Source organism: Microbulbifer mixtoriginis (SeqCode) (assembly GCF_052468275.1).
In genome coordinates, this window is record NZ_CP174341.1 from 699,214 (window position 1) to 756,884 (window position 57,671).

At 53.7% G+C, this 57,671-nt stretch carries 50 protein-coding genes (2 of these 50 only partly in view); 29 read left to right on the forward strand and 21 right to left on the reverse strand.

The window, feature by feature from the left end:
* Positions 1-2,580 carry the 5' portion of an amidohydrolase family protein gene (locus ACJJIC_RS03120; RefSeq protein WP_445356440.1) on the reverse strand. The gene continues 759 nt to the left of window position 1, outside the view, so the window shows 2,580 of its 3,339 coding nt (coding positions 1-2,580); its start codon is at positions 2,578-2,580; the stop codon falls past the left edge of the window.
* 214 nt (positions 2,581-2,794) lie between these two features.
* Between ACJJIC_RS03120 and glmU the strand changes: the two genes are divergently transcribed.
* The 9 genes from glmU (at position 2,795) to ACJJIC_RS03165 (ending at position 13,842) form a co-directional block, all read left to right on the forward strand.
* Entirely contained in the window at positions 2,795-4,156 is a 1,362-nt protein-coding gene (gene glmU / locus ACJJIC_RS03125) for a bifunctional UDP-N-acetylglucosamine diphosphorylase/glucosamine-1-phosphate N-acetyltransferase GlmU (RefSeq protein ID WP_445357875.1), read from the forward strand.
* A gap of 126 nt (positions 4,157-4,282) precedes the next feature.
* Positions 4,283-5,374: a pyruvate dehydrogenase (acetyl-transferring) E1 component subunit alpha gene (pdhA, locus tag ACJJIC_RS03130; protein ID WP_445356441.1), complete on the forward strand. Its 1,092-nt coding sequence runs from the start codon at positions 4,283-4,285 to the stop codon at positions 5,372-5,374.
* Entirely contained in the window at positions 5,374-6,369 is a 996-nt protein-coding gene (locus ACJJIC_RS03135) for an alpha-ketoacid dehydrogenase subunit beta (RefSeq protein WP_444923813.1), read from the forward strand. Before pdhA ends, ACJJIC_RS03135 begins: the two co-directional genes overlap by 1 nt.
* On the forward strand, positions 6,366-7,637 hold the full coding sequence (locus ACJJIC_RS03140; RefSeq protein WP_445356442.1) for a dihydrolipoamide acetyltransferase family protein: 1,272 nt from the start codon (positions 6,366-6,368) through the stop codon (positions 7,635-7,637). The genes ACJJIC_RS03135 and ACJJIC_RS03140 overlap by 4 nt, the downstream gene beginning before the upstream one ends.
* 114 nt (positions 7,638-7,751) lie before the next feature.
* Positions 7,752-8,528: a DeoR/GlpR family DNA-binding transcription regulator gene (locus ACJJIC_RS03145; RefSeq protein ID WP_444883238.1), complete on the forward strand. Its 777-nt coding sequence runs from the start codon at positions 7,752-7,754 to the stop codon at positions 8,526-8,528.
* A 43-nt stretch (positions 8,529-8,571) separates the two neighbouring features.
* A complete protein-coding gene (gene glmS / locus ACJJIC_RS03150) occupies positions 8,572-10,401 on the forward strand; it encodes a glutamine--fructose-6-phosphate transaminase (isomerizing) (RefSeq protein ID WP_445356443.1) in 1,830 nt (609 codons plus the stop codon).
* A gap of 23 nt (positions 10,402-10,424) precedes the next feature.
* Positions 10,425-11,273: an alpha/beta fold hydrolase gene (locus tag ACJJIC_RS03155; protein WP_445356444.1), complete on the forward strand. Its 849-nt coding sequence runs from the start codon at positions 10,425-10,427 to the stop codon at positions 11,271-11,273.
* Positions 11,274-11,818: 545 nt separating this feature from the next.
* Positions 11,819-13,438 carry a Na+/H+ antiporter gene (locus ACJJIC_RS03160; RefSeq protein WP_445356445.1) on the forward strand — a complete coding sequence of 540 codons (1,620 nt, stop codon included), beginning with the start codon at positions 11,819-11,821 and terminating at the stop codon, positions 13,436-13,438.
* 41 nt (positions 13,439-13,479) lie between these two features.
* Complete coding sequence (locus ACJJIC_RS03165; protein WP_252083934.1) at positions 13,480-13,842, forward strand: cupin domain-containing protein; 363 nt, start codon at positions 13,480-13,482, stop codon at positions 13,840-13,842.
* Positions 13,843-13,959: 117 nt separating this feature from the next.
* Here the strand turns inward: ACJJIC_RS03165 and ACJJIC_RS03170 are convergent, their stop codons facing one another.
* Positions 13,960-15,816 (reverse strand): monovalent cation:proton antiporter-2 (CPA2) family protein, encoded by a 1,857-nt coding sequence (locus ACJJIC_RS03170; RefSeq protein WP_444923832.1) that lies wholly within the window; start codon positions 15,814-15,816, stop codon positions 13,960-13,962.
* Positions 15,817-15,829: 13 nt separating this feature from the next.
* Positions 15,830-17,137: a cation:proton antiporter gene (locus ACJJIC_RS03175; RefSeq protein WP_445356446.1), complete on the reverse strand. Its 1,308-nt coding sequence runs from the start codon at positions 17,135-17,137 to the stop codon at positions 15,830-15,832.
* Positions 17,138-17,579: 442 nt separating this feature from the next.
* Here ACJJIC_RS03175 and ACJJIC_RS03180 point away from each other — a divergent pair, with 442 nt between their 5' ends.
* Together ACJJIC_RS03180 and gstA are read left to right on the forward strand one after the other, a co-directional pair.
* Positions 17,580-17,978, forward strand: a complete 399-nt coding sequence (locus tag ACJJIC_RS03180; protein WP_445356447.1) for a DoxX family protein — start codon at positions 17,580-17,582, stop codon at positions 17,976-17,978.
* Positions 17,979-18,043: 65 nt separating this feature from the next.
* Positions 18,044-18,643, forward strand: coding sequence for a glutathione transferase GstA (gstA, locus tag ACJJIC_RS03185; protein WP_444889010.1), 600 nt, complete (start codon positions 18,044-18,046; stop codon positions 18,641-18,643).
* A gap of 124 nt (positions 18,644-18,767) precedes the next feature.
* On the opposite strand, the gene ACJJIC_RS03190 is transcribed toward gstA, so the two are convergent.
* Positions 18,768-19,757: a helix-turn-helix domain-containing protein gene (locus ACJJIC_RS03190; protein ID WP_445356448.1), complete on the reverse strand. Its 990-nt coding sequence runs from the start codon at positions 19,755-19,757 to the stop codon at positions 18,768-18,770.
* Between the two features lie 143 nt (positions 19,758-19,900).
* Between ACJJIC_RS03190 and ACJJIC_RS03195 the strand changes: the two genes are divergently transcribed.
* Together ACJJIC_RS03195 and ACJJIC_RS03200 are read left to right on the forward strand one after the other, a co-directional pair.
* Positions 19,901-20,314 (forward strand): rhodanese-like domain-containing protein, encoded by a 414-nt coding sequence (locus tag ACJJIC_RS03195; RefSeq protein WP_444887604.1) that lies wholly within the window; start codon positions 19,901-19,903, stop codon positions 20,312-20,314.
* Positions 20,315-20,404: 90 nt separating this feature from the next.
* Positions 20,405-20,854, forward strand: coding sequence for a GNAT family N-acetyltransferase (locus ACJJIC_RS03200; RefSeq protein WP_444910863.1), 450 nt, complete (start codon positions 20,405-20,407; stop codon positions 20,852-20,854).
* Between the two features lie 57 nt (positions 20,855-20,911).
* Here the strand turns inward: ACJJIC_RS03200 and ACJJIC_RS03205 are convergent, their stop codons facing one another.
* Complete coding sequence (locus tag ACJJIC_RS03205) at positions 20,912-22,171, reverse strand: multidrug effflux MFS transporter (RefSeq protein ID WP_444910862.1); 1,260 nt, start codon at positions 22,169-22,171, stop codon at positions 20,912-20,914.
* Positions 22,172-22,290: 119 nt separating this feature from the next.
* Positions 22,291-23,145, reverse strand: a complete 855-nt coding sequence (gene hexR / locus ACJJIC_RS03210) for a transcriptional regulator HexR (protein WP_108735063.1) — start codon at positions 23,143-23,145, stop codon at positions 22,291-22,293.
* Positions 23,146-23,284: 139 nt separating this feature from the next.
* Between hexR and uvrD the strand changes: the two genes are divergently transcribed.
* Entirely contained in the window at positions 23,285-25,489 is a 2,205-nt protein-coding gene (uvrD, locus tag ACJJIC_RS03215; RefSeq protein ID WP_444910861.1) for a DNA helicase II, read from the forward strand.
* A gap of 139 nt (positions 25,490-25,628) precedes the next feature.
* Positions 25,629-26,777: a TRAP transporter substrate-binding protein gene (locus ACJJIC_RS03220; protein WP_444910860.1), complete on the forward strand. Its 1,149-nt coding sequence runs from the start codon at positions 25,629-25,631 to the stop codon at positions 26,775-26,777.
* Positions 26,778-26,847: 70 nt separating this feature from the next.
* Here the strand turns inward: ACJJIC_RS03220 and ACJJIC_RS03225 are convergent, their stop codons facing one another.
* The 5 genes from ACJJIC_RS03225 to ACJJIC_RS03245 form a co-directional block, all read right to left on the reverse strand.
* On the reverse strand, positions 26,848-27,246 hold the full coding sequence (locus ACJJIC_RS03225) for an acyl-CoA thioesterase (protein ID WP_152455932.1): 399 nt from the start codon (positions 27,244-27,246) through the stop codon (positions 26,848-26,850).
* A 171-nt stretch (positions 27,247-27,417) separates the two neighbouring features.
* Entirely contained in the window at positions 27,418-30,999 is a 3,582-nt protein-coding gene (locus tag ACJJIC_RS03230; RefSeq protein WP_445356449.1) for an ABC transporter permease/M1 family aminopeptidase, read from the reverse strand.
* A gap of 19 nt (positions 31,000-31,018) precedes the next feature.
* Positions 31,019-31,912 (reverse strand): ABC transporter ATP-binding protein, encoded by an 894-nt coding sequence (locus ACJJIC_RS03235; protein WP_445356450.1) that lies wholly within the window; start codon positions 31,910-31,912, stop codon positions 31,019-31,021.
* Between the two features lie 302 nt (positions 31,913-32,214).
* Positions 32,215-33,579, reverse strand: coding sequence for a TRAP transporter large permease (locus tag ACJJIC_RS03240; RefSeq protein WP_444887598.1), 1,365 nt, complete (start codon positions 33,577-33,579; stop codon positions 32,215-32,217).
* Positions 33,576-34,148: a TRAP transporter small permease subunit gene (locus ACJJIC_RS03245; protein ID WP_444910857.1), complete on the reverse strand. Its 573-nt coding sequence runs from the start codon at positions 34,146-34,148 to the stop codon at positions 33,576-33,578. Before ACJJIC_RS03245 ends, ACJJIC_RS03240 begins: the two co-directional genes overlap by 4 nt.
* A gap of 183 nt (positions 34,149-34,331) precedes the next feature.
* On the opposite strand from ACJJIC_RS03245, the gene ACJJIC_RS03250 reads away from it, so the two are divergent.
* The 7 genes from ACJJIC_RS03250 to ACJJIC_RS03280 all read left to right on the forward strand — a co-directional run bounded on the left by ACJJIC_RS03250 (position 34,332) and on the right by ACJJIC_RS03280 (position 41,326).
* Positions 34,332-35,384 carry a PstS family phosphate ABC transporter substrate-binding protein gene (locus tag ACJJIC_RS03250; protein WP_252083916.1) on the forward strand — a complete coding sequence of 351 codons (1,053 nt, stop codon included), beginning with the start codon at positions 34,332-34,334 and terminating at the stop codon, positions 35,382-35,384.
* A gap of 138 nt (positions 35,385-35,522) precedes the next feature.
* Positions 35,523-36,902, forward strand: a complete 1,380-nt coding sequence (gene pstC / locus ACJJIC_RS03255) for a phosphate ABC transporter permease subunit PstC (RefSeq protein WP_444910856.1) — start codon at positions 35,523-35,525, stop codon at positions 36,900-36,902.
* A complete protein-coding gene (pstA, locus tag ACJJIC_RS03260; RefSeq protein ID WP_444910855.1) occupies positions 36,895-38,181 on the forward strand; it encodes a phosphate ABC transporter permease PstA in 1,287 nt (428 codons plus the stop codon). Before pstC ends, pstA begins: the two co-directional genes overlap by 8 nt.
* Positions 38,182-38,281: 100 nt before the next feature.
* Positions 38,282-39,091, forward strand: coding sequence for a phosphate ABC transporter ATP-binding protein PstB (gene pstB / locus ACJJIC_RS03265; RefSeq protein ID WP_444910984.1), 810 nt, complete (start codon positions 38,282-38,284; stop codon positions 39,089-39,091).
* Between the two features lie 25 nt (positions 39,092-39,116).
* Entirely contained in the window at positions 39,117-39,824 is a 708-nt protein-coding gene (gene phoU / locus ACJJIC_RS03270; protein WP_444910854.1) for a phosphate signaling complex protein PhoU, read from the forward strand.
* 87 nt (positions 39,825-39,911) lie between these two features.
* Complete coding sequence (locus ACJJIC_RS03275; protein WP_445356451.1) at positions 39,912-40,238, forward strand: antibiotic biosynthesis monooxygenase family protein; 327 nt, start codon at positions 39,912-39,914, stop codon at positions 40,236-40,238.
* A 281-nt stretch (positions 40,239-40,519) separates the two neighbouring features.
* Entirely contained in the window at positions 40,520-41,326 is an 807-nt protein-coding gene (locus ACJJIC_RS03280; protein WP_445356452.1) for a putative porin, read from the forward strand.
* Between the two features lie 60 nt (positions 41,327-41,386).
* On the opposite strand, the gene ACJJIC_RS03285 is transcribed toward ACJJIC_RS03280, so the two are convergent.
* Entirely contained in the window at positions 41,387-42,673 is a 1,287-nt protein-coding gene (locus tag ACJJIC_RS03285; RefSeq protein ID WP_445356453.1) for a M48 family metalloprotease, read from the reverse strand.
* Positions 42,674-42,742: 69 nt separating this feature from the next.
* Between ACJJIC_RS03285 and ACJJIC_RS03290 the strand changes: the two genes are divergently transcribed.
* The 4 genes from ACJJIC_RS03290 (at position 42,743) to ACJJIC_RS03305 (ending at position 45,034) form a co-directional block, all read left to right on the forward strand.
* Positions 42,743-43,222: a DUF4265 domain-containing protein gene (locus tag ACJJIC_RS03290; protein ID WP_252083907.1), complete on the forward strand. Its 480-nt coding sequence runs from the start codon at positions 42,743-42,745 to the stop codon at positions 43,220-43,222.
* 65 nt (positions 43,223-43,287) lie between these two features.
* Positions 43,288-44,064: a peroxide stress protein YaaA gene (gene yaaA, locus ACJJIC_RS03295; protein WP_445356454.1), complete on the forward strand. Its 777-nt coding sequence runs from the start codon at positions 43,288-43,290 to the stop codon at positions 44,062-44,064.
* On the forward strand, positions 44,061-44,672 hold the full coding sequence (locus ACJJIC_RS03300; RefSeq protein WP_445356455.1) for a DUF938 domain-containing protein: 612 nt from the start codon (positions 44,061-44,063) through the stop codon (positions 44,670-44,672). The genes yaaA and ACJJIC_RS03300 overlap by 4 nt, the downstream gene beginning before the upstream one ends.
* Positions 44,673-44,674: 2 nt before the next feature.
* Positions 44,675-45,034, forward strand: a complete 360-nt coding sequence (locus tag ACJJIC_RS03305; protein WP_252083904.1) for a hypothetical protein — start codon at positions 44,675-44,677, stop codon at positions 45,032-45,034.
* A gap of 21 nt (positions 45,035-45,055) precedes the next feature.
* On the opposite strand, the gene phoR is transcribed toward ACJJIC_RS03305, so the two are convergent.
* The 4 genes from phoR to ACJJIC_RS03325 form a co-directional block, all read right to left on the reverse strand.
* Positions 45,056-46,387 (reverse strand): phosphate regulon sensor histidine kinase PhoR, encoded by a 1,332-nt coding sequence (gene phoR / locus ACJJIC_RS03310; RefSeq protein WP_444910848.1) that lies wholly within the window; start codon positions 46,385-46,387, stop codon positions 45,056-45,058.
* 134 nt (positions 46,388-46,521) lie between these two features.
* Complete coding sequence (gene phoB, locus ACJJIC_RS03315; protein WP_444910847.1) at positions 46,522-47,226, reverse strand: phosphate regulon transcriptional regulator PhoB; 705 nt, start codon at positions 47,224-47,226, stop codon at positions 46,522-46,524.
* A gap of 109 nt (positions 47,227-47,335) precedes the next feature.
* The gene (ubiA, locus tag ACJJIC_RS03320) at positions 47,336-48,178 is read right to left on the reverse strand and encodes a 4-hydroxybenzoate octaprenyltransferase (RefSeq protein ID WP_445357876.1); all 843 of its coding nucleotides are present in this window, start codon (positions 48,176-48,178) and stop codon (positions 47,336-47,338) included.
* A 63-nt stretch (positions 48,179-48,241) separates the two neighbouring features.
* Positions 48,242-48,853: a chorismate--pyruvate lyase family protein gene (locus ACJJIC_RS03325; protein ID WP_444910846.1), complete on the reverse strand. Its 612-nt coding sequence runs from the start codon at positions 48,851-48,853 to the stop codon at positions 48,242-48,244.
* A 115-nt stretch (positions 48,854-48,968) separates the two neighbouring features.
* Between ACJJIC_RS03325 and ACJJIC_RS03330 the strand changes: the two genes are divergently transcribed.
* Positions 48,969-50,285 (forward strand): dicarboxylate/amino acid:cation symporter, encoded by a 1,317-nt coding sequence (locus ACJJIC_RS03330; protein ID WP_444883212.1) that lies wholly within the window; start codon positions 48,969-48,971, stop codon positions 50,283-50,285.
* Between the two features lie 10 nt (positions 50,286-50,295).
* Here the strand turns inward: ACJJIC_RS03330 and recG are convergent, their stop codons facing one another.
* Together recG and ACJJIC_RS03340 are read right to left on the reverse strand one after the other, a co-directional pair.
* Positions 50,296-52,398, reverse strand: coding sequence for an ATP-dependent DNA helicase RecG (gene recG, locus ACJJIC_RS03335; RefSeq protein WP_444910844.1), 2,103 nt, complete (start codon positions 52,396-52,398; stop codon positions 50,296-50,298).
* On the reverse strand, positions 52,377-53,300 hold the full coding sequence (locus ACJJIC_RS03340) for a hydrogen peroxide-inducible genes activator (RefSeq protein WP_252083898.1): 924 nt from the start codon (positions 53,298-53,300) through the stop codon (positions 52,377-52,379). The genes recG and ACJJIC_RS03340 overlap by 22 nt, the downstream gene beginning before the upstream one ends.
* A gap of 189 nt (positions 53,301-53,489) precedes the next feature.
* Between ACJJIC_RS03340 and ACJJIC_RS03345 the strand changes: the two genes are divergently transcribed.
* Both ACJJIC_RS03345 and ACJJIC_RS03350 read left to right on the forward strand, forming a co-directional pair.
* Positions 53,490-53,750, forward strand: coding sequence for a GlsB/YeaQ/YmgE family stress response membrane protein (locus ACJJIC_RS03345; protein ID WP_252083897.1), 261 nt, complete (start codon positions 53,490-53,492; stop codon positions 53,748-53,750).
* 229 nt (positions 53,751-53,979) lie between these two features.
* Positions 53,980-54,864, forward strand: a complete 885-nt coding sequence (locus tag ACJJIC_RS03350; protein ID WP_444887588.1) for an NAD-dependent epimerase/dehydratase family protein — start codon at positions 53,980-53,982, stop codon at positions 54,862-54,864.
* A gap of 81 nt (positions 54,865-54,945) precedes the next feature.
* Here the strand turns inward: ACJJIC_RS03350 and ACJJIC_RS03355 are convergent, their stop codons facing one another.
* The 3 genes from ACJJIC_RS03355 to rpoZ all read right to left on the reverse strand — a co-directional run.
* Positions 54,946-55,329 carry a Rid family detoxifying hydrolase gene (locus tag ACJJIC_RS03355; RefSeq protein WP_444883209.1) on the reverse strand — a complete coding sequence of 128 codons (384 nt, stop codon included), beginning with the start codon at positions 55,327-55,329 and terminating at the stop codon, positions 54,946-54,948.
* 156 nt (positions 55,330-55,485) lie between these two features.
* On the reverse strand, positions 55,486-57,603 hold the full coding sequence (gene spoT / locus ACJJIC_RS03360; protein WP_445356456.1) for a bifunctional GTP diphosphokinase/guanosine-3',5'-bis pyrophosphate 3'-pyrophosphohydrolase: 2,118 nt from the start codon (positions 57,601-57,603) through the stop codon (positions 55,486-55,488).
* Between the two features lie 54 nt (positions 57,604-57,657).
* A protein-coding gene (gene rpoZ / locus ACJJIC_RS03365; RefSeq protein WP_252086044.1) for a DNA-directed RNA polymerase subunit omega crosses the window boundary here: on the reverse strand, positions 57,658-57,671 show its 3' end. 250 nt of this gene lie beyond the right edge of the window; the window shows 14 of its 264 coding nt (coding positions 251-264); the start codon falls outside the window, past its right edge; it ends in the stop codon at positions 57,658-57,660.

The following is a 57,671-nucleotide window of genomic DNA, read 5'->3' on the forward strand; positions in this document are numbered from 1 at the left end:
GCCGGCTTCGCGGGCTGCCTGCAGCACTTTCTGGCGCTGGTCGCGGCGGGGCTGGTTGTAGCTCTTCACCGAGATGGCGCCCATTTCCTTGAGACGGTTGACGTGGAACTGAGCGTCCTCCAGGGAATTGATCTTGGCTTTGTAGCCTGGACCTTTGGCGCCATAGAGGATGGTGCCAGTAGAGAAAATACGCGGTCCGGTAATCAGACCGGCCTTTTGCATTTCTGCGGCGGAGAATATCTCGCTGCTGTCATTGGAGGGGTCGTGAATCGTGGTCACGCCAAATGCCAGACTGGAGAACAGGTTCCAGTTTTGCTGCGGGATAATTTCTTCGCGACCCTGAGCGCCGTGGGCATGAGCGTCAATCAGCCCTGGCAATACAGTTTTGCCGGTGATATCGATACGCTTCGCCTCGGCGGGAATTTCAACTTCTGCAGCTGGGCCCACCGCGACAATGCGGTTGCCTCGGAATAGAACCACGCCATCCTCGATAATTTCGCGGGTGTTCTCCGCATCGCGCATAGTGACGACTTTGCCACCGGTGAGGGCAACGAGGCCAGCGCGATTGTCGAAGGACTGCTCAAAGCTCAGGTCGATGCCTTCAGAAACAGGCTCTGGTAGTTCCTCCGGGGCACCGGCGACAAATTCGAAGGCGTCTTTCAGTTCCCGCTCGAACAGCTTGGGCCCGTGTGCCCAGCCCAAAGTGTCACTATCGGCGGACCAGTGCAGGTTTTCACCGGCGCGCTTGGATACCTGGGTGACTTTGACCGCTTTGCTATCAGGGCCGATCACCTCGGACTTGCCGGTGTGCATAAACGGTGCGACAAAAGCTTTGAAGTCCTGGGTAAAGGCGACCCACTTGCCGTCCGGGGACAGGCGGAAGGAGGTAATCTCAGCGCCGTGCAGGTGCTCACGCTCATCTTTGCCTTCCAGGTTGGTGCTCTTCAATACGCGCTTGCCGCCGCCGGCGTGTTGGTACTCGGAGAAATAGATACGGTCCTCGCTGACGCCAAAGTGCGGCTCATAGCCGGACTTCACAACCCGGCGTTGCCAGTTGCCGTCGACGTCTGCCAGGTAGATACCCGGTTCCAATGAGTACTCGGGGCTGAGCAGGTAACCGCCGGTAAAGCGGCGGTAGGCCACGGTGTCACCACTGGGGGAGAAGCTCGGCTCTACGTAGAGGCCGGGCTGTTTGGTGATGTTCTTGCCGCGACCGCTGCGGGCGGATACTACACGCACATGACCGAGTTTTTGGTCGTCCCAGGTGACATAGGTGATCTCGCGACCATCGCGGGACCAGCTGGGATAGAATTCAAAGTGGTCTTCCTGGCGGGTCAGCCGGCGGCGCTCACCACTGGCGATATCCTGAATATAAATCTTGCCCAATGCCTGGAAAGCGACCTGCTTGCCGTTGGGGGATTTTTGCGCCCAGCGAATCATTTTCACATCGAAGGTGTCCGGGGCTACTTCCACAGGGAAGCGCACCGCATCCGCGACCTGTTTCTCGACCTTCAAATGAGCCGCAATCGGCGCAACGCTGTCGCCGTTGATGGAGATACGTAGGAATTTACCGCCAGTCCAAACGACCAATGACTCACCATCGGGCATCCAGTCGTATTGAACGTAGTTACCATGAGGGCCGAAAATTTCCTGTAGGTCTCGCTCAAGGCCGGCATAAACAGGGGTTTCCAGCCCAGTATCCAAATCTTTCAGGAACAGGGAGGTCTGGTTGTCCTGGCGGCGAATAAAGGCCAGTTTGCTGCCATCCGGAGAGGGCACTGGCGCCACCGCGCCACCGGGACCAGAGATAAAGGTTTCCTCTTCACCGTCCTGTAGGTCGTAGCGCTTGATGGCAAATATTTCTTTGGTCGAGTTCTTGTTGTACTCCCATACGGTACCGGGTGTGGTATCGATGGAGTAATAGACGTAGCGTCCATCTGGAGAGAAGGCCGGATCGGCAATATTCTTCTGGGCGATATCGCCACCGATACGCTCTTTCAATTGGCGACCTTCACCCCCACCGTAGTGGTACATCCAGATTTCACCGGCGGGAATACTGCGGCCGGACATAAAACCTTTACGTGCTACCAGGTACTGGCCATCGGGGCTCCAGTTGGGCGAGTGCAGCAGGTTTTCCTTCTCTGTCGTGAGCTGGCGAAGGTTGTCGCCATTGCGATCCATCAACCAAATGTTGTCGGCGCCATCGCGGTCGCTGATAAATACAATGGTTTTGCCATCCGGGCTGAAGCGCGGCTGCATATTCCAGGCGATTTCATTGGTCAGGGCTACTGCCTCGCCGCCTGCTACCGGCACTGTGTAGATATCGCCGAGCATATCGAACAGGATGGTTTTGCCATCTGGGCTGATATCCAGGTTGCTCCAGGTGGTCTCGCGGGTGTCCAACTGGATCGGTTTAAATTCGTAGGGCGGCTTGTTGATATCCCAGGATTGGGCTTCCGCCTTATCTCCTTCTTGTTCTTCAGCGCCTTCAGCTTCTGCGGCTCCCAGAGGCAGGGACAGCATAAGCGCTGCCAGAGCCAACAAATGGCGCCGTGGTTTTTTTTGCTCGATTGTATTCATGGACAATTTTCCTCCACCGCATTGTCTGCGTTGGCTCTGACTGTACTGTTGTAATGGGCAACGTATTGATCTTCAGGAGGCTAAATTACCGGGATCGCCGTCCGGCGGCAATCGCAATGCGCTAAGCGCCAAGCTGCCGGGTTGGGTTGAGTTAGTGAGGGCTAGTGGCCACAATGTTGCCAAATTTAAGGAATTAGTGAGATTTCAAACCATTATGACTATCGACGTAGTGATTTTGGCTGCGGGCAAAGGTTCCCGTATGCGATCGGACCTGCCCAAAGTGCTGCACCCGATTGGCGGAATTCCCATGTTGGGACATGTCATTGAGACGGCGCGACAGTTGCAGGGGGTTGAAATTACCGTGGTTGTCGGACACGGCGCAGACCAGGTACGTCAGCGCTTTGCCGATAGTGGTGTGAAGTTTGTTGAGCAGACGGAACAGCTGGGCACCGGCCACGCTGTGGCGCAGGCTATCCCTCAGTTCCGCGAGGGTGCCACCGTGTTGGTACTTTATGGTGATGTGCCATTGGTCAGGGCGGGTACTCTACAGTCCCTGCTGTCGGCTGCGGATCATGGCCCAGCCCTGCTTTCGGTAGAAATGGCCAATCCGGCCGGTTATGGGCGCATAGTGCGCGATACGTCGGGTCGGGTGCGGGCGATTGTAGAAGAGAAAGATGCGGATGCCGATACACTGGCTATCAGTGAGGTGAACACAGGTATCCTGGCGGCGCCGGCAGATCTGCTGGCTCGTTGGTTACCTGAGTTGTCTTGTGAGAATGCCCAGGGCGAGTATTACCTGACCGATGTCATCGCACGTTCTGTGAGTGAGGAGATCGCGGTGACGGGCGAGCGTGCCAGTGACACGCTGGAAGTCGCCGGTGTCAACAGCCGTGCTCAGCAGGCTCAGATGGAGCGGGCCTTACAGCATACCCGCGCAGTGGCACTGATGAATGCCGGTGTCACTTTGCTCGATCCAGCCCGGATCGACATCCGTGGCAGCCTCGAATGCGATACCGATGTATCCATTGATATCAACTGTATCTTCGAAGGTGATGTCACACTGGGCAAGGGAGTACAGATTGGCCCCAATTGCCTGCTAAAAGATTGCCGTCTGGCGGATGGTACCTGTGTAGAGGCCAATTCTGTCATTGAAGGTGCCCATGTGGGTGAAGCTTGTACCATCGGTCCTTTTGCTCGCCTGCGCCCTGGCACCGAGCTGGCTGACGGAGCCAAGGTGGGTAACTTTGTAGAGACTAAAAAGGCCAAGGTGGGAGTCGGTAGCAAGATTAATCACCTCTCCTATGTGGGGGATTCAGTTGTGGGTGAGTCTGTGAATATCGGTGCCGGCACCATCACCTGTAATTACGATGGTGTGAATAAGTCCCTCACTGAAATTGGTGACGGCGCCTTTATTGGTTCCAATACCGCTCTGGTTGCTCCGGTGAAAGTTGGCAGTGGTGCCACCATAGGAGCGGGCTCCACCATTACCCGGGAGGTGGGTAGTGAAGAGCTGGCCGTGGCGCGGGGCAAGCAACGCAATATCACCGGTTGGGAACGTCCCATTAAACGAAATTAGTTTTTACCCTTCCTAAAAGGGGAAACCCGCTGGAAAATCGAATTCCGGCGGGATTTCACTCCTCCCACCCGGTGGGATACCTCCTTTCCATTAAACTTGCGCTTCGGGAACAAAAGGAATGGCCCGATGCACAAGCCTAGAATGCAGCTGCTCGCCAGCTTTGATATCGCCTCTCTACAGTACCTGGATGAGTCAGGACAAACTACGCAGGCGCTACCCGATTTCGCTACCCCGGATATTCTGGTTGCCCTTTACCGGCAGATGACCTTGGCGCGTATGGTCGATGATCGTGCGGTGAAGATGCAGCGCACCGGTCAACTCGGTACCTACCCGTCCAGCCTTGGGCAGGAAGCGATCGGTGTGGGTGTCGGTGCCGCCATGGCAAAAGAAGACGTCTACTGCCCCAATTACCGGGAAACCGGTGCCCTTTTGGAGCGCGGTGTGCGTATAGAAGAAATCTACGCTATTTGGGGAGGAGATGAACGCGGCCAGAACTATCGTCACGTATGCGAGGATCTACCGCTAAGCGTACCTATTGCCACGCAAATGTTGCATGGGGCCGGTGTTGCCTTTGCGCTCAAATATAAACACGAGCAGCTGGGGGAGCCTATACGTGCGGCGGTTACCAGTGGCGGTGACGGCGCCACTTCCAAGGGAGATTTCTATGAGGCGATCAACCTAGCGGGGGATTGGAAGTTGCCGCTGGTGGTGGTGATCAATAACAACCAGTGGGCCATCTCCCTACCCCGTTCTGGGCAGACTGCTTGTAAGACCCTCGCGCAGAAGGCAATCGCCGCCGGTATCCCCAGTTTACAGGTTGATGGCAACGACGTGATCGCTGTGTATCAGGCCGTGTTAGAGGCGCTGCAACTGGCCCATGAAGGTGGCGGGCCTTCATTGATTGAGGCGGTGACTTATCGTCTGTGCGATCACACCACTGCGGATGATGCCAGCCGCTACCAACCACAAGAGGGCGTCAAAGAAGCTTGGGGTAGGGAGCCGCTCAGGCGGCTGAGAATCTATTTGGAAAGCCTGGGTATCTGGGGAGATGCACAGGAAGAGGAATTACAGCGGGAGTTGAAGGAGATACTGGAGGAGGCAGTGCGGGTGTATCGGCAAACTCCTCGAGATAAGTCTACGGCTATTTTCGATCACCTCTATGGAACCTTGCCCGAGGCCTTTATCGAGCAATACCAACAATTGCAGGGGGACAGCTGATGGCGCAAATTACCCTGGTAGAAGCGATTACCCAGGCGCTCGCTTTCGAAATGCAGAGAGACCCCAAGGTGGTTGTTTTCGGTGAGGATGTGGGACTGAACGGCGGCGTTTTTCGTGCTACCGATGGCCTGCAGGCGCGTTTTGGCCATGAACGGGTACTGGATACTCCGCTGGCGGAAAATATGATTGCCGGGATTGCGATTGGTATGGCGGTGCAGGGCCTGCGACCGGTGGCGGAATTTCAGTTTATGGGGTTTATCTATCCCGGTCTCGATCAGATCCTCAGCCACGCCGCGCGCTATCGCAATCGCACTCGCGGCCGTCTCTCCTGCCCGATTGTCTACCGGGCCCCCTATGGAGGCGGAATCCATGCACCAGAGCATCATTCGGAGAGCACTGAGGCACTGTTCGCCCATATTCCCGGATTGCGCTTAGTGGTGCCTTCCTCTCCGGCACGGGCTTATGGATTGTTACTGGCGGCGATCCGCGATCCAGACCCGGTTGTCTTTCTCGAACCCAAGAGGATCTACCGTGCGGTGCGCCAGGAAGTCGTCGACAATGGTGAGGCTCTGCCGCTGGACCGTGCCTTTGTCTTGCGAGAGGGCGGTGATATCACCTTGATCGCTTGGGGAGCTTCGCTGAAGGAGACTCTGCAGGTTGCCGAGCAGCTCTCTACTGAAGGCATCGAAGCGGAGGTGATCGATCTCGCCACTCTAAAACCCCTGGATATTCACACCATTATTGATTCCTTGGAGAAAACCCACCGCTGTGTCTTGATACATGAAGCCGCGCGTTTTTGTGGTCTGGGTGCGGAAGTGGCTTCACAGATCAATGAATACGCCTTCGACCTATTGCATGCACCGGTACAAAGAGTAACGGGGTTCGATACGGTGATGCCCTATTACCAGCTTGAAGATGTCTACCTACCCGGTGTGCCGCGAATTATGACGGCGGTGCGCGAAGTGCTCGAATACGCAAATGGAGGGGTGGCATGAAAATTTTTACCCTGCCCGACCTCGGTGAAGGGCTACCGGATGCAGTAGTACGAGAATGGCATGTGCACGAAGGAGATGAAATTGCCGCCCACGAAAGCCTGGTAACCGTTGAGACCGCCAAGGCTCTGGTAGAAGTTCCAGCTCCTTGGGGAGGCAGAATAGAAAAGCTGTTTGCAGAGCCGGATCAAACCGTCAATGTGGGTGAGCCCTTAGTGGGCTTTGTCGCTGAAGGCAGTAGCCAAGAGACATCGCAATCAGCAGTGCCTGCTGAAGCTTCTTCCCCCAAAGAGTCTGTCATTCAGGAAGAACCTGAAAAAGAAAAAGTGTGCGGGGCATCGGCACCTAGTCGGTCGCGGGCCGACAGTGGAACGGTGGTTGGGAAGCTCGAACAGAGTGAAGATGTCCTCGGCGCCGAGCAGGGCCTTACTGAGGGGCCTAAACGGCTGGCAACACCCTCGGTTCGTGCCCTAGCCCGGCGCCTGGGGGTGAATTTGGAACAGCTCTCCACGGACGGGGGAGTGATCACAGCTGCACAGGTGCGCTCTGCCGCGGGGGCAAAATTTAGTGCAGCGGAAATAGCTACCGGTCAAGCTGAGCAAAATACAAGGAAGCCTTTGCCTGAGAGGGATTTGGTAAAAGCTCAAGAGCCTGGGGAAATTATGTCCCCGGCGCGGCGTGCCATGGGCCTGTCCATGAGCCGCGCTAGGGACCAGGTGGCGCAGATTACTCTATGTGATGATGCGGATATCTCCAGCTGGTGGGGCAGCGAGCCGGCATTATTGAGACTGATTCGCGCTGTGCAGTCTGCCTGTGCTGCGGAGCCTACCCTCAATGCGTATTTCCAAGATGATCAGCTGTCTCCTCAACAGCCCGTCAATATCGGATTGGCGGTAGATTCCCCGCGAGGCCTATATGTCCCTGTGCTCAAAGATGTAGCCACGCGATCAGATGACTCACTGATGGCCCAGGTGGCCGACTTCAAGCATCAGGCCAGGGAGACCGGAATCGCCCAGAGCGATTTGCAGGGCGCAACGATTCTCTTGTCCAACTTTGGTGCTATTGCCGGGCGCTATGCGACACCGGTTGTGTTGCCTCCTACGGTGGCCATTGTCGGTGCGGGCAGGGTTTGCCAAGGAGTCGTCGTCATAGACCGTTGGCCGGCTATGCGGCCACTGTTGCCGCTCTCTATTAGTGCTGATCATCGAGCGGTGACCGGCGGTGAACTGGCGCGCTTTCTCCAGGCGATGCTAGCCGCGCTTTCCACCTGAGTAGCGGCATCACTTCTGCTGTTTCCCCGTTGGGCCTCTGCCTTTTTGAAATTCCTGTGGGAATTTATCTTTCATTTTGCTATCTTTAAGTTTCGAAATGAAAGTTAGCAAGTTATGTCGAAACGCAATACCCAACAACGCCGCCATGGGATTATGAGTCTTTTGAATGAAACTGGGGAGGCCAGTGTCGAAGATTTAGCAAGGCGTTTCGAAACTTCAGAAGTTACGATTCGAAAGGATCTTACTGCGATGGAAAACCACGGCTTGCTGCTGCGTCGCCGTGGTGGTGCCATACCGGTACCGCGGGAATTAGTTGTAGAGGAAGGGCCATCGGAAGTGAAGCGCGCCATTGGCCGCACTGCGGCGGCCTTGATTCCCGACCACCATCGCATCGTGATTGATTACGGCCGCACGACTGCGGCGATGATCCCCGAGCTGGAATCTAAGCGCGGTCTGGTGGTTATGACCAACTCGCTGCATGTGGCCAATGCCCTGCGGGAACTGGAAAACGAGCCAACCCTGTTAATGACAGGCGGCACCTGGGACCCCCACTTCGAGGCTTTTCAAGGCAAGGTGGCGGAACAGGTTTTGCGCGATTACGACTTTGACAGAGCGTTTATTGGTGCGGATGGCATAGATCTGGAGCGAGGCACTTGTACTTTTAACGAGCAAATAGGCCTGTCCAGGGTGATGGCGCAAGTCGCTCGGGAAGTAGTGGTATTGGCGGAGTCCAGCAAGGTTGGCAGGCGTATTCCCAACCTGGAGCTATCCTGGTCAAAAGTCGATGTACTGGTGACAGACTCTGGTCTGGAAGAGAGTGCGCGCGAGCAATTGCAAGATTTGGGGGTGCGGGTGATTTGCGCATCGCCAAAATCAGTTGCAGGCGACTAACGAAAGAACAAACAAAAATTTTAGGATTTGAGAGGAGATCGGTATGTGTGGGATTGTTGGGGCACTGGCCCAGCGCAATGTAACGGGTATTCTTCTCGAGGGCCTGCGCCGCCTGGAGTACCGCGGTTACGATTCTGCGGGCGTCTGCCTTCGCGATAATGAAGGCCAGCTACAGTTGCGCAAGAGTTTGGGTAAGGTTGTAGACCTGGAGGCCAAGCTGAAGGTCGATCCCACTGAGGGCCATCAAGGCATTGCCCACACACGCTGGGCTACCCATGGAGTGCCTTCCGACGAAAACGCCCATCCACATATGTCTGAACATATCACCCTGGTGCACAACGGGATTATTGAGAATCACCAGGCTCTGCGCGAGGAGCTACAGGCCAAGGGCTATGAATTCGCCTCCGATACCGATACCGAAGTGGTGGTTCACCTGATTCACTCCCTGAGCACAGAGGGCCTGGGGGTGGTGGATGCGGTTAGCAAGGCGACCAAGATGCTGGAGGGTGCCTACGCCCTCGCCGTGATCAGCAGAGAGGAGCCTGAGGTCCTGGCTTGTGCGCGCTACGGTAGCCCCTTGGTCTTGGGCGTTGGCATTGAGGAGAACTTTATCGCCTCAGACCCGATGGCACTGCGCCAGGTAACCGATCGTTTTATCTTCCTCGAAGAGGGGGATGTGGCGGAAGTGCGCCGCAGTGGGATTTCCATTCGCAATAAGCAAGGTGAAGAAGTGAGCCATCCGGTGCATAAGCTGGATAGGGGCCACGACGTTGCCGACAAGGGGCGCTATCGCCACTATATGCAGAAGGAAATCTTCGAACAGCCGGAGGTTGTGGCGGCGACTTTGGCCGGACGCATTGGAGAACATTCGGTATTGTCCCAGGCGCTGGGTAGCCGCGCCCAGGAAATCCTGCCCAAGGTAGAGCAGGTACAGATCGTCGCCTGCGGTACCAGTTACCACGCGGGTATGGTGGCGCGCTATTGGCTGGAGGACTGGGCGGGAGTGCCCTGCTCCGTGGAAGTGGCCAGTGAGATCCGCTACCGCAAGACTGTTGTTCGTCCGGGCACCTTGTTCGTGACTATTTCTCAGTCCGGCGAAACTGCGGATACCCTGGCGGCTCTGCGTCAGGCCAAAAAACTTGGCTACCTGGGTTTTATGACGATTTGCAATGTGCCCAACAGTTCTCTGGTGCGTGAATCTGAACTTTCGCTGATGACGGAAGCGGGCCCGGAAATTGGTGTGGCCTCTACCAAAGCCTTCACCACCCAATTGGTGGCCCTGCAGTTATTCAGTATTGCGTTGGCCAAGGCCAACGGCCTCCCCAGTGAGCGTGAGGCGGAACTAGTCAGTGCGCTACATCAGCTGCCGAAGCTGATGGAAGAGTTCACCGGCCTCGATGCACTGGTTCAACATACCAGTGAGGCTTTTGCGGAGAAGAATCATGCGTTGTTCCTCGGCCGTGGTGTCGAGTTTCCTATCGCCCTTGAAGGTGCATTAAAGCTTAAGGAAATCTCTTATATCCACGCAGAAGCCTATCCGGCAGGTGAGCTCAAGCACGGCCCGCTGGCACTGGTAGATGCGGATATGCCAGTAATTGTTGTGGCCCCCAATGACGAGCTGTTGGAAAAGCTTAAGTCCAACTTGCAGGAAGTGCGTGCGCGCGGTGGACAGCTGTTTGTCTTTGCCAGCCCCAAGGCCGGCTTCACCAGCGAGCAAGGAATTACCGTAGTGGAAGTGCCGGACTCCCCAGAAAGTTTGGCACCTATCCTCTATACCGTGCCCCTGCAGTTGCTCAGCTATCATGTGGCGTTGCTGAAAGGCACCGATGTAGATCAGCCTAGGAACCTGGCTAAGTCGGTGACGGTAGAGTAATTCCCCAAGGCCATGGATGGCTTATGAACAAATCCGCGCAGCGCTTGAGCTTTATCACGTCGGATGGGGTAAAGCTCAGCTATCTGTGTGCCGGGACTGGTCCGACCCTACTGATACTGCACGGTTGGTCTCAAGGGGCGGCCCTGTTCAAGCATCAACTTGCCGGTTTATGTGATCGCTACCGAGTCATTGCTCTCGATATGCGTGGCCACGGTCAGTCAGAAAAACCCTTGTATGGCTACCGTATTGCCCGCTTGGCGAAGGACTTACAGGAGTTGATCACAGCCCTGAACCCGGCCCCTCTCTATCTACTTGGCCACTCGGCCGGTGCTTCAGTGATCTGGAATTACCTGGAGATGTTTGGCGATACGCGAGTTTCCAAACTGATTTTTATTGATGAACCCGCTGCCTTACTTGCCCAGCCTTATTGGTCTGAACAAGAGCGTTTGCAGGCCGGTGCAATCCTCACTGCCGAACAGCTCTTCCAGTTTACCGGCCAACTGCGTAGCTCCCAGGGCGAGCAGGCAACCCGTGACATTTTGATGTCAATGGTGACTCCGGCAATGACACAGGATCAGAGGGAAGAGCTGGTTGGGGTCAATTTGCAGTTCCCGCGCGCTCTGGCGGCGCGCCTGTTTATTGACAATGTTACTCGCGATTGGCGCGATTTTATCCCCAGAATTGGAAAACCCACTTTGATCGCCTTCGGCCGTGCCAGCCCTCACCCAGTAGAATGCCAGCAATGGATTCATCAACAAATTAAAGGTTCTCGGTTGGAGATTATCGAGGCTGAAGATGGAGGCAGTCACTTCCTATTTCTTGAAGCGCCACAGAGGTTTAATCGGTTGCTGAGTGATTTTCTCGCCAGTTAGTCGGGTTTAAATAGAGACCTGTTAGTATTTTTTTGGCTGTATTGATTATTATCCGCCTGTTTTCCACAGGTACTCTGTTACCTGATCTGTGTTCTTTTCCGGTGGGTAAGATAGGGAGTATTATTAACATTAAAATTTACCCTACGGCAGCCGGTGGCTGTTAATGTGGATAAGTAATCTTAAAAAAATCTAACTTTCCCAAAATTATGCACAAGGAACTCTAATTTATGAGAAAGACCTTAGGTTATTAATAATCTTTCCCTATTTTTAATGAACTCTCTCTAGAGAGTATCTCTCTACCGATGCCAGAGGTGCCTGTTCGAAATTAATTCTTAGGTTTACACCGTTTAGGTTAACTTTTTCCCTCTTGTGGGAATCTTTGTTTCTTAAAGCGTCTATGATCTTGCTTAGGCGCTAAAGCCCACACTTTGAATGACTTTGTGAAGCCCCGGTAATCCTCTTTCCTATACTGGCGGAATGGCTGACTCGTTAAGTCGGGTTGAAAATTGCAGTGCCGCAGTCTTTCAAAGGAATATGAGTGGACGATGCACTATCTCGTTGTTGCTCTGCTGTTATTGCTGGTAGTGGCGCTCAGCCTGATTGTCGCTAGAGTTTTGCCTTTTCCTGTTCCCTTGCCTCTTATTCAAATCTTAGGTGGTGTTCTTCTCGGCGCCGTGTTCGGCATAAAAATACCATTAGACCCAGAAATATTTTTTCTGCTTTTTATTCCACCTTTGCTTTTTTTGGCTGGCTGGCGCATTCCCAAGGGTGCTCTTTTCAGAGATCTAGGTTCGATAATTACCTTGGCTGTAGGGCTGGTTATATTTACCGTATTTGGCATGGGGTTTTTTATCGCTTGGTTGTTGCCGATTATGCCGATCGCCATGGCATTTGCACTAGCGGCAATACTTGCCCCCACGGACCCTGTGGCCGTATCGGTTGTGCAGGGCACCAATAATATTCCCCCAAGGCTTGAGCATATTCTTGCTGGAGAATCATTATTTAATGATGCCTCTGGGCTCGATATCTTTCGTATTGCTTTGGCTGCGGCGATGACTGGCAGTTTTTCTTTTCCACAGGCCGTAACCGGTTTTTTTTGGGTTGCCTTAGGAGGGGTTGCCATTGGTGCGGGGGTGGCATTTATCTGTGGCTATCTGTTGCGCTGGTTGGTGTACCTTCGCGGTGAGGATACGGCGATCCAGATTTTGGTAAGCTTATTGGTCCCTTTTGCCGCCTACCAAGCCGGTCAAAGTGTAGGTGTGTCGGGAATTCTTGCTGCTGCAAGTGCGGGAATTGCCACTCATTACACCAGCCTGCATGGTTCTGAAAAATCCGCTACACGGATGGACCGTAGAGCAGTTTGGAATACCGTACAAACTGTGCTCGATGGCATTATCTTCGTGCTGCTGGGGGAACAGCTGGTGCGCCTTATCGATGTAGATTCGAGTTGGGCTCAGGATATTGGATTAGGTTGGATTGTATTGTATGTCCTGGCAATTTCTTTTGTTCTTTTGATGCTGCGTTTTATCTGGGTTTGGGTATCGCTTTATCTCTCGCGCTTTCGCCGCAACCTTCCCTCTCTCTCTACTCAATTTGCTCTGGTCAGTGTGTTGAGCGTGGCTGGTGTGCGTGGGGCTATCACTCTTGCTGGTGCATTTTCAATGCCTTTTTTAATGCCTGATGGCAAACCATTGCCTGGCCGTGAAGCATCTATAGCGATAGCTATGGGGGTAATTCTGATTTCATTATTAGTTGCCAGTATTTTCTTACCATTTCTTCTTAGGCGCTTACCGGATACGCCCAGTCTTGCGGCGATTGGCGATGAAAAGGGAGCAAGGATTTCTGCCGCTAAGGCCGCTGAATATCGTCTGATCAATTTGCGTAAAGAAATAGATGTACACTGGAAAAATAAAGAGATTGCCTACGAGGCGATCGATCACCTGCTGGAGATATACCGTCGGCGCATCAACATCGGTGATGATGAAGCGGGCGAGACGGTATGGTTGAGGGCACGGGTGGAACGCCGTTTTCGTCTGGCGGCATTGGCCGCAGAGCGACAGCGTCTTTTGGAACTCCGTGTGAGCCGGGAGATTGATGATGAGTTGCACAGAAAATTAGTGCTCGAAGTTGATCTGATAGAGGCCAGTATTTTGTCTAAGGAATAGAAGTTTTCCCGGATCAATATTCGCAATAGGTTGGGAAAGGTATGAAGTATATAGAGCTGCTAAGTGTTGATGGCGTATCTACCTTTAAAGAGCGGAAAATAATCCAGAAGAACCATCAGCCACTTGGGGATTATTCTGATCCCTATCAGGTGCGGCAAATATATTTTCGCGAGTTCGATGAGCATCAGATTTTTGATTGGCACTGCGCGCCACGAGAGCAGTTTATTTTTTATCTGGAAGGTGAGGTGAAAATAACGACCAGCTCTGGCGAACAGCATATTTTTAGAGCTGGCGATATTTTATTAGCCAAGGATTTATGTGGAAAGGGACATGTGAGTGAAACTCTGATACCAGGTCGGGCTGTGATCGCTGTGCTCGATCACAGCTCCGCAGTTGGCCACTAAGTCGCACTCAACCACATTGCGCTCAAAAGTTTGCGCCGTCAGCCAATACCTTAATCTGGGTAAAAGCTATCTTGGCGCTATGTTCCTAAGTCTTTTATCGGCACAGGCAGTGGCCAATTAAGATCTTTCGGTCTCCACTTTCGCCTCTTCCCAGTAATGGTCCAGATGCAGGTCCCTATCGCGGCGGTCTTCTTGTAGAGCCTGCAAGAGTTGTTCACGATAGATACGGCTTTGCGCGATGTGCTGTGCCTCATCGCGCCAGTAGGGAAACAGTGCCTCCAGCATACGCTGGTCGTGCTGTTTAAATTTGCGTGCAGCGCGGCGCGCTTGCAAGGGGCTGAGTCCCAGCAGCTCCAGGGCCTTCTCACCAATTGCCAAGGCGGGATCGACGGTCTCGCGAAAAATATATTTTACCCCGGCTTCCATCAGCGCGTATTGGTGCATACGGCTGCGCGCCCGCGCGAGAATCTTTAAGTGCGGAAAGTGTTTTTGCAGCTGCGCGATGATCTCCAAAGACGCGGCCTGATCACTCAAGGTGAGTATCACCAGGCGTGCCTGGGCGGCGCCGGCGGCGCGCAGTAGGTCTTCCCGCGTGGCATCACCGTAATAGGCCTCAATACCATAGCGACGAACCAAATCCAGCTGTTCGGCGTTGCGCTCCAGTAGGGTGGTGCTAAAACCACAGGCATTGAGCAGGCGTCCGGCAATCTGGCCGAAACGGCCGTAACCGATGATGATGACCGGTGAATTGGAATCCAGCGGTGGTTCGTGTTCGACTGCCTGTGGGGCTTCCGGGCCGATAAGAAAACGCGGCTGAATAAACCTTTCAAATACCAGTAACAGAATCGGTGTGAGCGCCATAGTCAGGGCGATCAGTGCTACCAACAAGCTGCTGGCCTCGGCGTCGAGTACTTGGATTTGAGTGGAAAAGGACACCAAAACGAAGCCAAATTCTCCCGCCTGGGCCAGGGATAGAGCGAATAACCAATCCTCGCCCTTGGACATACGCAGGAACCTTGCCAATAGGAACAGAACGCCAAATTTCACCACTACTAGGGCTACTACCAGACCAAACAACAGCAGTGGGTTTTGCGCGATCTGCGCAAAGTTCAGGCTGGCGCCTACGGCGATAAAGAAAAGTCCCAGTAACAATCCTTTGAACGGCTCAATATCTGCCTCCAGTTCGTGGCGAAACTCACTCTCCGCCAACAGTACTCCGGCGAGGAAAGTACCCAAAGCCGGTGAGAGGTCGAGCCAGCTCATTACCGCCGCTGCAGCAAAGACAATCAGCAGAGCGGTGACGGTAAACATTTCGCGTACCTGGCTGCCAGCTACCAGGCGTAACAGCGGTCCCAGCAGATAGCGGCCGGTGATAGCGAAGGCGGCGATGGTGGCAATAACCGCAGCGGCATATCCCCATCCCTCCAAGCCGCTGGCGTGGGATTCGGCGGTAGTACCCGCGAGCAATGGCAGCAGGGCGAGAATGGGGATTACAGCGATATCCTGGAGTAACAGCACCGCAAAGGCACTGCGCCCGCCTTGAGTTTTGAGAAGCCCTTTTTCATTGAGGGACTGTAAGACGATAGCGGTGGAGGACAGGGCCAGGATCAAACCGATCGCTACGCCGGTGCGCCAGCTCATGTCGAATAACCACAGCGCTATTACCGCCACTGCAGCAGCGGTCAGGAGTAGTTGCGCGCTGCCGGTGCCGAGGATGGCGCCGCGCATTTGCCACAACTTTTTAGGTTGCATCTCCAGGCCGATCAAAAACAGCATCAACGCTACGCCGAATTCGGCCACATGCATTTCATCGCTGGCATCCCCCACCAGGCCCAGTGCGCTGGGTCCAATGGCCACCCCGGCCAGTAGGTATCCGAGTACGGAACCCAGGCCCAGGCGTGTGGCGATAGGCACAGCGATAACCGCGGCCCCCATAAAGATGACGGCTTCAACAAGGAAGTTAGAGTGTTCCATTGATCGATTATCGCTAGTTAGCAGTGTGTTGCTGATCGCTGGCGGGCGCGCTTTCCGGTTCGGCAAATTCGCGACTGCGGCGTATTAATGGCGCTATGGTAGAGCCCTGCACCACAATAGAAAAGAGCACTACGCCATAGGTCATAACCACCCATAGGTAGCGCAGGTCCTGCCCCTGAACAAAAGCGCTGCCAGAGGGGATGGACATAGCCAGGGCCAGGGCCAGGCCGCCTTTGAGACCACCCCAGATCAATATCCGGTTGGTGTAAGGGTGGTAGCTGCGGCGCCTTTTCAGGTACAGGAAGGGCACCCCCACAGCCAGGACTCGTGCCATTAGTACGATGAAAATTCCCGCCACCATTAGCAGGTAGTCCGCCGGGCGCAGATCGATAGTAATCAGGAACAGGCCCACCAACAGGAACAGCAGTCCGTTGAGGAAATCCTCGGTGATATTCCAGAAGTTATCCAGTTCGTGCTGGCTCACCCTGGAAAAGCCGCGCTCGCGGGTGAAGTTACCGATAATAATTCCGCTCACTACCATCGCCAGGGCACCGGAGACACCGAGGATATTGGCCAATGAGAATCCGGCAGTTGGAATGACCAGGGTGAGCAACAGCTCCAGGCTGTGGTCGTCGGTGCAGCAGATCAGCCAGTGGAACAGCCCACCGATAATCAGGCCGAGCAGAATCCCCCCAATCGCTTCCAGCACGAATAGCTCTGCCACTGCCGGTACAGTTGGTTGCCCCCCTTCGAAAGCCACCGCGTAAATTACTGCAAATACCACAATACCGAAGCCATCGTTGAACAGGGACTCCCCTTCCACCTGAATGGATACCTGCTCCGGTGCCTTGAGGTTTTTCATAATGGCCAATACGGCGATGGGGTCGGTAGGGGAGATCAAGGCACCGAATAATAGACAGTAAATGAAGGCTACCGGCATATTGATCAACATGAGGAACCAATACAGGAGGCCGCCCACCGCAAAGGTGGAAATCAAAGTACCAACAATCGCCAGCAAGCCAATTTCCAGTTTTTGATTGCGCAATTCCAACAGGTCGATATGCAAACTGCCGGCGAAGAGCAGGAAGCCCAGCATTCCCTTGAGTAGGATGTCTTCCAGGTTAAGCAACGGCAGCAGTTGGTCGGCCCAGGTGCGCAACTCCACTACGCCCAATTTGCCCAGGCCGGTGACAATGAGCGACAAGGCCAGGGCCCCAGTGGTGATGGCAATTGTGGTTTGCGCGCGCAGCACATACTGATTTAGGAAACCGAGAAAGACCGACACCGCGGCAAGAAAACAAAAGGTGTAATAGACTTCCATGCCGTGCGTGGACTCCAGGGATAAGAATTGCGGGGCCTTGCCCACCCCTTAAAAGCGATGCTTCTACGGGCGAAATTATCAGTTGCTGAGCGTGCCGTTAGTGTAGTCGCGCAGGGGCCCGCTCGAGTTTCCCTGACAGGGCTTTGGGCACAGGGGTGTCAGGTATGGATACCGCCGGCTGCGCCCTGGTTGGGGGCGCGCAATTGTAACGGCTCTTCAGTGCGGTACAACCGCATTTTCTATTTATATCCACAACAACTTTTCTGCGCCTGCCGAAACTGTCATTCGTTAATTTCCGCTTCGTCAGACTCTCAATTGCGGTGCAAGTTTCTCTTAGCGGAATACATTGCTGTCGGCATCGCCCCCATTTCGATATCGCTTCCCAACTACACTGGAGGCATCAGGTAGAGCCCAATGCAACAGTTAAAGAAGAGAGAAGGTCGTGGCGCATCATCCCCTGTTATGTGATACCTCTAAACTTGTCGGGCGGATATTAATGTCCCTGCTGTTTATCTTTGCCGGCTGGAATAAGATCGGCGGCTACAAAATGACGGAAGCCTTTATGGTTTCCATGGGAATCCCCGCCCTGTTACTCCCCTTGGTGATTATCGTAGAACTGGTCGGTGGCCTGGCGATATTGCTCGGATTCTTTACCCGCTTTTCCGCAGTGATTCTTTTTCTCTTCTGCCTGGCTAGTGCCTGGATGGTGCATTACTCACCAGGCGATCCCGCAGAGATGACCAGCTTTATGAAGAACATCACCATTGCTGGAGGCTACCTGATTCTCGCCTGCGCGGGTGCTGGGCGCTTCAGCCTAGATCACTGGATTCGCAAAAAATAGCGCCTTGTGAAGCCAGTAGGCGCCTATATTGCCCGATGCCGCACAGTCTACTCAGGAGGGTCACCGTGAAACTCTTTTATGCGCCAGGAGCCTGTTCTCTATCCCCACATATTGTCGCCCTGGAAGCGGGTATTGATCTCGAACTCTGCAAGGTGGATCTAAAGACGCATACCCTGGAAAACGGCGACGACTTTTATAGAGTTAACCCTAAGGGCTATGTACCAGTACTGCAGCTAGAGGGGGGCGAGTTACTCACAGAGGGCGTCGCTATTATGCAGTTTCTCGCCGAGCAAAAGCCCGATGCCGGTTTGGCGCCACCGTTGGGCACTTTGGACCATTACCGCTTGTTGGAGTGGTTGAATTTTATCAGTGCGGAGGTTCATAAATCTTTCTTGCCCCTGTTTTGGAAAGGCACTGAGGAAGAAAAGAAAAAAGCTCGGGAAAGGATTCTACGTCGCATAGACTATATTGAAGAGCAGCTACAGAACGACTACCTGCTGGGGAATTCTCTATCTGTCGTGGATGCGTATCTCTACCTGATAAACCGCTGGCTCAAGGTGCAGGATTTTGATATGACACGGTGGCCCAGGTTACAGGCTTTTCAGGAGCGTATGGCAGCGCGCCCGACAGTTCAGCAGGCCTTGCAAGAGGAAAATCTCAGTTAGATTGAGGGCCCAAGAGTATATTGCCGCCAAATAAACAGTGCATCAGCTCCGCTAGCGTTGGTCGAAGTTGTGGCTGTACTCACTGAAAGCATCTTATCCCGTTCAGGAATAGTCCTCGATTTATTTACTCCCTACACATATCTTCTGCCTTATCTGGACAGGCAAATTGTCGTTGGTACTGACCCGGAGAGATACCGAAAGCTTTACGGAAGTGATGGCGAAGAGTTGCACTGCTCTCAAAACCAGAAACTTGTGCTGCATGATCAATGGTCTCACTGCCTGACTCCAGTGCTTTCTGCGCTACACGAAGCCGTTGTTGCGTTAACCATTCTTTAGGGGCCAGCCCCATGGATTGGCGAAATTTTCTATCGAAACTGCGACGAGAGAGATGCGCTTGCTTCGCCAAGTCGCCCACCATGATGGGTTTATCCAGGTTGGCAAGGGCCCAATCCAGGGCGCCCGCGAAATGATCGGGCCGCTTGGGAACTGGGGTCTCTACAAACTGGGCCTGTCCTCCCTGCCGATGAGGAGCCATCACCAGGCGCTTGGCTACAGAATTAGCCAATTCATAACCATGGCTACGCCGTAAATACTCTATTCCCAAATCTATTGCTGCTGAGCTTCCTGCAGAACAGGCCAATATGTCCTGCCAGACATAAAGTACATCCCCTACATACTCTACTTTGGGGAATCGCTTTTTAAAGGTATTCGCATAGCGCCAATGAGTGGTGGCTTGCCTTCCATCCAGCAAACCAATTTCGGCAGGTAAAAATGCGCCAGAACAAAAAGTCAGAATTTGCCGGCGTTCCGCCGCAAAGGCTTCCACAGCAGCGTATACAGATTGTAGGGAGCAGTCCTTGGTTTGTGGTGTAGTCGGCCAGCTGGGTACGACTAACAAATCGTAATCCATCAGGCTGCTCACTTGTCTGCACTGTAGGGATACCCCCCCAAGCCCCAGCTGTGCCTTGGCAGTGAAGGAAACAACCTCTCCCTCATAGAGCGTATCGGTACAGGGGCGGGGTAAACAGAACAGTTCGGTCGCGCAGCCAAGTTCAAATAAGGCAACCTGGTGATGAACCAGAATCGCTACGCGCTTTGCTTTTCCCTTATCCATCATGCCCTCCCTTGATTTCTCACTTCGATACTCAGATTGGCTCAAATTTAACGCTATATGGCTTTTAAGCCAATCGTTAAATAAATAGCCAAAGAACAGAATACATACATGACAAAGAGTGAGTGTTAACCAAGGAGATAATTATGAGTTCTGCTGTAAGTCGTATTGCCCCAGCTAGCAGTCAAAAAGCCCTGCAACATTTCCAAGAACTGATGGCCTTTGAGACGGACTGCTGGGATGTTCATCATGCCCTAACCAATGGGCGCCAGGACTTTGTCCTGTTGGATGTTCGCGGTGAAGAAGCCTTTCGTCAGGGGCACATTTTGGGCGCTGAGTCCTTACCTTATCAGCACATCAATAAAGAGCTTGTATCTCGCTATCTAGATTCCACTCTGTTCGTCGTCTACTGCGCCGGGCCCCATTGCAATGCAACGGAGAAGGCTGCTGTCCGGTTGGCAAAATTGGGGCTTCCAGTGAAAAAAATGATTGGTGGTATAACCGGATGGATAGATGAAGGGTTCAAACTGGTGGGAGAAAAGGAAACTATCAGCGCCTAAGATCAAAGTGAGATTCTATCTCTCAAGACCGGAAATAAAGAGGGTGAAGATTGCACCCTCTACCAATCCATCAAATTTGGCAACAAATAAATGCTTATACGTAACGCAAAGCCTAGTGATATTCGCCAATTATTGGAGATGATGCGTGGGCTAGCTAAATTCGAAGGCTACTTAGATAAGTTCAAGGTTACTGAGGAAGAATTAAATAATCGGCTATTTAAGCGGGCAGACTTTCAATGTTTAGTGGCCGAAGACAGTGGAGTGGCTATTGGCTACCTGGTTTTTTATGCCCTTCCCTTTACCTACGATTTAACTCCCTGGCTGTGGATTAAAGAACTTTACGTAGTTGGTAACAAAGAGTATCGCCGTAAAGGAGTAGGAAGGGCATTGATGGGGTATTTAATAAAAGAGGCCTATGAGCGGGGTAGTGCCAAAATAAAGTGGGAAGTTCTTTCTACTAATGTAGATGCACAAGCTTTTTATCAGCAACTAGGTGGAGCTCTGGAACAGAAGTGGCAAATATGGTCCCTGAGTACTTAGCCAATATGGCCGGGCCGAAATACCCCCTTTTCAATAGATGAACACAAAACTGACTCTTCAACGCGGGGTAAAGCGCCTGGTGATTGGTATATCCGAGTCGATGGGTTTGCGTGCCTGAGCGATTACCAGAGTGGAGATCAGGGCCACTACTGCACATCCAAACATGGACGCGGCAATAGGAACCAGGGTGCCTGTGTGCAGGCTGCTGACCAATCCGCCCAGCACACCGCCAGTGATAAAAATTGTGGCGCCATACAGGGCGTTGGCGCTGCCGCTGATTTTGGGAAAAAACTCCAGATAACAGGCGGCGGCATTGGGCCCGGTAATACCGATACAGCTCATTACCAATACCAGCGGTACCATCCACAGAGTCAGCTCTTTAATACCGGTCAAAGTGCCGAGTAATAGCAAACCACAGCCGAGTATCTGCAGGGTGACGCCAGCCAATAAAATATTGCGCGGCTGGAACAGGTTGAGCAGGCGGATATTGACCTGCACCATGCAGATCAGCCCCAGAATACAGGCGCCAAAGAACAGCGGGAAGCGGCTCGGACTGACACTGAAGTAGTCCATAAAGACAAAGGGTGCGGTGGTGATATAGATAAACATCGAACCACTGACACAGGCCTGGGCGCCGAGAAAACCGAGGGCGCGGCGGTTGCGTAGCACCTGTCCATAAGTGGAAATCAGTGAAGCTAATGGCATCAACTGGCGCCGCGCGCGGGTAAAACGCGATACAGTTTCTGGTAACAGTAAGCGCACTAATAGCAGCATGGCAGCGGCGTACAGTAGCAGGAATACAAAAATACTCTGCCAGCCACCCACTGCCAGCAGAAGAGAGCCGATTACTGGAGCGATCAGGGGGGCGATCAGCATGATGGTACTGATCATAGAAATAATTTTGGCGGCTTCACGCCCACTGTGCAGATCGCGCACTATGGCGGCGCAAATCACCGTAGCAAAACCGCCCCCCACGGCCTGGAAAAAGCGCAGGATAATCAGTTGATCGACATGGTCGGCAAACAGGATCAGCAGCGAACTGACGATATAAATGCACAGGCCGATAGTGCCGACCAGTCGCCTGCCCCAGCGATCGGAGAGCGGGCCGCCGAAGAGCTGACCTAGGGCAAAACCCAGTAAAAAGCTGGAGACCGAATACTGCACCCGCTCCACTTCGGTATCGAGCGCACCGGCCATGGCCGGGATAGCCGGCAAGTAACTGTCGATGGAAAATGGCGTCAGGGAGACCAGCGCCGCTAGCCATACCACCAACCAGCGCGGTGCTTTTTGCTCAGCGGATAATGCGGTGGATGTCATGGAATTGCTCTGGAACGGCTAGGGGCACTTGTTGGCAGTGGCAGTAGATTGCCGGATACAGCAGGCATGGTAGAGGGGCCGCGACACATTATCCAGTGCCGCATTCTTGCAAATTTCCCTCAGTGCTTGTCTTCCCGCAATGTGTACAGGCCCTGCTTCAGCTTCAGTAGGTGCTCTTGCAACTGGGGGCCTTTGCGCTGGGCAACGCCGATGGCGAGCACATCGATCACCACCAGGTGGGCGATGCGTGAGGACAGTGGTGTATAGATCTCAATATCCTCCTCCACATCCACTTCTAGCGGGATACTGGCCTGCTGCGCCACCGGCGAACCGCTGGGTGCCAGGCCAACCACCAGAGCGCCCTGCTCCTTTGCCATGCTCATCGAGCGCAGTAGTGCCTTGGTGCGGCCACTCTGGGAGATAGCCACGACTACATCGCCAGGCTGCATAGACATGGCTGACATATTCTGGATGTGGTGGTCCGAGTGGGCGGCGGTGGCCAATTGCAGGCGGAAGAACTTGTGCTGGGCATCGGCGGCGACAGCACCAGAGGCGCCAAAGCCGAAGAATTCCACCCGCTTGGAAGCGGCCATCGCAGTGACAGCGGCTTCCAAGGCGCGGTCGTCAATTCTATCGCGCACTTTTAGCAGAGTATCTACTGTTGAGTCGAACACCTTGCGTTTGTACTCGGCAATGGTGTCGGTCTCGGTCACCGCAATTTGGCCGAAGCTGGGGCTGGAAGCCAGCTGTTGCGCCAGGTTCAACTTGAACTCCTGGAAGCCGGAACAGCCCACGGCGCGACAAAAGCGCACCACGGTCGGCTCGCTCACCTGGGCCTCGGTAGCCAGGTCGACGATGCGCATATGAATAATTTCATCGGGATTGGCGAGAATATACTCCGCCACCTTGCGCTCAGATTTGCGCATGGATGACAGTTGCTCACTGATTCGTTGCGTTACTTCCGCCGGTTTCACAGGACTTCCTTCTCTATGCCAGTTGGCGCAGTTTAGCCGCTGCGCCCCCGGCTGGCGAGGGGCTTTGCATTGTCAGCCAGGGTAAAATCCTGTTTATTTACACAGGTCTTATGCAGCAGCTCTGGTACAATCTTCGCCCATGGACGTATCTCAGATTTTAGACCCCCTCAACGACGCCCAGCGCGAAGCGGTAGCTGCCGCGCCCGGCAATCAATTGGTTCTGGCCGGTGCCGGCTCGGGCAAGACCCGGGTGCTGGTGCACCGCATCGCCTGGCTGATGCAGGTGGAGGGCGCCTCGCCCTACTCTATTATGGCGGTGACCTTTACCAACAAGGCGGCCCGCGAGATGCGCGCTCGTATCGAAGAGCTGCTGGGGGTGAATACCTTTGGCATGTGGGTGGGCACTTTCCACGGCCTGGCTCACCGCCTGCTCAAAGCTCACTGGCAAGAAGCCAAGTTGCCGCAGAACTTCCAGATTCTGGATTCCGACGACCAGCTGCGCCTGATCAAGCGGGTACAGGCAGATCTGGGGCTGGACGATAAAAAGTGGCCGCCGCGGGAAACCCAGTGGTGGATTGGCGCGCAGAAAGATGAAGGCCTGCGCCCGCAATATATCAATGCCGGCGCCGATCCCTGGTTGCAGACCATGGTGCGCATCTACTTCGCCTATGAAGAGGCCTGTCAGCGCGGTGGGCTGGTAGATTTTGGCGAGTTGCTGCTGCGCGCCCACGAACTTTGGCTGAATAACGACAGTATTCTGGCCCACTACCGCCGGCGTTTCCCCCATATCCTGGTGGATGAGTTCCAGGATACCAACACGATTCAATACGCCTGGTTGCGCCTGCTCGCTGGGGAGCAGTGCCATATCACCGCTGTGGGTGACGATGACCAGTCCATTTACGGTTGGCGCGGCGCCAAGATCGAGAATATCCAGCACTTTTCTACAGATCTGCGTGAAGTGCAGACGGTGCGCCTGGAACAGAATTATCGCTCTACCTCCACCATTCTGAACGCCGCCAATGCGGTGATCGCTAATAACAGCGGTCGTCTGGGCAAGGAGTTGTGGACCAAGGGTGAAGAAGGCGAGCCTATCGCCGTCTACGCCGCCTACAACGAGCAGGATGAGTCGCGCTTTATCGTCGAGCGTATCAATGACTGGGTGCGCGATGGTAATCGCCGCGACAGCATTGCCATCCTCTACCGCTCCAACGCCCAATCCCGGGTGCTTGAAGAGGGGCTACTGCGCGAACAGGTGCCCTACCGTATCTACGGTGGCCAGCGCTTCTATGATCGCCTGGAAATCAAAAATGCCCTGTCCTACCTGCGCCTGATCAGCAATCGCAATGATGACACTGCATTTGAACGGGTGGTGAATACCCCCACTCGTGGCATTGGTGCGCGCACGGTGGAAATGGTGCGCTCCTTTGCTCGCGAGCAGGGCTGCTCCTTGTGGCAGGCGGCCAAGCTGATGTTGCAGCAACGGGTATTGGCTGCGCGCGCCGGTAATGCTCTGCAGAGCTTTCTGGATCTGATCAACCAGCTGGCTGCAAATGCGGAAGATAAAGAGCTGGATGCCATTGCCGAGGATTTGATCGAGACTAGCGGCCTGCTGGAATTCCACGGCAAAGAAAAAGGTGAGAAGGGCCAGACGCGGGTGGAGAACTTGCAGGAATTGGTCACTGCTTGTCGCTCTTTTGCCGGTGTGGACCTGCCCGAGGGCGAGGAAGATGAGGAGGAAATTCCTCTTCTTAACCAGTTCCTCGACAGCGCCGCCCTCGATGCCGGTGAAGGCCAGGCGGATGAGTTTGAAGATGCCGTCCAGCTGATGACCCTGCACTCTGCCAAGGGCCTGGAATTTCCTTTGGTGTTTATGGCGGGCGTGGAGGAAAACCTGTTCCCCCACAAGATGTCTGCACAGGAACCCGGCCGTATGGAGGAAGAGCGGCGCCTCTGCTACGTGGGTATCACCCGCGCCATGCGTAAGCTGTATATTACCTACGCGGAAAACCGGCGCCTGTTTGGCAGCGAGACCTACAACAGTCCGTCTCGCTTTATCGGTGAGATTCCGCCAAATTTGGTGCACGAAGTGCGTTTGAAGACCGAAATTTCCCGCCCCCTCTACCAGGCGGATTATGGCAAGGTGGGCCAGTTTTCCGACCCGGCGCCAGATTTTGATGATTTACCACCATTGGCACTGGGTGGCCGGGTTGAGCATGTCAGGTTCGGCGAGGGCACCGTAGTGCAGTTCGAAGGTAATGGCCCCCGTGCACGTGTACAGGTCAATTTCGATGATGTTGGCAGTAAATGGCTGGTAGTGGCTATGGCTAAGCTGCAGCCTTTATAGATTGTTTGTTTTGGTAAAAACCAAGTCAGATTAGAAATTTTTTCTACACTGATTTCGGTTTTTCCCAAAATCCCGACCATTTAAAAAAGATCGTTTATCGATGATCAGCGCCTTACAAGAAAAAAGATAATTAAAAGCGATGAAAAAAGTTAACTGGTATCCCGCTATTATTTTGGGCCTACTGGCCCTACTCGTTGTTACCTTTGCTGCACTGGTCACTTCCCGCGTAGCACAGGGCCCTGCACAACACTTTTCCGATAATGGCAACAAAGAATTGTTCGAGTGGAAGCTTGTCACCACTTGGCCAAAAAATTTCCCCGGCCTTGGCCAGGCCCCAGAGCGCTTTGCAAAAAACGTTGAGTTGATGTCCTCCGGCCGCCTCAAAATTAAAGTTTATGGTGCGGGTGAGCTGGTACCCGCTCTGGGTATTTTTGGTGCGGTATCTGAGGGCGCTGCACAGATGGGGCATGGTGCCGCCTATTATTGGAAAGGCAAGATTCCAGCGGCCCAGTTTTTTACCGCGGTACCGTTTGGTTTAAACGCCCAGGAAATGAATGGCTGGCTGCACCACGGTGGTGGTTTGGAACTCTGGAAAGAGATTTATGAACCGTTCAACCTGATACCCCTGGCCGGTGGCTCTACTGGGGTACAGATGGCGGGTTGGTTTAACAAACCAATTAACTCTGTTAAGGATTTGCAGGGCTTAAAAATGCGAATTCCCGGTCTGGGCGGTGAAGTATTAAACCGGGCCGGCGGTACCGCTGTGACTATTCCCGGTGGTGAACTTTATACCGCGCTGCAGACTGGTGTTATTGATGCGACCGAGTGGGTTGGACCTTACAACGATCTCGCTTTCGGTTTCCATCAGGTTGCCGAGTACTACTACTATCCTGGCTGGCATGAACCCGGTTCAATGATGGAATTTATCGTCAATAAAAAAGCTTTTGAGAAATTGCCCAAAGACCTACAGGCTATTGTGCGCGTGGCTGCCCGCGAAGCAAACCAGGATATGTTGGATGAGTACACCGCACGTAATAATCGCGCCCTGCGTGAGCTGGTGGAAACACACGGAGTCAAAGTTAAGCGTTTGCCAGACGATGTGCTTGCCCATTTAAAGCAGATCAATACTCAACTGATGCAAGAGACCGCAAATAAGGACCCAGAATTTGCGCGTATCTATAAAGCCTTTAAGGATTTTGAGCGGGATGTGCGGCCCTATCACCAGATAAGTGAAGAGGCTTATTACCAGGCGCGTGAACTTGATGGAGAAAGCAAGAAACAGGAATAAAAGGCAGAATTAATATCATAGAAGGGAAACTGGTTTAAGGCAGTTTCCCGAAATAGTTTTGCAAGTCGTTTCAGGGCAGTGGTCTGGTATGCCCTCTATCGTCGATAGCGACAAAAACAAACTCACCCTCGGTGACCTTTACCTGCTCACCAGAGTCCACCCGTGTCAGCCATACCTCAACCATTGTTCTAATAGAGGAACGCCCTACCTCTATAGCCTCGGCATAACAGCTGACCGTAGAGCCAACCGGAACCGGGCGTAAGAACACCATACTGCCGACCGCTACGGTAGTTACCCTGCCGCGCGCAATGCTTTGGGCCAAGATTGCTCCAGCCAGGTCCATTTGCGACATCAGCCAACCAGCGAATACATCCCCCTGGGGATTGGTATCACGGGGCATAGCCAGGGTTTGCAGGGTAAGCGTGCCTGTTGGTTGCGGGTTTTCATCAAGGGCTGAAAGTGCGGACATCGACTACTCACAGATTGTTAGAGTTATTGGTTTCCACCTGAGGGAAGGTGGCGCATTCTAGCACAAATTGAGTAGTATTTGACCAGTACTTGTCTGAGTTTTTCCAACGAAAACGAGGGAAGTTTTTCCCAGCCACCCCCCTAGGTGGCCGGGAAATTAGTGACAAGAGCCCTAAAGTGTCTCTATTGCTAACAGATTGTCGTCCGGGTTTTTGTCGATCATCTTGATATAGGGATCAAAGCCAGCAATGCTCGGTTTGCCCTTCACCTCAAACTCCAGCAGGGTGGTCTCTTCACTGATCTCCTGTTTGGCCAAGTAGAGCACATTGTCTGAACTGGTATTCTTGTCGGGATCTTCTGCAAAAATGGCAACATCTATCCAGTTATTGATGGGAATTTCTTGTTCCTGTCCATCCCCTTCGGCTTCATATTTGTGCGCTTCCAGCTCCAGTAATACGCGATAATTGCCGTTCTCCAACAACTCATAGGTGGCATTTGCGACTTTGAGATCAAAGAGGACTACTCGCTCCAGCATATCGGTGATTAGCTCTTGCTGGGGTGGTTTGGCGTGGGCTCGGAGTCTTGCCACTAAATCCATGCTGGTGGGATAGGGATCACTGGAGAAGCCTTTTTCTTTTAACAGGGAAGCCAAAGCCGCATTGACGGCATCTTCACCCATCGCATCCTTAAGGGCATACATCGCTAGCGAGCCCTTGTCGTAATGGATATAGGTCTGGTTCTCGTTGCGAGATAAAGGTAACTCCTCAAGCAACTCGGTACCCCGAGCGCTCAGGTAGCCATCTAGCTCATATTTGAGGAAACGACGCATTTTTTCAGGGCCGTATTCCCGCTCCATCACCATTAGTGCTGAGTACTGCGCCAGGGTTTCAGACAGTAGAGTCGCTCCCTGTACATTGGCGCCAATCAATTGATGCGCCCACCACTGGTGTGCCACCTCGTGGGCGGTTACATAGAAGACGTAATCAATCTCATCCGGGTCCCGCAGATCGGCGACAAAACCGATAGATTCAGAGAAAGGTACGGTGTTGGGGAATGCCTGGGCAAAGGATTCATAGCCCGGGAACTCGACGATACGCAGTTGGCGATACTGATAAGGGCTGAATGCCTTACTGAAATACTCCAGGGACTTTTTCACCCCCTCAACCATACGATCTATGTTGTAGTCGTGGGGCTTGTGGTGGTAGACCTCAATGGCAACGTCCTGCCACTTATCTTTGACCACTGTGTAGTCCGCTGAAAGGTAGGAAAAAAAGTTGTGAATGGGCGCGTCCATCTTGTAATGAAAATAATGGCGCTCTCCCTCCTGCCAGTCTTTTTGTAGGTAGCCGGGGGCCAGTGCTATCTGTCCCAAGGAAGTACTGACGGTGGTTTCAAAGTTGATCCAGTCGGAGTCGCTGCGAAGATAGGATTTTCGGTAGTGCTCTTTGTCCTCCAGTTTGGGCATACGCTGCGGCGGCGGTAGATCGTGCTTTTTACGCAGGTGACGATCAGTCAACTCAAAATTGCTGTTGTAACCGATAAAGGGCAGCGCTTCGTAGTTATTAAAGAAGGTACCGTTCTGCACCAAGGTGGTGGAGGAGCCGGAGTTCATAAAGCCGCGATTGATCCTGCTCAGATCAAACTCCAGCGTGAGGGACTGGCCGGGTTCAAGTGGGCGATCCAGCTCGAAGAAATAGTGTCCGAACTGCTCGTCCTTTTCGCGTAACTTGGCCTGATTTAGGGATAACTGGTTAACTGTAAGGCCGCGATCCAGCCCTATAACTACCTCATCAATCGACTCCTCACGCTTGTTAACCAGGAAATAGCGGCCGCGCACTTCATAGCGGCGTTCATTGGGGAAGATATCCACATCCACTTTGACATCGGTGATATGTGGTGCGAGTTTATCCTCCAGGGCCTTGTATTTCTTCTCATAGTCTGCAGCCAGTCGCTCACGATCCTTGCTGGTTTCGTAGTGATTGAGAATATTGGTGTTGTAGAAAATAAAGACGCCCGTGCCGATAAACAGTAGCAGGGTTGTGGAGGCAGTTAATCGACTGGAAAGCCCCAATTGGAAGCGCAGGGCTTTGACCCGGCTAGTTAGAGGAGCCAGGGTTCCGCGCTGCCAGAGCCCGTAACTCAAGATGGCCAGTATCAGGCTGAAGCTGATCCAATATAACGCAAACCAAGCCCGACCCTGATCAAAGTGACCATAACCATTCATGTCCGAGTAAGGTGCGGCGTTCCAGTCTGCAAATTGATAGAGGTTGTGTTCGAACCCAAGGCCATCAAGGACACTGGAGCTAATTAAGTAGCCCACCATCAGCAGCATGCCGAGGAATTTATTGCGGGTTATCACCTGGGCAAAGATTGATAGGACTGCCATCAAGTAAAACGGCAGCGCAAACTGATACCAGAGTCCGTAAAAATACAGTCCAGGCTCAAGAGTTGTATATCCCTTGCCCAGCTGTACAGCCACAGTGGTAAGCATGCAGGCTATCAGGATACCGGCCAGAACTACCAGCATTGCAATAAACTTGCTCGCTACGAAAATCCAGCTGGGTGTGGGCACGGCATCCATAATTTCATGGCAACCGGCCTGGCGTTCTCGCCACACCAATTCAGCCCCATAGTAGATCAGAATAATCAACATGATGAGGCTAAAAGCACCTTCTATCAGACTGACCATAGAACGAGTCACCGGGTATACCGAGGTGCCAAATACTGCCTCCAGGCTCAGGGATGCGCCCAAGACATTCAGAACACCTAGTGCCAGGATTACCCAAAAAGCTAGGCTTTTTACTACTGCTTTTACTTCAAAACCGCAGCGTATACGGAATTGTTGCCAAACCGTGGCTGCCCCAAAGTTTGGAGTAATTCGCGGTAGGGGCTTGATGTACCTAGGTATCTCACTATCTGCAGCTTCTGTGGTGCGGCGGCGCGACCAGAGAGGTTTACGTTCGACAAATGAAAAGCATTTATAGCCTAAGCCGATAAATAATAAGCTGGCGCCCAGCCATAGTAAGCGGTTGATTAGAAAGTTTCCCTCTAGTGCGATCATAGAGGTATTGCGATCGAAAGCGGTCCAGTAGCGAGTTGTCTCCTGGAAGGCGGCGATACCAAAGGGGTCAGCCAGTGCGGCAGCACTTCGATAGGCGGGTTCATCCATGATTCCCTGGCTGGTGAAATAGAGTATCAGGAAGGCGATCAACCCCAGGTAAGTGGCCATCATGCTGCGAGTTATGGCTGCCAGGCTAAAAAACATGGCGCTGCAAAACAGCATGGTGGGAAAGATAAGTATGAATAAGGTTTGCAGGTAGTGGGATATTTGAGTGGGGCCCAAGCGCTCTGGGTCTAGCCAAGGCATCCATGAACCGAACAGCATACCCAGCGCCGTAGATGAGAAAGCCAGGAAGGCTACGGCGAATGATCCTGTGAAGCGCCCCAATAAATAATCACGCTTACTGATAGGGGTACTGAAGACAATACCTTCCATTTTCATATCGCGATCACGCAGCACCGGATTGGCTGCGAAGGCGGCAGTGATAAAAATACTGAAAACGCACATTACTAACAGGGTTAGCATAATCGCGTAGGGAGAGTTGATCAGGGTGCTACCGCCACCGCCGCCGATCTGTATATTGTCGACGGTCATAGCACCAAAAGTCAGTAGAAAAAATACCAGGCTGGTCACATAAAACAGTGGCTGGCGCAACTGGTAGTGAAATTCAAACTTAGCAACCGATAAAAACATTTCGAAATCCCCCCCCATCTCAAGCGGCGCTAGCCACATGAGCTTTTTTATTGCTAAACAGGGTGGAGAAGTAGACATCTTCAAGGTCCGGTTGCAGCTGCTCAAAGCCTACTGCCGGTTGGGTATCTGCCAGCGCATGCACAACATGGCGCCCGGCTAATAAACGAGTGGAAATCACATCAAAATTATTGTGGCATTCTTCCAGCTCAGATTTATCGACGGTGCGCCGCCATACACGTCCTTGCAATTTAGAGATAAGTTCTTCGGGTTTAGCTTGGGCCACAATTTGACCTGCGGCCAGGATCGCCATATTGGGGCACAGATCGGCAACATCTTCGACAATATGGGTGGAAAGAATTACCACTACGTTCTCGCCAATTTCGCTAAGCAGGTTGTGAAAGCGATTGCGCTCCTGAGGGTCGAGACCAGCGGTAGGCTCGTCGACAATAATCAGGCGTGGGTCACCGATCAGGGCTTGGGCAATACCAAAGCGCTGGCGCATACCCCCAGAGTAACCGCTTAGGTTTTTTTTGCGATCCTTAAATAAATTTGTCTGGTGCAGTAATTCAGCCACCATTTCGCGACGCTCTTTGCGATTACTAATACCTTTTAGAACTGCCATATGATCGAGCATATCTTCAGCACTGATTCTCGGATAAACCCCGAAATCCTGTGGTAGATAACCCAAGGTGCTGCGAATTTTCTGAGGGTTACTGGCCACATCGATACCATCAAAAGTGATGGAGCCGCTGTCTGCAAATTGCAGCGTGGCGATAGTACGCATTAAAGAAGACTTGCCGGCACCATTGGGGCCGAGCAATCCGAACATACCCTTGGGAATATCCAAGTTGACGTTTTTAAGCGCATGCACGCCGTTATCGTAGGTCTTGGAAAGGCTGGTAATATTTAGCATTTTTTAAATCCTTTTTAATTTTTTATTCGTGCTTGGATATCGATAGCAGTGTTTAATTCCTTTTGATGGATCTATTTTTAAGGAGAGATATCCACAGAGGTTTATTGATGGTCTGGCGAGCAAATTAAAAAATTGAATGCCAATTTAGCAGGTGCTGGTGACTTGCCGTAGGGAATCAAGATGTGCTGTTGAATTTAAGGGGCGAAGGGTTTATTAAGTTTCAATGTTAGTACGATCGTTTTGGGCTGGATCCAATCGGTAGCGATACAAGGTCTTATCACTACCGATCGTTGTCTTTTGGGTTAATTCTGAACCACCCCCGGCAACCAAGTCACCAGAGCAGGCCAGAGTGCTAGGAGGCACAAAATCAACAGCTGAATAGCGATAAATGGCATAACGCCGCGATAGATAGCGGAAGTGGCCACTGAACTTGGCGCAACACCGCGAAGGTAAAACAATGCAAATCCAAAGGGTGGGGTAAGGAAGGATGTCTGCAAGTTGATTGCAATCATGATGCCCAGCCAAATCGGGTCCACACCCATCGCCAACAACACCGGCCCAACAATGGGCACCACCACAAAGGTGATCTCAATAAAGTCGAGAATGAAACCGAGCAAGAAGATCACCAGCATGACCAGCAAGGTCGCACCAATAACACCTCCAGGCAGGCTGTGGAAAATACTGGTGACAAGTTCTTCACCGCCATATCCACGGAAGACCAGTGAGAACAATGAAGCACCAATAAGAATGGCAAACACCATCGCGCTTACCTGTAGAGTGCTGCGACCCACCTCCCCCGCTTGCGCCCAATGCAGAGCACCGCGACTGTAAGCCAGTAATCCCGCCCCCAGAGCACCTACGGCGGCGGCTTCTGTAGGCGTTGCGGCACCGGTAATAATTGACCCCAGCACTAATAGCATCAAAGCGATAGGAGGAAAAAGGCTACTCAGTAGCGGCCAAACTTCCAGAGGTTGCTGCTGCGCGGTCTTGGCCTTACTCGGAGAACGGCGCGCCACAAACAATAGATAAACAATGTAGGCTGCTACCAGCAATAGGCCGGGAATAATGGCACCGATAAAAAGGTCACCAACGCTGACCGGCTTGGGGTTAAAAATACCTGCGGATAGTTGTGCCTGCTGGTAGGCGTTGGAGAGAGTATCCCCAAGCAGCACCAGAGCAATAGAGGGGGGAATAATCTGCCCGAGGGTGCCGGTGGCGCAGATGGTGCCGGTGGCGAGCTTTGGGGAGTAGCCCTGCTTCAACATAGAGGGCAGGGACATTAATCCCATAGTCACCACGGTGGCGCCCACAATACCGGTACTAGCGGCCAGAAGTGCGCCGACGACCACTACAGAAATGGCCATACCCGCCGGCGCGCCCATAAATACTTTGGTCAGATTGACCAACAAGTCTTCGGCGATTTTTGCTCTCTCGAGAATGACTCCCATCAAGACAAAGAGCGGCACGGCAACCAGGGTGCCGTTTTGCATAATGCCGTAGAGGCGGTCGGGGAAGGCACGCAGTAGCTCGGCATCGAAAGCGCCATACACGATACCCAACCCGGCGGTGATTAGGGCCGTACCGGCGAGCGTGAAAGCTACCGGGTAACCGAACATCAGTAGCCCGCAAACGGCGGCAAACATCAATAGAGGTATCAGCTCGATCATGCCTCTGCCTCCTCCACCTGCTTGAGCAATCGTGGTTTCGCTACAGATTCGCTTACCGGGCTTGAAACCTCCATAAGCTGTAGCAGAGCACGAATAAACTGGGCGGTGCCGGCGAGACCGAGGGTTACTGCCGCGAGGGGAATCAGACTTTTCAGCAGGAAAACACCGGGAAGGCCGCCGGCATTGGCGCTCTCCTCAAGCACTGACCAACTATTCAGAGCAAACTGCCAGCTGCTCAGCAACATAAAAGTGCAGATTGGCAAAAGAAATAGCAGAAAACCCACGGCATTAACCCAAGCTTTGCCCCTGGGACCCATTCGCCGATAGAAGACATCGACACGCACGTGGGCGTCGGTTTGCAGGGCATAGGCCAGGCCCAACATAAAGGCGGCACCGTGCAGATAGATTACGGACTCCTGTAGCGCTATGGAGCCACTGTCGAACAGGTGGCGCAGAGCCACAACGCAGGACTGTATTAAGACCATGGCCCAGGTAAACCAGGCGAGCAGGTGGCCGGTGCGACTGGATAGACTCTCCAGTGCACGCGCTCCACGCATCAGAAATAGCATGGGGGCTTCTCTCTTTACATCTTATTGTTATCTCGTTTGTATGCAGGTTACCGCTTTGCCTGCCCGGGCACCAGCGGGGTAAATTTCCGGCTGTAACTTTTTTGTCATGTTTTATTCATAGAATCGTCATCCGTTGTTCCTAGCATCGCCGCGTGAAATAAAAAACACTCATCGGAGTTACACATGAACAAGCAAATTTTGGCTACTTCCCTGGCGGCATTGACCCTTGCCACCTCTCAGGTAGCCCTGGCGGCTCGCGACTACATCAGTGTTGTGGGTTCTTCCACTGTTTACCCTTTTACCACCACTGTGGCGGAGCGTTTCAGCCGTGCTACCCAGTTCAAGACTCCGGTAGTTGAATCCACAGGTACTGGCGGCGGCATGAAGCTGTTCTGTCAGGGCGTTGGTGAAAGCACTGCAGACATCACTGGTGCTTCCCGCCGCATTAAGCAGTCCGAGCTGGAGATGTGTAACGGCAACGGCGTTGATGTTGTGGAAGTACAGATTGGCTACGACGGCATCGTGCTGGCCAATGCTAAGAAAGCAACGCCTTTCAAGCTTTCCCGCAAAGATATTTTCCTGGCCCTGGCAAAAGAAGTACCGAACCCGGATGGTTCCGAAACGCTGGTAGCCAACCCTTACAAGACCTGGAAAGACGTAAACCCAGCGCTGCCCAATACCAAAATTGAAGTTCTGGGGCCGCCCCCCACTTCCGGTACCCGCGATGCCTTCGCGGAGCTGGCAATGGAAGGTGGTTGTAAGAAATTTGGCTGGATCAAGGCCATGAAGAAAAAAGATAAGAGCGCTTACAAGGCGATCTGTCACAACGTACGCGAAGACGGCGCTTATGTTGAAGCCGGTGAGAACGATAACCTGATCGTCAACAAGTTAGTTGCCAATCCGAATGCCCTGGGCATCTTTGGTTTCAGCTTCCTCGACCAGAATGCCGATAAAGTACAAGGCTCTTTGATCGAAGGACAGGCTCCGACTTTCGACTCTATCGCCGATCAGAGATATCCAGTTTCCCGCCCGCTGTTTATTTACGTGAAAAAGGCACATGCCGACGTAGTGCCAGGTATCAAGCAGTTCCTGGCGGAGTTCACCAATGAGCGTGCTTGGGGTGATGAAGGTTACCTGACTGACAAAGGTATGATCCCGCTGCCCCAAGAGAAACGCCAGAAAATTGCTACTGACGTTCGCAAGCTGAATGCCCTGAGCAATCTTGCTGCGAAGTAAATTTATCTTGGAGTAGTACAGTCAAAGGGAATTGACGGCCAAGCTCGAGAGGGCTTGGCCGTTTTTATGAAAGCCAAGTGGAAACACAGGGAAAAGTCGGGATAATGCCGACATCGACATTTTTAGCACGGTAATTCAATGCAAACCCCCACACTGTTCGCCCTTTTGCTGCTGTTGATTTTAGTGGCCTACGGTACCGGCTTTAGTCGTGCACTGAGTGCAGCGCGCAGCCGCGGAGGCCTGCGTAATCTGGCCTCACTGCCCAGCTATCATGGATTATTTACCGCGCTTTGGTGTGGTTTACCGGCACTTTTACTACTGGGTGCCTGGCTGATTTTTGACGATGCCATTATTCGCTCTATGGTGATGCACAGCATCGCCGACAAGCCCGATACCATTGCCGGGCAGAACCTGCTCTTTGCACAAATTCAAAATCTCGCCGCTGGCCATTTGGTGGGAGAGTCATCCCCACAGTTACAGTTGGCTGCCGAGCACCTCAGTCAGTTGCGCAATAATTCCAATACTCTACAGGCCTTTTTAAGCCTGGTATTGGCGGTGGGCCTGGGGGCATTTGCACTGTTACGTTTTTCACCGGAGCTGCGTGCCCGTGAGAAAGTGGAAAAAGTCCTGAAGGCCATTCTGATTACCTGTGCCTGCGCCGCGATTTTTACCACTGTGGGTATTTTGTTCTCGGTACTGTTTGAGTCGCTGCGCTTTTTCCAGTCGGTGCCGGTGACTGAATTCTTGTTCGGCCTGCACTGGAGCCCGCAGATGGCCCTGCGCGCCGATCAGGTTGGTTCCAGCGGAGCCTTTGGTGCGGTACCCCTGTTTACCGGCACCCTGATGGTTTCCGCAATCGCCATGTTGGTGGCGGTGCCTGTGGGCCTGATGGCCGCTATTTATCTGGCCGAGTACGCCAGCAGGCGCGTGCGCAACGTGGCCAAGCCTATTTTGGAAATTCTCGCCGGTGTACCCACCGTGGTATACGGCTTTTTTGCGGCACTGACTGTTGCCCCATTTATTCGCGACCTGGCCACCTCAATGGGTTTACAGGCCTCCAGTGAGAGCGCCCTGGCCGCTGGCCTGGTGATGGGGATTATGATTATCCCATTTGTCTCTTCATTATCTGACGATGTTATTAATGCAGTTCCGCAGTCCCTGCGCGATGGCGCTCTGGGATTGGGTTCAACCCAATCGGAGACCGTGCGCAAGGTGGTGATTCCCGCCGCCCTGCCGGGAATTGTCGGCGGTGTACTCTTGGCGGTATCTCGCGCAATTGGTGAAACGATGATCGTAGTGATGGCCGCGGGCCTCGCCGCCAACCTGACTGCGAACCCTCTGGATTCGGTCACCACTGTTACCGTGCAAATCGTGACGCTACTGGTCGGCGACCAGGAGTTTGACAGTCCCAAGACCCTGGCCGCATTTGCGCTTGGCCTGATGCTATTTATCTCCACTCTGGTGCTGAACTTTATCGCCCTGCACGTAGTGAAAAAATACCGGGAGCAGTATGACTAACCTCACCCAGACGCAGGTTCGTGAGCGCATCGAGAAGCGCCTCGCCAGCCGCCATCGCAAGGAAAAACTGTTTCGCGGGCTGGGCATTGCCAGTATCGCTTTCGGCATACTCGCGGTTGTTATTCTATTCAGCGATATTATCAGCAAGGGTAGCGGCGCCTTTGTACAGACCGCCATTGAGCTGGAAGTGCACTACGATGCGCAGGTACTCGGTATTGATAAGGTCGATGACGAGAGCCTTGCCTGGGCGAATTTCACCGGGGTGATCCGCGCGGCGTTGCGCGAGCGTTTTCCCTCGGTGACTGGCCGCAGTGACAAGCGTGAGCTATATAGCCTGGTCTCCTCGGGGGCACCCTTTAACCTGCGTGATCGCCTGGCTGCAAACCCAGAGCTACTCGGTAAGAGCGAGAAGGTATGGTTTGCCGCTGACGACGATGTGGATACTTTTGTTAAAAGTCTGAAGGATTCCAAAGAGGGCTTCCGCGGCCGCACATCCGAGCAGAAAGCCGGCTGGATCGAGCAGTTGCTACAAAGTGGCGAACTGAAGAAGCGTTTTAACACCACCTTCTTTACCAACGGCGATTCGCGCGAGCCGGAACAGGCAGGTATCCGCGCCGCTTTGATGGGCTCGCTGTTTACATTGCTGGTGACTTTGGCGCTGTCTTTCCCAATCGGGGTGGCTGCCGCTATCTACCTGGAAGAATACGCGCCGAAGAATCGTTGGACCGATTTGATTGAGGTGAATATCAATAACCTCGCGGCAGTGCCGTCCATCGTATTCGGTTTGCTGGGGCTGGCGATCTTTATCAACTTTTTTGAGTTGCCGCGCTCTGCGCCTCTGGTTGGTGGTCTGGTACTTACCCTGATGACGTTGCCGACAATTATTATTTCCAGCCGTGCGGCGTTGAAGGCGGTGCCGCCTTCGATTCGCGAAGCGGCGATGGGTATGGGCGCCTCGCGTATGCAGGTGGTTTTCCATCATGTGTTACCGTTGGCCATGCCCGGTATGCTCACCGGTGCGATTATTGGTATGGCCCAGGCCCTGGGTGAGACTGCTCCCCTACTGATGATCGGTATGGTTGCCTTTATTGTAGATGTACCCGGCGGAGTTACCGATCCGGCCACGGTATTGCCGGTACAGATTTTCCTCTGGGCCGACAGCCCAGAGCGCGCCTTTGTGGAGCGTACCTCTGCAGCCATTATGGTGCTGCTGAGTGTATTGATTCTTATGAATACCAGTGCAGTAATGCTGCGCAAGAAACTTGAGCGCCGCTGGTAACAGCGCGGATAATCGGAAAACGGGATTATTTATGAGTACCATGACCCTGGATGCCGCCGGAAATTCTGAAGCGGCGCAACCCGAACTGACCGGTGAAAAAATGGCAGTGAGCCAAGCCGTGGTGCGGAAAACAGTGGGCCAGCCCTTCACTGATACCGCCAAGTTACGCATGCGCAATGTGAATGTGTTCTACGGTGAAACCCAGGCTATTCACAATGTGGGCCTGGATATCGGCCGCAATGAAGTTGTGGCGATGATCGGCCCATCCGGTTGTGGTAAGTCCACTTTCCTGCGTTGCCTCAACCGCATGAATGACACCATCGAAGGCTGTCGGGTGGAAGGCGAATTGAGCCTGGATGGCGACCCCATTTATGGTCCCAAGGTGGATGTTGTGCCTTTACGCGCTCGGGTGGGGATGGTGTTCCAGAAGCCCAATCCCTTCCCCAAGTCTATCTATGAAAATGTGGCCTACGGCCCCAAAATCCACGGGATCGCCAGCCGCCGCGCCGACCTGGATGAAATTGTGGAAAACAGCCTGCGCCGCGCCGGCCTCTGGGATGAAGTTAAGGACCGTTTGGACAAGCCGGGCACCGGCCTGTCTGGCGGTCAGCAGCAGCGTCTGTGTATCGCCCGAGCCATTGCCGTGAGCCCGGAGGTTATCCTGATGGATGAGCCCTGCTCCGCCCTGGACCCGATCGCTACTGCGCGTATTGAGGAGCTGATCGATGAGCTGCGCGAGAACTACACTATTGCCATCGTGACCCATTCCATGCAACAGGCGGCCCGCGTTAGTCAGCGCACGGCTTACTTCCACCTGGGGCACCTAGTTGAAGTCAACGATACAGAGACCGTGTTCACCAATCCGGAGCACGAACTAACCGAAGCCTACATCACCGGCCGCTTCGGCTAAGCCAATCTTGCTCCGAGGGATAACTATGGAAATGCACTTCGATCAGCATATCTCCCGCCAGTTCAATGAGGACCTGGAGGGAATCAAGACCGAGATGTTGGAAATGGGCGGCATGGTCGCCCGCCAAGTAGCCGATGCCGTCGATGCTCTGTCGAATGCCGATAGCCAGCTCGCCGAGGAAGTCCTGCGCGTCGAAGAGGAAATCGACAAGTGTGAGATGGCCCTGGACGAGCACGCGACTTTAATCATCGCCAAGCGCCAGCCCGCCGCTTCGGATCTGCGTATGGTGATGTCGGTAACCCGTATCGCCCGCGACCTGGAACGTATAGGTGATGAGGCCAGCAAAATCGCGAAAATGGCGATTGCTCTGACCGATGAGGGCACCTCACCGCGCGGCTATACCGAGATACGCCATCTGGCAAATGCTGTACGCAAAATGCTCAACGACGCCCTGGATGCCTATACCCGTTTCGATGTGGAGTCTGCATTGCGCACCCTCGCCGAGGATGAACAGGTGGACATGGATTACCGCACCGCCGTCCGTGAGCTGGTGACTTATATGATGGAGGATCCACGCAGTATTTCCCGCGTCATTAATGTGCTGTGGACACTGCGCTCACTAGAGCGTATCGGTGACCACGCCAAGAATATTTGTGAGCAGGTAGTTTACTTGGTGGAGGGGGCGGATATTCGCCACGGCCACGAGAGGAATTTGAATTTAAGGAAACCCTGAGTTTCCTCAGCCAAAGAAAGGTCGCTCATTGCGGCCTTTTTTATTGCAGGCAGATTTTAAGAACTTGAAATATTTAGAGGCTTGGCGATGAAATATATTTTTGAGGTTCAAATTAAGGAAGGTTTCACAGCGGAAGAATATGCCGATGCCTGGGTACGTGCGTCTCAGTTAATTCAGCGGGCACCTGGGGCTATGGGCACGGAACTTTTGCAAAAGATCGGTGACGAAAATAGCCTCATAGCGATAGCCACTTGGCACAGTAAAACAGAACGTGATGCTATGCAGGCTGAACATACGTTAGCGATTGATGAAATTATTCAAAACGTGGCTCCTTTTGTGGGAATACGACCTTTAGGAGAGTTTAAAGAATTTAGAGAAGTAGTAGCTTCTTCTGCTGGTGATGAACTTTCTTAAGAATGCTTTGTCTGAGCTGAATAGAAGCTGAATAAATTATTTTTTTAAAAAATAAAAACTGTAAATTTTACTCGATCATTGAATAAGCATTTAAAGTACTTAATTACGGATAATTACATCTAAGCCAGTAGCTTTATTTCTGTCTAACCTCTGTTCTCATTCCCTTCGTCGCAAAGTCTTCTCAAACTGACTTTGTGTAATTAACTGTTGTTGCGGACAAAAAATCTTTTGTTACAATCCGCAGCCCAATTTGGATCCCTACGTTAACGAAGGATTTTGATATGAGATTCAAGCTCGCAGCTCTTCCCCTGATGTTTCTCGCGGCTACTGCAACTGCCGAAGAATATACTTCTTTTACACATGCAGGTTATGCCAATACTGATTATGATGGTGGCAGCGATGCTGATCGCTTTGGCATTGACTCAACCTACTATTTTGGAGGAAAGGAAACTCTTGGTCCTCTGAAAGAGTTCGAATATATCAATAAAGTAAGCAATATTTACGGTGGTTTTGATCACATCAACATTGATAGCTTCGACTCCGATGTCTTCAATGTAGGTGGTGAATATTTTGCCTCGAACGGTTTTGTGTTTGGTGCAGATATTTATGATCTTGGTGAGGAAAATATTGACACCCTGTCAGTAGGCTATCTGTTCACGCCTAATTTCTTGGTTAGTCTTAACCATACTGATAATGACTCTGATAACGAGCTGTCTCTAAATGCTCGTTATAACCACCAGTTGAATGGAACCGATTATATTGGTTTCAATTTTTCCGCTGATGAAGAGTTTGATACTCGCAGCCTGTCTTCCAAGTACTTTACCCACCTGGGTGGAGAACAGTACCTGACAGTAGAACTTGGTTATGCAAGCTTGGATGAGGGTGATGATTACTGGATGTTGGGTTCCGAGTTCTTCTTCACTCAGCGCACTTCTGTTGGCTTTACTTTCGATGAAAATGAAACTTACAAGCTGGGTATGAACCACTTCTTCAATCGTAACTTTGCTGTTGAAGCAGCTTATGTTTCCAATACTGATAGTGATATCGATTACGATATCTACCAAATTGGTATGACTGTACAGCTGTAAGATATAGCTATCGTTTTGCAAAAAAGGGCTACCATTGGTAGCCCTTTTTACTAATTAAATTCAGCCCTTTCCCGTCAATGCCTGTATCCGCGCCTGCGCCTTAGTACCTATTTCTCCCCCCGCCCCTGCTGCAGTCTGGTAGTGTTTGAAAGCACTTTGTTTGTTCCCCTGCTTTTCATACACCTCGCCCAAATAGAAGTGTGCGTAAGCTGTTTCCAAATAACGTAGAGAGCGGTTTAAGTCTCTCTCCGCAGCGGTGTAATTTTTAAGTTGTGCACTCGTCATGCCGCGTTTTAACCAGTGGGAAAACAGTGCAGGGTTTTTCTGTACGGCACGGTCATAGGCCTGGTGGGCTTTATCAAATTGTTTTTTCTGGGCGAGCAAATCTCCTTCCAGTGCGAAGAAAGAGGCTTCTTTTGGTTGTTGCTTCTGTGCCTTTCGTACCAAATTCAGTGCCGTATCAACCTGCTTTTTATTGGCTGCTTTTAGGGCATCATCATAATTTTCATAGGCATCGGCATCGCGTTTCAGTTGCGCTATGGCCTTTTGGTAGGCATCGCGGTTGGTGACCCCGTTCTTGGGTAGGGATTTACTGTGCTCGATATTGGCGCTGACGCGGGACTGTGATGGGGGGTGGCTGGCGAAGAGGGCTTCCAGGCCGTTGCTCTGCTGCCCTTTGGAGAGTTCGACGAATTTGCGCTGCAGTCGCACGGCGCCCTGGGGGTCATAGCCGGCGGCAGCCATATATTTCATGCCGTATTCGTCGGATTCCAGTTCGTTGCCGCGCCCGTAGCGAGCGATATAGGCGGAACCTCCCAGCTGGCTGCCGGTGGAGATAAGGTCCGCATAGGCGGACTCTTTGGTGGCCGCACCGAGTACAGCCAGGCCGGCCCCGAGCACCTGTTGTTGTGACATGGCGGTGGCGGAGTGGCGTGCGGCGGCATGGACAATCTCGTGGCCGAGTACAGCGGCCAATTCCGCCTCATCCTCAAGCAGGACCAGCAGGCCTCGGTTAATGGCGATTTTGCCACCGGGAAGTGCCCAGGCGTTGGGAACGGAGTTATTCAATACTACAAATTCGTAGGGCAGCTGCGGCTGGTCCGAGACACGTGCCAGTTTCTGCCCAACCCGGTCCACATACTCCTGCAAGTTGGGATCTATTGTGTACTGACCGCCCTGTTGTTGCTGGTTGATAGGGTATTGCTGCTGCCCTAAGTTCAATTCCTGCTGGGCCGATACCAGAGAGAATTGTTGCTCTCCGGTCACTGGGTTGGTGACACAGCCACTGATAATAGAGGTTGCCGTCAACGCCACTGCGGCGAAGAAAGCCTGGTTACGCGAGATCATTGCTTGCCTCCCTGTATAATGCCGATTATTCAACGATCACCCATTGTACACAGTCGGGGAATAGAGGTTATGACGGCACTTCAGGTAATAGAGTTATTTGCGGGCACCAACCCCGATGGCGAGCCGGTGGTAGAGCGCTTACAGGTACGAGTCAATGAGGACGACAGTTGCCAGCTGGTACGTTCTCCCGCATTTATTAAAGGCATCGCCAGTGGCGATTGCATTAAAGTGGATAAAGATACCCAGCAATTCGAGCTGGTTAAGCGCTCCGGCAATTTGGCGATCCGTGTTTTCTGTCGCGGCGATAGCGCCGAACTCTCCGACCGCTTGAGCCCGCAGCTGGAGAAACTTGGAGGAGAGCTGGATCTGGAAGTTCCGCGCATGCTGGTTTACAGCATCCATGTCAGCTGTGGTTTCGATAAGATTGAGGAAATTCTCAATAGTATCTGTGATGGTGCCAACAGTGCCTGGTACTACGGCAATGTCTACGATCCGAAGGATGGCCAAACACCCCTCAACTGGTGGCAGGATATATTGAAGCCCGAATAGAGCAGTGCCCCGGTCCTAGCGGTTGGGCTCAAATAGAAAGCGAAGCAGCATAAGTAAGGCACCCGATGTTAATAGTGATTTCTCCAGCCAAGACGCTGGATTACGAGAGCGAAATACCCACACTGGAAACCACTCAGCCAGACTTTCTCAAGGAGTCAGCGGCATTAATTGGCGAACTGCGTGATCTGAGCCCACAGCAGATCTCCAGCTTGATGAAGATTTCCGACAAGCTCGGTGTGTTGAATTACGACCGCTTTCAAGACTGGAAACGCCCTTTCACAGATAAAAATGCGCGCCCGGCCCTACTCGCCTTTAAGGGGGATGTTTATACCGGCCTGGCCGCTGAAACTATGGGCAAGCGCGATTTCAGTTATGCGCAAAAGCATTTGCGAATGCTCTCCGGTCTCTATGGCCTGTTGCGCCCGCTGGACCTGATGCAACCCTACCGCCTGGAAATGGGCACCAGGTTTGAAAACAGTCGCGGTAAAAATCTGTATGAATTTTGGGGAGAGCAAATTACTGAGACGCTCAATGCCCAGTTGCATGCGCTGAAGAGCCGGGAATTGGTCAACCTTGCCTCTAATGAGTACTTCAAGGCGGTAAAGCCCAAGGCGCTCGATGCAGAGGTCATTACCCCCCATTTTAAAGATCTAAAAAATGGTCAGTATAAGATGATCAGCTTCTTTGCCAAGAAAGCGCGGGGCATGATGAGCCGCTGGGCGATTGAGCAGCGGGTGAAGAAAGCGGAGGAGCTTAAGGGCTTTGATGTAGCTGGCTATACCTATAACTTGGGTATGTCTAATGAGCGCGACTGGGTTTTCACTCGGGATGAGCAGCAATGAGCGATACCAGCCTGCCGGATGCGCCGGCTTGTGCGCGTAATCGCGATCCAATTCTTACTCATCTGCGCCGCCTGCTGGATGGTAGCCATAAGGTATTGGAGGTGGGGAGCGGCACAGGCCAGCACGCGGTCTTTTTTGCACCGCGCCTGCCCCACTTAATTTGGCAGACCTCGGAGCGGGCGGAAATGCTGCCCGGTGTGCGAGCCTGGTTGGCGAGTGCGCCCGCACAGAACTTGCGCGAACCTCTGACTCTGGATGTCGATGCGCCCTGGCCAGCGCTGAATTTCGATGCGGTGTTTACCGCGAATACCCTGCATATTATGTCGAGGGAGTCAGTACAGCGATTCTTTCACAAACTGCACACTCTGTTAGAACCCAATGGCTTGCTGGTTGTATATGGACCCTTCAAGATTGATGGCAGTTTTATCGGGCCCAGCAATGCGGATTTCGATACCTACCTCAAAGAGCGCAACCCCGATAGCGGTATCCGTGATCTGGAGTGGTTGGATCAATTGGCCAGTAATGTCGGCATGCGCCGGGAAGAGCTAAATTACCTGCCAGCGAACAACCAGCTGGTCGTTTGGCGTAAATACGATAACAAGGAGTGATTATGCCCGTTTGGTTTGAAGTGTCTGTTGTTGTAGCGTTTGCCATTGCTGCGGTGTTTTTTTTCGCCAAATATCGTGAAACCGCTGCAGCCCTGCATGAAAGCGAGCGCATGAAAACGCGTCTCTCCAATGACCTGAATCGCTATAAAGATGTGCCGCGGCTGCGCGCTCTGCGCGATGCCTTGGTGGGAAACAAGCCTCTGCCTGTGGATGACAATGGCAATGAGCATCTGTTGTTAAGAGATGGGGATTTAAAGTTGCACCACCTGATCCTGCGCCGGGAGAGCACCCCGGTGCACGATGAAGAAGAGGCAACTTATATCAAAAATGGTGAGCCGGTAAAGCTGCCGGAATTTGAATAGTTTTATCATTGAGGGGGTGGATCAGGAATCCGCACCCTCGGTCTCCATTAGTTCCCGAGAGGGGCTCTCTTCCAGCTTGGTAGAGGGGAAGTGCAGGGTGAAAGTACTGCCCTGGGCTGGGACACTGTGCACGCTCATTTCCGCACCGTGGCGCAATAGTACATGCTTGACGATAGCCAGGCCCAATCCTGTGCCGCCGCTGTCGCGGGAGCGGCCGGGGTCTACCCGGTAAAAACGTTCGGTAAGGCGCGGGATATGCAGCGAGTCTATACCGATACCCTGGTCCCGCACACTGAAGTGGCCGCCATCGTTATCCTGCCACCAGCGCAGTTGTATCTCCCCGTTCCCCGGGCTGTATTTCACCGCATTGAGCGCCAAGTTGGCGAAAGCACTGTGCAGCTCACTGGCATCGCCGCGGATACTGTAATCCCCTTCGCACGCCACACTGACCTGGTGACGGTCGCCGCTAAAGCTGCGCGCCTCACGGGCAACTCGCTCCATCAACTCGCGCACATCTACAGAGACGTCACCCGTTTTTCGCTCTGACGTTTCCAGGCGTGCCAGAAGAAGCAGGTCGTTGACCAAGGTGGTCATACGTGCCGCCTGCTCCTCCATCTGAACCAGCGGGCGCCGCCAGGCGGGAGGTGCCATATCGCTGTTCTGCAGGGTTTCCAGGTAGCCGGCGATTACGGTAAGGGGAGTGCGCAACTCGTGAGAAACGTTGGCGACAAAATCGCGGCGCATCTGCTCGAGATTGTGCAGGCGGGTGATATCGCGAACGATCACCAGGGCTTCATCCTTGCCGTAGCGGGTCACTTCCAGTTGCAGTTGCAGGGCTTCATTACCCGGCGCTGGCAGGGTCAGCGGTTCGCGGGGGCTGTTGTCCTCGCTGTGCATATAGCTGACAAAGCCAGGGTCGCGCACAAAGTTCACCAGGGACTGCCCCTGATCACTGGACTGCAGGCCGAGCAGCTCGCCGGCGGCGGGGTTCCACCAGGCCAGGTGGTCGCCATTTTCCAGAGCTACAATGCCTTCGCGCAGGGCGCTGGTGCTGTCCTGAACACGGCGTAACATGACATGCAGCTTTTGCTTCTCACGGCGGTGACGTCGCTGCATACGGTAGAAGTCGTCATAGATTTCACCCCAGATACCAAAAGCAGTGGGAGCGGGGCCGCGGCGGCCATTGGCCAGCCAACGATTGAAGCGGTGCTGCTGCCACAGCACTGAGAGCAGGTAGGCTGCCAGCCCTAAAATCAGGGTGAGCGACCACTCGGACGTGGTGAAGCCGAGGGTCAAGCAGCCCAGAGCAATAATTAAGAAGCGCGAAAATTCGCCAATACTGCGATCCAACATAGCCTTGCCGTGTTACCTGGCAGTTGTCGGGAGGGCTGATGTCCACCCCCGCACTTAATACATCTTAGAAACCCGGTCCTCTGTGGGAGTGACCAATGGTTACCGCGGGAGTCAGTGCCGATCTTTGCAGATTGTCACACTTTTTCGGCAGTTTGCACAGAAAATCGATAGCCGGTGCCGCGCACTGTCTGGATATAACGGTCGTGACCGTCAAGTGCCAGGGCTTTGCGCAGGCGGCGGATATGGACGTCGACGGTGCGCTCCTCCACATAGACATTGCCACCCCAGACGTGATCCAGCAGCTGGGTGCGTGTGTAGGCGCGTTCCTGGTGAGAGAGGAAGAAAGTCAGCAGGCGAAATTCAGTAGGCCCCATATCCACCGGCTGTCCCTTGATGGTGACTCTGTGGCTCAGAGGGTCCAGTACCAGATCGCCGGCGCTAAGGGGGTCTTCAGGGGTGGCCGGGCCGGCGCGGCGCAGTACCGCCTTGAGGCGCGCCACCAGCTCGCGGGGGGAGAAGGGCTTGGTGATATAGTCGTCGGCGCCTGTCTCTAACCCTTTGATTTTATTGTCTTCTTCGCCTTTGGCGGTGAGCATTATGATGGGCACCCCAGTGGTCAGCTCATCGCGCTTAAGTCGGCGGGCCAGCTCTACTCCGGACACATCGGGTAGCATCCAGTCGAGAAGAATAAGGTCTGGCTTTTCGTCGATGACTAAGGCGTGGGCCTCTTGGGCGTTTTCCGCCTCCAGGCAACGGTAGTCTGCCATTTCTAAAGCCACCCGCAGCATATCGCGTACAGGGGCTTCGTCGTCGACAATCAGGATCGTTTTACTGTGCATTTGGCTGCCATACCCGCTCTGTTGTCAGAAGTTCCCGGTTATGGCCGAGGATTAAACGGGATTTATATGACAAATATATGACGGTTATGCCTGAACTCCCAGACCTGGATCAATTGAAGAGGTAATGCAGGAATATTCCGGCAAAAAACACCAACCCTACCCAGTTGTTGTGGATAAATGCCTTAAAGCAGGCCTCTCTATCGCGGTTGCGGATCAGCCATTGCTGGTAGGCGAAGAGCGCCGCTATAGCCGTAACTGCCAAGTAGTAAATGGCGCCGAGGCCGAAGCGCTGGCCGATCAACATCAGTGCCATTAGAACCAAAAGCTGCAGGGTGGCAGTCATGGCTCTGTCCATTTCCCCGAACAGAATTGCTGTGGATTTAACTCCAATTTTTAGGTCGTCATCCCGATCTACCATGGCGTAAAAAGTGTCATAGCACAGGGTCCACAACAGGTTGGCGACATAGAGAAGCCAGGCCTGGGGGGGGACTTCGCCTGTCACTGCGGCGAAGGCCATGGGGATCCCCATACTGAATGCCGCACCCAATACGACTTGAGGCAGGTGAGTGTGCCGCTTGGCAAAGGGGTAGCAGAAGGCCAATGCCAGCGCTGGCAATGACAATAAAATCGTTAGCTGATTGGTGGTGAGCACCAGCAGAAAAGCCGCGAAACTGAGCCCGGTGAATAGGCCAAGAGCCGCCTTGGGAGTAACGTTGCCGGTGGCCAGGGGGCGCGTGGCGGTGCGCTTAACATGGCCGTCAATCTCGCGGTCGGCGAAGTCATTTACCGCGCAGCCGGCCGCACGCATCAGGATGACGCCCAAAGTGAACACTGCAAATAGGTGCAGCCCTGGCCAGCCCCCCGCCGCAAGCCATAGTGCGACCCAAGTGGGCCACAGAAGTAATAGGGAGCCAATGGGCCTATCCATACGCGCTAATTGCCAATAGGGCATTGCGGCGGGCCAGCGCGCGGCGATTTGTTGGCTAATCACGGTGGCTAATCTCCCTGTATTTGGTTATTGGTTTGCGGGGACTGCAGGTGGGCCATCGGGGCAAAACTGCGTTAGAAAGGCCTCTGCGACCAAAAGGGGCTTGCCCCGCAGCCAAAAAATTGAGCGGCGCCCCCAGGCACTGTCGCCGCCGTCGCAGAGTCCTTGAGCCTGCAAGTCGGGGTTGCGCCGCAATTGGTTGAATTCTATTTCGCCTCGGCGAATCCCTGGTTCGCTGAACAGCAGCTCCCCCAGAGGCCGGTCGTCGAGACTGCGTAAGTTGCGGGACTTACCCTGCAGGCTGCGCAGGGGCAGAACACTGCGCGCGTAAACCCAGGGTTGGCCACACCCCATTAGTAGTACCTCCCGCACCAGGGCGCGGCTGTGGCGATTTAAATTGAGCGCGCGGCATTCCTCCGCTCGGGGTAGTTGCCAGCTCTGACCAAGTACCCGCACACTGAAATCCCCTCCACTCAGTTGCTTCAGTGCAGCGGTGAGCGAACCGGTGTATGCCAGCCACGGCATCAGGCTTTCTGGTGGTTGGGACTGTGCCGATTCAAACGGCTGCCCCCGCCAATCGCCCGCAGGTACAAATGGAGACTGGTGCAACGATAACTCCGCAGTCGGTAAAAAGGGCATTGTACCCTGCCCACTGGCGGCTGGCGCCACCCCGTTGGATTTTTGCTCACCGGGGCGGCAATGGATATAGTGCTCCCTTTAATGAAAACAATGAATTTATAAAGAGAAGCTTGTTATGGGGCTTACGACCAAAATTCTGCTGGGGATGATCGCGGGTATTGGGCTGGGAATCCTGATCAATATCCTGAATATGAGCCAGTTGCTCGGTGAGGGTGTTACCAACGCAATCAACCTCTACCTGACCGGTGGCCTGTTCGACATTATCGGGCGAATTTTTATCGCCTCTCTGAAGCTGATGGTGGTGCCGTTGGTGTTGGTTTCTCTGATCAGTGGTGCCTGTGCCCTGTCTGAAGGAAGCCGGATCGGTCCGTTGGCGGGTAAAACTGTGCTGCTCTATATGCTGACAACGGCTATCGCTATTACCCTGGCCCTGTGCATGGCACTGATCTTCCAGCCTGGGGTAGGTGTGAGCGAGGCTGCTGCTGCGGCAACGTCTTCTTTCCAACCAAAAGAATCCCCCCCACTTTCTGAAGTGCTGGTAAATATTTTTCCCACCAACCCAGTCGCAGCCATGGCCGAGGGCAATATGCTGCAAATTATCGTGTTTGCCCTATTAATGGGCTATGCGATCTCCCGCTGCGGCGAGCCAGGGAAGCGCATTGCAGCTTTCTTCAACGATCTCAATAGCGTTGTACTGCGCATGGTGGGGGTGTTGATGGTGTTTGCTCCCTACGGAGTTTTTGCCCTGTTGGCGAAAACTTTTGCGGGTTTGGGCTTAGAAGGCTTACTGCAACTGGGTAAATACTTCCTGGTGGTACTGGCAGCCTTGATTATTCATGCACTGGGCGTCTATTCGATTCTACTGAAGCTGTTGAGTGGTCTAAAGCCCCTCGAGCTGCTGAAAAAGATGCGTCCGACGATGATTTTTGCTTTTAGTACAGCTTCCTCTGCAGCAACCATACCGGTAACCCTGGCGACAGTTGAGAAGCGCTTAGGTGTGGACAATAAGGTGGCTGCTTTCACCGTCCCCCTGGGTGCAACCATCAATATGGATGGCACCGCGATTATGCAGGGTGTGGCTACGGTCTTTATCGCTCAGTTCTTTGGTATTGAGATCGGCTTGACCGGATTTCTAACAGTAATTCTTACCGCTACTTTGGCCTCCATCGGTACCGCAGGAGTGCCCGGAGTGGGCCTGATTATGCTCGGTATGGTGCTGCAGCAGGTGGGACTGCCGCTGGAGGGGATTGCCATTGTGATCGGCGTAGACCGCCTGCTGGATATGGTGCGCACCGCAGTGAATATCACTGGAGATGCGGTAGTGAGCAGTGTGGTGGCGAAGAGTGAAGGCGCCTTAGATGAGGAGACTTACTATGACGCCAATTACAAGAGTGTCAGCATCAACGACAACAGTACAGTAGGCGCCCACTAGGGCGTTCTCCTCAAGCCTCGGCGAAACGGGGCTTGTTTTGTAACCAGCGCTTAATTAGCTGCTGTCGCATCCCTTCCGTCAAGTGTGGAGATATGGCTATTTTTTGCACTTGTGGCAGCAGTTCCGCATCCCGTTGCAGATCTGCGATACGGTGTTGGATCTCTCCAGTCTGGCGGGTGCCGAGAATTTCCCCTGGTCCGCGCAGACGCAGGTCTTCCTCAGCGATGGCGAAGCCGTCGCTATGCTGACGCAGCGCCTGTAGGCGCGCCCGTCCATTTTGTGACAGCGGTGTACCGTAGAGCAGCACACAGTGACTGGCTATAGAGCCGCGCCCAACCCGACCGCGCAGCTGGTGCAGCTGGGCGAGGCCCAGGCGCTCTGGGTTTTCGATAATCATCAGACTGGCGTTGGGCACATCTACCCCCACCTCGATCACCGTGGTTGCCACCAGCAGGTCTACCTCACCAGCTTTGAAGGCGCTCATCACCTGCTCTTTCTGCTCCGGCTTAAGGCGTCCGTGCACCAAGGCCACACGCGCACCGTCGAGCATCTCCACTAATTCCTCGGCGGTGGACTCTGCGGCCTGAGCCTGCAGGCTCTCGGATTCTTCAATCAGAGTGCAGACCCAATAGGCCTGGCGCCCCTCGGCGATGGCACTGTGCACTCTTTCCATCACCTGGTCGCGGCGGTCGTTAGAGATCGCCACGGTGTTGATAGGCTGGCGACCGGGAGGCAGCTCATCAATGATGGAGCAGTCCAGATCGGCAAAGGCGGACATAGCCAGGGTACGGGGGATTGGGGTGGCGGTCATAATCAACTGGTGCGGTTGCAACCTGCCGGTGGCACCGCTGGCGGCGCCCTTCTCACGCAGCTCCAAACGCTGGCGCACCCCGAAACGGTGTTGCTCGTCGATAATCACCAACACCAGGTTGTGGAACACCACCCCCTCCTGGAAGAGTGCGTGGGTGCCTACCACCAGCTGCGCCTCGCCACTGGCAATTTTGCCCAGCTGTTCGCGGCGCTCGGCGGCTTTTAAGCTGCCGGTAAGTTGCGCTACCTGTACGCCGAGAGGCTCAAGCCAGTTACAGAAATTGATTCTATGCTGCTCGGCGAGAATCTCTGTCGGCGCCATCACCACCACCTGAGCACCAGCGCCGATGCCTTTGAGGGCAGCCATGGCCGCTACCAGGGTTTTACCGGCGCCGACATCTCCCTGTAACAGGCGCATCATGGGGAGGTCCTGGGCGAGGTCTTCGGCGATCTCCTCACAGACTCTTTGCTGTGCACCGGTGAGCGAAAATGGCAGGCGCGAGAGGAAATCTCTCTCCAAAGATTTGTTGGCGGGCAGTGGTGGTGCCGCAACCCTTGCGCTGTTGCGCCGCAATTCCAGCAGGCTCAAATGGTGCGCGAGCAGCTCTTCCAGGGCCAGGCGCTGTTGTGCGGGGTGTGTGCCGGCGGCGAGTTTTTCCAACTGGGTGCCGGCAGGTGGCGAGTGCAAATAAACCAGGGCGTCACTCAATGGGTAACGCAATGGCTTTGGAAGTAAATCTGCAGGGAGCAGTTCGGTCACGGCTCCACTGCGCAGGAGCTCCACGGCTTGTTGCATCAGACCGCGCATACGCCCCTGGCTGACGCCCTCGGTCAGGGGGTAAACCGGTGTCAGGGTTTCCTCGGTAGTGGCGTTTTCGCTGCCGACAATTTCAGTTTCGGGATGGTAGAGTTCCAGGCCGGCAGCGCCACGCCGCGCCTCGCCGAAGCAACGCAGGCGTGCGCCGCGGGCAAAGCGGTTTTTCTGCGCAGCAGAAAAGTGGAAAAAACGCAGAGTGATACTGCCGCTCATATCCTGAAGCTTGACTACCAGACTGCGTCGGCGGCCGAAAACTACATCGGCGGCAGTTACCTCGCCCTCAATAACCGCATCCATCCCGGCAGTGAGCCCGGCCACCGGCACCACCCGGGTGCGGTCCTGATAGCGCAACGGCAAGTGGAACAGCAGGTCTTGCAGGGAGTGGATATGCAGTTTGGCCAGGACCTGGGCAAACTTGTCTCCTACCCCTTTGAGGTTGGTAACCGGCTGATCTGCAAGGTTGTTTATGGCTCGATCAGATGACACTGGCTGATGGCCTCACGCAATATATCGATAGCTCGGTGGCGTGGAAAGCTGGCACGCCAAGCCAATGCGACGGTGCGCCGGGGCCCCGGTGCCTTGAAGGGGCGTGTTTCCAGCAGCCCGCTGGCATATTGCGAAGCAGTGGCAGCGGAGAATGGCAATACGGTGATACCGAGACCCGAGGCCACCATGTGTCTCAGGGTTTCCAGCGAACTGCCATCGGCGGCTGTGCGAATGCCTCCACCACCGCTCTCCTTCTCCATAGTGACCTGCAAATGTGGGCAGGCCTCCAGCACTTGGTCGCGGAAGCAGTGGCCCTCCCCAAGCAACAGCACATTATCTTTGGTGAGCTGCTCGGGATCTATGAATTCCTGCTGGGCAAGGGGGTGCCCAGCCGGCATCAATACCACGAAAGGTTCGTCATAAAGTGGTTGGGTGACCACATCGGGCTCGGTGAATGGCAACGCGATAATGATCGCATCCAGCTCGCCCTTGCGCAGGCGTTGGCGCAGAGTGGCGGTGTAGCCCTCTTCTACGTAGAGAGGCATATCTGGGGCCAGGTGCTGTAGCTGCGGAATAAAGTGCGGAAACAAATAGGGGCCGATAGTAAAAATCGCCCCGACCGAGAGGGGGCTCGCCAGTTGGTCCTTACCGGCGCTGGCGATGTCTTTAATAGCGGCAGACTGTTCCAGTACTAGTTGGGCCTGGGCGACGATACGCTCCCCCAATGGCGTGGCCTGTACCCGGGTTTTGGAACGCTCGAAAAGGGCGACGCCCAGCTCTTTCTCCAGCTTTTTTACTGCGATAGACAGGGTCGGTTGGCTAACGAAGCAGCGCTCGGCGGCGCGGCCGAAATGCTGTTCCTGAGCGAGAGTGACGATGTAGCGCAGTTCATTGAGAGTCATGGTAAAGACAATTAAGCGATAGTATTTGATAGCTATTATTCATAAATAATAGCTGCTGACCACACCCTAGCGCTAAGCTGTCACCTCAGGCACAAAGTTGGGAAAAAATACCAATTGTGGACGCCGTTATGGAATTGAGGCGCAAAATTTTGCTATATCTTATGAGGGCCAACAGAATGGAGAAACGCCATGGGAGTTTTATCCTGGATTATTCTCGGACTGATTGCCGGCGCCTTAGCCAAATGGATCATGCCAGGTAAAGACCCAGGTGGTTGGATAGTCACAATGGTGATTGGCATTATCGGTGCCTTCATCGGTGGTTGGCTTGGTGCCCTGATTGGATTCGGTGGCCCCGTGACCGGTTTCGGATTTGGCGACATAATAACAGCCACCATTGGTGCGATTATCTTTCTCGCTGTCTACCGCCTACTCAAAGGGCGCGGTAATTAGTTCAATACCAGAGCGGCAGATGGAATGGTGAGGCGTGAAAGTGCCTCGCATCGTTATTCATGGATGGCAAAACCGCAATCGTTTGCGGATTTTTTTTGGCGCACCGTTTAATAGTTAATGAATAAGACTAGGGACTTCTCATCTGAGGAGTTCTGCGGGACGCAACAGCACAATATCAAGGGAATATGGCAGTCGACGCTGTCCCAGGCGCAAGATTGTCGGGAACTATATGACACAAAAAGAGAAGCTTTGGATCCTTGGGTGTGGTGATCTGGGGGCGCGCCTCGCTCTAAATATAGATCGCAAGCAGTACAGTGTTTACGGCATGCGACGCAACCCTCTGGTGGCTCTGGCGAGTAAGCGCAGAGCGGATGCGGTTAATTGGCGTCGGGGGGATGCCACCAAGGTGGGGGATATCGAGCGCCTGCTGACGGATGGTGCCGATATCGTCCTCGCCACATTTACTCCGGATGAACATACCCCCGGCGGTTATCAGCGCGCTTACGTGGAAACCGCTCGGGCGTTGGGTGAGGCCATTTCGCGCCTGCCAAAACCGCCGCGCTTAGTGATATGGGCATCTTCAACCCGCGTTTATGGCCAGAGCGGTGATGATTTTCTCGATGAGCAGACGCCTCCTGCACCTAGTGGTTTTCAGGGAGAGGCGCTGCTCGCGGCGGAGGAGATCATACGCTCGGCTATTCCCGGGGTCTGTATTGTACGATTTGCCGGAATTTACGGTCCGGGGCGTGACCGCTTGCTCTCCCAGGTACGCGCCGGTCGTTGTGCTCCGCCCCAGCCCCCCCAGTTCAGTAACCGTATTCATGTGGACGATTGCATTGGCTTTTTGTTGCACCTGGTTGAAAGGCACAAGCAGGGTTGGATACCAGAGCCACTGTATATCGGCGCCGATAGTAAGCCGGTCCCCATGTATGAACTACAGCAGTGGCTGGTGAAGGCTATGGGCTATACCAGCGCTCATTTGCGTGAGATTGTGCAGACCAGCGAACGCCGCTCGAAAAAACTCAGTAATCAGCGCTTGCTCGCTAGTGGTTACCAGCTCAAGTATCCCGATTACAAAGTGGGCTACAGTGCGCTATTGGAAGCGGAAGGCTGACAGCGGCAAATCTACGAGAGAGAAATCTAGAAATGCAGTGCCGGGCGGAAGTCCGGCACTGCAGGCTGGTGCTCTGCTGGGTTAAGGCACCATCACCCCCTCGGCTTCAAACTGGGCACCAAGCGGCAGCTCCTTAACGACCACCGTGGCACGCGCTGGGTAGGGCTCCTGAAAAAACTCCGCCATCACCTCATTCACTGCGGCAAAGTTGTTGCTGTCGGTGATGTAGAGATTGAGCTTCACAATATGCTGGAGCGATCCATCCGAGGCCTCACAAACGGCTGCAAGGTTGCGGAAAACCTGGTGGGCCTCATCGACAAAACCACCGGAAACCATCTGCTGAGTCTCGGGATCCAGTCCTATTTGCCCGGACAGGTATACCGTATCGTTGACCTTTACCGCCTGGGAGTAAGTACCGGCTGCTGCCGGAGCCTTGTCTGTTTTGATAATTGCGCGGTTGGGCATTGGGCACTCCATTACTTATTGCTATTTGTTGCGGAAAGCCAGTAAATATAGCGCGCTTTTGTAGTGAATGGCAGCGAAGCCATAGGCCAAAAAGCGGAGTAAAAGCTCGCTCTCAGTGAGTCGATAATTAGCTCCCCAGTACGCTATCCAAGTATCTTACGGGCGCGAGATACGGATCACCGACGGCAGGTTGCGCAGCCTTTTCATGACTCTCGCCAGATGAATACGGCCACTGACCTCTAATGTGAGGGAAATTACGCTGTTATGGGCGTCTTTTTCATCCACATTAATCTGCTCGATACTGGCCCCCTCTTCGGTAATACGGGTGGCCAGGCGCGCGATAATGCCGCGCTCGGACTCCACTTCCACCCGAACATCCCCGAGGAACTCTCCGCGTACGTCTGGGGACCAGTTTACCAGCATCAGGTTTTCCGGGTGTTCGCGGAATTCGTTGGTATTGCGGCAGGTATCCCGATGTACCACTACGCCTTTGCCGGAGCTGATATGGCCGATGATGGTATCCCCCGGAATGGGGCGGCAGCACCGGGCGAAACTGATCATCATGCCCTCCTGGGCATCAATGGTCAGTGGCGAGGAGATATTGCTCGCTTCCGCCTCTTCACTGTGTGTGGGAGCTAACAGCTTGGCCGCCGAGAAGGCGACTTTGTTGCCGAGGCCTATCTCCTCCAGCAATTTCTCCAGAGTGGCACACTTGGCTTCCTGCAGACCTTTTTCCAGTTGCTCCGGTGTCAGTTCTTCCAGGCGGGTATTAAATTTACCCAGGGCCTTTTCGAGCAGGCGCCGCCCCAGAGTAATGGAGTCGTGGTGGCGCTGGTGTTTGAGGAAGTGTCGAATGGCGCTGCGGGCTTTGGCGGTTACAACAAAGTTGAGCCAGTTTGGATTTGGCTGAGCATTCTTTCGGGTGAGAATTTCCACCTTTTGCCCGCTGGCAAGCGGCTGCGACAAGGGCGCCAAGCGCTGGTTGATCCGCACGGCCACACAGGAGTTGCCGATATCAGTATGCACTGAGTAGGCGAAATCCACGGCGGTGGCACCGGCGGGCAGGTCGACAATCTGTCCTTTGGGGGTGAATACATAGACCTCGTCGGGGAAGAGGTCGATTTTAACATTCTCAATAAACTCCAGGGAGTCGCCGGCACGCTGCTGCATCTCCAGCAGGCCCTGCACCCAGCGGCGTGCACGTACCTGGCTAGTACCACCAGTGTTAATTACCTCATCGCCGGAAGCCTTGTACAGCCAATGGGCGGCGATGCCGCTATTGGCCATTTCATCCATTTCTTTGGTGCGGATCTGCACCTCGATAGGCACCCCGTGCATTCCCAGCAGCACTGTGTGTAGTGACTGGTACCCATTGGATTTGGGGATGGCAACATAATCCTTGAATTCGGAGATGACGGGTTTATAGAGGCTGTGCATTACGCCCAACACCCGGTAGCAGGTGTCCACGCTGTCCACGATGATGCGGAAAGCGTAGACATCCATGATCTCTTTAAAGGATTTTTTCTTGGCGCGCATCTTTTGGTAGATGCTAAATAGGTGTTTCTCGCGACCAATCACCAGGGAACTGATTCCTTCACGCTGCAGGCGCAGCTCAATGGCGTTCTGGATCTGCTCCAGCAGTTCCTTGCGATTGCCGCGCGCGGCTACCAGAGCGGCACGCAGTCGGCTGGCGCGCAGTGGGTGGATCGCAAAGAAGGATCGGTCCTCAAACTCGATACGCACATCGTTCATACCCAGGCGGTGGGCAATGGGTGCGTAGATTTCCAGGGTTTCGCGAGCGATGCGCTGGCGTTTTTGTGGCTTGAGTGCGCCGAGGGTGCGCATGTTGTGCAAGCGGTCGGCCAGCTTGACCAAAATCACGCGGATATCGCGCGCCATGGCCAGAGCCATTTTCTGGAAGTTTTCCGCCTGTTTTTCCGCGGCGCTGTCTGTCTCAAACTGGGTCAGTTTGGATACACCGTCGACAATATCGGCAACTTCGCCACCAAACTGCTCTTCCAGTGCGGCTTTGGGGATTCCGGTGTCTTCGATCACATCGTGGAGCATGGCAGCAGCCAGGCTCTCGTGATCCATATGCATGCCAGCGAGAATAGTGGCCACCGCCAGAGGGTGGGTCACATAGGGTTCACCGGAACGTCGCTGCTGACCGTCGTGGGCTTGTTCCGCGTAGAAATAGGCGCGACGGACTATTTGGATTTGCTCGGGAGGCAGGTATGAGGAGAGGCGGTGGGCCAGACTATCGATGGTGTGCAATGCCGCGCGCGCCTCTCGTAAAACTCATAAACTCTAGGTCAGAACAGATCGAAATCAGATTTCCTGGT

Bases quoted from the DNA above. Each gene is read 5' to 3' on its own strand.
- ACJJIC_RS03155 (WP_445356444.1), top strand. From the start codon at position 10,425: ATGAACAAATCCGCGCAGCGCTTGAGCTTTATCACGTCGGATGGGGTA.
- ACJJIC_RS03355 (WP_444883209.1), bottom strand. From the start codon at position 55,329: ATGCCCAACCGCGCAATTATCAAAACAGACAAGGCTCCGGCAGCAGCC.
- ACJJIC_RS03325 (WP_444910846.1), bottom strand. From the start codon at position 48,853: ATGCCCTTTTTACCGACTGCGGAGTTATCGTTGCACCAGTCTCCATTT.
- phoR (WP_444910848.1), bottom strand. From the start codon at position 46,387: ATGTTGGATCGCAGTATTGGCGAATTTTCGCGCTTCTTAATTATTGCT.
- ACJJIC_RS03235 (WP_445356450.1), bottom strand. From the start codon at position 31,912: ATGCTAAATATTACCAGCCTTTCCAAGACCTACGATAACGGCGTGCAT.
- ACJJIC_RS03275 (WP_445356451.1), top strand. From the start codon at position 39,912: ATGAAATATATTTTTGAGGTTCAAATTAAGGAAGGTTTCACAGCGGAA.
- ACJJIC_RS03240 (WP_444887598.1), bottom strand. From the start codon at position 33,579: ATGATCGAGCTGATACCTCTATTGATGTTTGCCGCCGTTTGCGGGCTA.
- uvrD (WP_444910861.1), top strand. From the start codon at position 23,285: ATGGACGTATCTCAGATTTTAGACCCCCTCAACGACGCCCAGCGCGAA.
- ACJJIC_RS03340 (WP_252083898.1), bottom strand. From the start codon at position 53,300: ATGACTCTCAATGAACTGCGCTACATCGTCACTCTCGCTCAGGAACAG.
- glmS (WP_445356443.1), top strand. From the start codon at position 8,572: ATGTGTGGGATTGTTGGGGCACTGGCCCAGCGCAATGTAACGGGTATT.
- glmU (WP_445357875.1), top strand. From the start codon at position 2,795: ATGACTATCGACGTAGTGATTTTGGCTGCGGGCAAAGGTTCCCGTATG.
- ACJJIC_RS03230 (WP_445356449.1), bottom strand. From the start codon at position 30,999: ATGTTTTTATCGGTTGCTAAGTTTGAATTTCACTACCAGTTGCGCCAG.
- phoU (WP_444910854.1), top strand. From the start codon at position 39,117: ATGGAAATGCACTTCGATCAGCATATCTCCCGCCAGTTCAATGAGGAC.
- pstC (WP_444910856.1), top strand. From the start codon at position 35,523: ATGCAAACCCCCACACTGTTCGCCCTTTTGCTGCTGTTGATTTTAGTG.
- ACJJIC_RS03160 (WP_445356445.1), top strand. From the start codon at position 11,819: ATGCACTATCTCGTTGTTGCTCTGCTGTTATTGCTGGTAGTGGCGCTC.
- ACJJIC_RS03170 (WP_444923832.1), bottom strand. From the start codon at position 15,816: ATGGAACACTCTAACTTCCTTGTTGAAGCCGTCATCTTTATGGGGGCC.
- ACJJIC_RS03140 (WP_445356442.1), top strand. From the start codon at position 6,366: ATGAAAATTTTTACCCTGCCCGACCTCGGTGAAGGGCTACCGGATGCA.
- ACJJIC_RS03350 (WP_444887588.1), top strand. From the start codon at position 53,980: ATGACACAAAAAGAGAAGCTTTGGATCCTTGGGTGTGGTGATCTGGGG.
- ACJJIC_RS03330 (WP_444883212.1), top strand. From the start codon at position 48,969: ATGGGGCTTACGACCAAAATTCTGCTGGGGATGATCGCGGGTATTGGG.
- ACJJIC_RS03245 (WP_444910857.1), bottom strand. From the start codon at position 34,148: ATGCTATTTCTGATGCGTGGAGCGCGTGCACTGGAGAGTCTATCCAGT.
- ACJJIC_RS03220 (WP_444910860.1), top strand. From the start codon at position 25,629: ATGAAAAAAGTTAACTGGTATCCCGCTATTATTTTGGGCCTACTGGCC.
- ACJJIC_RS03195 (WP_444887604.1), top strand. From the start codon at position 19,901: ATGAGTTCTGCTGTAAGTCGTATTGCCCCAGCTAGCAGTCAAAAAGCC.
- ACJJIC_RS03250 (WP_252083916.1), top strand. From the start codon at position 34,332: ATGAACAAGCAAATTTTGGCTACTTCCCTGGCGGCATTGACCCTTGCC.
- ACJJIC_RS03300 (WP_445356455.1), top strand. From the start codon at position 44,061: ATGAGCGATACCAGCCTGCCGGATGCGCCGGCTTGTGCGCGTAATCGC.
- ACJJIC_RS03200 (WP_444910863.1), top strand. From the start codon at position 20,405: ATGCTTATACGTAACGCAAAGCCTAGTGATATTCGCCAATTATTGGAG.
- ACJJIC_RS03165 (WP_252083934.1), top strand. From the start codon at position 13,480: ATGAAGTATATAGAGCTGCTAAGTGTTGATGGCGTATCTACCTTTAAA.
- pdhA (WP_445356441.1), top strand. From the start codon at position 4,283: ATGCACAAGCCTAGAATGCAGCTGCTCGCCAGCTTTGATATCGCCTCT.
- ACJJIC_RS03135 (WP_444923813.1), top strand. From the start codon at position 5,374: ATGGCGCAAATTACCCTGGTAGAAGCGATTACCCAGGCGCTCGCTTTC.
- ACJJIC_RS03190 (WP_445356448.1), bottom strand. From the start codon at position 19,757: ATGGATAAGGGAAAAGCAAAGCGCGTAGCGATTCTGGTTCATCACCAG.
- ACJJIC_RS03290 (WP_252083907.1), top strand. From the start codon at position 42,743: ATGACGGCACTTCAGGTAATAGAGTTATTTGCGGGCACCAACCCCGAT.
- pstA (WP_444910855.1), top strand. From the start codon at position 36,895: ATGACTAACCTCACCCAGACGCAGGTTCGTGAGCGCATCGAGAAGCGC.
- ACJJIC_RS03225 (WP_152455932.1), bottom strand. From the start codon at position 27,246: ATGTCCGCACTTTCAGCCCTTGATGAAAACCCGCAACCAACAGGCACG.
- phoB (WP_444910847.1), bottom strand. From the start codon at position 47,226: ATGCACAGTAAAACGATCCTGATTGTCGACGACGAAGCCCCTGTACGC.
- ubiA (WP_445357876.1), bottom strand. From the start codon at position 48,178: ATGCCCTATTGGCAATTAGCGCGTATGGATAGGCCCATTGGCTCCCTA.
- ACJJIC_RS03175 (WP_445356446.1), bottom strand. From the start codon at position 17,137: ATGGAAGTCTATTACACCTTTTGTTTTCTTGCCGCGGTGTCGGTCTTT.
- ACJJIC_RS03305 (WP_252083904.1), top strand. From the start codon at position 44,675: ATGCCCGTTTGGTTTGAAGTGTCTGTTGTTGTAGCGTTTGCCATTGCT.
- yaaA (WP_445356454.1), top strand. From the start codon at position 43,288: ATGTTAATAGTGATTTCTCCAGCCAAGACGCTGGATTACGAGAGCGAA.
- ACJJIC_RS03280 (WP_445356452.1), top strand. From the start codon at position 40,520: ATGAGATTCAAGCTCGCAGCTCTTCCCCTGATGTTTCTCGCGGCTACT.
- ACJJIC_RS03205 (WP_444910862.1), bottom strand. From the start codon at position 22,171: ATGACATCCACCGCATTATCCGCTGAGCAAAAAGCACCGCGCTGGTTG.
- ACJJIC_RS03345 (WP_252083897.1), top strand. From the start codon at position 53,490: ATGGGAGTTTTATCCTGGATTATTCTCGGACTGATTGCCGGCGCCTTA.
- pstB (WP_444910984.1), top strand. From the start codon at position 38,282: ATGGCAGTGAGCCAAGCCGTGGTGCGGAAAACAGTGGGCCAGCCCTTC.
- ACJJIC_RS03285 (WP_445356453.1), bottom strand. From the start codon at position 42,673: ATGATCTCGCGTAACCAGGCTTTCTTCGCCGCAGTGGCGTTGACGGCA.
- ACJJIC_RS03145 (WP_444883238.1), top strand. From the start codon at position 7,752: ATGTCGAAACGCAATACCCAACAACGCCGCCATGGGATTATGAGTCTT.